Source organism: Tardiphaga sp. 813_E8_N1_3 (genome assembly GCF_051811025.1).
In the GTDB taxonomy this organism is placed as follows: Bacteria; Pseudomonadota; Alphaproteobacteria; order Rhizobiales; family Xanthobacteraceae; genus Tardiphaga.
Map to the genome: position 1 here is coordinate 1,874,667 of NZ_JBPWQE010000001.1, position 53,626 is coordinate 1,928,292.

63 protein-coding genes and 2 tRNA genes (2 of these 65 only partly in view) are annotated in these 53,626 nt (G+C 61.4%); 33 read left to right on the forward strand and 32 right to left on the reverse strand.

Going from position 1 to position 53,626, the window contains the following annotated elements; translation table 11 throughout:
• A protein-coding gene (locus AB8A33_RS08715) for a DeoR/GlpR family DNA-binding transcription regulator (protein ID WP_439092383.1) crosses the window boundary here: on the forward strand, positions 1-390 show its 3' portion. 375 nt of this gene lie to the left of the window's left edge; 390 of the gene's 765 nt are visible here — the last part of the coding sequence; its start codon lies beyond the left edge, outside the window; its stop codon occupies positions 388-390.
• 45 nt (positions 391-435) lie between these two features.
• Here the strand turns inward: AB8A33_RS08715 and AB8A33_RS08720 are convergent, their stop codons facing one another.
• Both AB8A33_RS08720 and AB8A33_RS08725 read right to left on the reverse strand, forming a co-directional pair.
• Entirely contained in the window at positions 436-2,382 is a 1,947-nt protein-coding gene (locus AB8A33_RS08720; RefSeq protein ID WP_439092384.1) for a glycosyltransferase family 2 protein, read from the reverse strand.
• On the reverse strand, positions 2,379-3,764 hold the full coding sequence (locus AB8A33_RS08725; protein WP_439092385.1) for an HlyD family secretion protein: 1,386 nt from the start codon (positions 3,762-3,764) through the stop codon (positions 2,379-2,381). Before AB8A33_RS08725 ends, AB8A33_RS08720 begins: the two co-directional genes overlap by 4 nt.
• A gap of 295 nt (positions 3,765-4,059) precedes the next feature.
• Between AB8A33_RS08725 and AB8A33_RS08730 the strand changes: the two genes are divergently transcribed.
• Both AB8A33_RS08730 and AB8A33_RS08735 read left to right on the forward strand, forming a co-directional pair.
• Positions 4,060-4,146, forward strand: a tRNA-Leu gene (locus AB8A33_RS08730).
• An 82-nt stretch (positions 4,147-4,228) separates the two neighbouring features.
• Positions 4,229-4,636, forward strand: coding sequence for a twin-arginine translocation pathway signal (locus AB8A33_RS08735; protein WP_439092386.1), 408 nt, complete (start codon positions 4,229-4,231; stop codon positions 4,634-4,636).
• 10 nt (positions 4,637-4,646) lie between these two features.
• Here the strand turns inward: AB8A33_RS08735 and AB8A33_RS08740 are convergent, their stop codons facing one another.
• Both AB8A33_RS08740 and AB8A33_RS08745 read right to left on the reverse strand, forming a co-directional pair.
• On the reverse strand, positions 4,647-5,813 hold the full coding sequence (locus AB8A33_RS08740; RefSeq protein WP_439092387.1) for an FAD-dependent monooxygenase: 1,167 nt from the start codon (positions 5,811-5,813) through the stop codon (positions 4,647-4,649).
• 9 nt (positions 5,814-5,822) lie between these two features.
• Positions 5,823-6,068, reverse strand: coding sequence for a zinc-finger domain-containing protein (locus tag AB8A33_RS08745; RefSeq protein ID WP_092146933.1), 246 nt, complete (start codon positions 6,066-6,068; stop codon positions 5,823-5,825).
• 240 nt (positions 6,069-6,308) lie between these two features.
• Between AB8A33_RS08745 and AB8A33_RS08750 the strand changes: the two genes are divergently transcribed.
• The 4 genes from AB8A33_RS08750 (at position 6,309) to AB8A33_RS08765 (ending at position 9,763) form a co-directional block, all read left to right on the forward strand.
• Positions 6,309-7,517, forward strand: coding sequence for a hypothetical protein (locus AB8A33_RS08750; protein WP_439092388.1), 1,209 nt, complete (start codon positions 6,309-6,311; stop codon positions 7,515-7,517).
• Between the two features lie 50 nt (positions 7,518-7,567).
• A complete protein-coding gene (locus AB8A33_RS08755) occupies positions 7,568-8,320 on the forward strand; it encodes an alpha/beta fold hydrolase (RefSeq protein ID WP_439092389.1) in 753 nt (250 codons plus the stop codon).
• A gap of 226 nt (positions 8,321-8,546) precedes the next feature.
• Entirely contained in the window at positions 8,547-9,374 is an 828-nt protein-coding gene (gene cysE / locus AB8A33_RS08760; RefSeq protein ID WP_439092390.1) for a serine O-acetyltransferase, read from the forward strand.
• Positions 9,375-9,544: 170 nt separating this feature from the next.
• Positions 9,545-9,763, forward strand: a complete 219-nt coding sequence (locus AB8A33_RS08765) for a DUF3126 family protein (RefSeq protein ID WP_068736180.1) — start codon at positions 9,545-9,547, stop codon at positions 9,761-9,763.
• Positions 9,764-9,841: 78 nt separating this feature from the next.
• Here AB8A33_RS08765 and AB8A33_RS08770 read toward each other — a convergent pair whose 3' ends face one another.
• Together AB8A33_RS08770 and AB8A33_RS08775 are read right to left on the reverse strand one after the other, a co-directional pair.
• Positions 9,842-10,492, reverse strand: coding sequence for a response regulator (locus AB8A33_RS08770; RefSeq protein WP_439092391.1), 651 nt, complete (start codon positions 10,490-10,492; stop codon positions 9,842-9,844).
• Positions 10,489-11,868 (reverse strand): histidine kinase, encoded by a 1,380-nt coding sequence (locus AB8A33_RS08775; protein ID WP_439092392.1) that lies wholly within the window; start codon positions 11,866-11,868, stop codon positions 10,489-10,491. The genes AB8A33_RS08770 and AB8A33_RS08775 overlap by 4 nt, the downstream gene beginning before the upstream one ends.
• Positions 11,869-12,062: 194 nt before the next feature.
• Here AB8A33_RS08775 and AB8A33_RS08780 point away from each other — a divergent pair, with 194 nt between their 5' ends.
• From AB8A33_RS08780 to AB8A33_RS08790, 3 genes are read left to right on the forward strand one after another with little or no spacing between them, the layout of a single operon-like run.
• Positions 12,063-12,824: a MotA/TolQ/ExbB proton channel family protein gene (locus AB8A33_RS08780; RefSeq protein ID WP_439092393.1), complete on the forward strand. Its 762-nt coding sequence runs from the start codon at positions 12,063-12,065 to the stop codon at positions 12,822-12,824.
• Positions 12,821-13,459 carry a hypothetical protein gene (locus AB8A33_RS08785; RefSeq protein WP_439092394.1) on the forward strand — a complete coding sequence of 213 codons (639 nt, stop codon included), beginning with the start codon at positions 12,821-12,823 and terminating at the stop codon, positions 13,457-13,459. The genes AB8A33_RS08780 and AB8A33_RS08785 overlap by 4 nt, the downstream gene beginning before the upstream one ends.
• A gap of 4 nt (positions 13,460-13,463) precedes the next feature.
• Positions 13,464-14,069 carry a hypothetical protein gene (locus tag AB8A33_RS08790; RefSeq protein ID WP_439092395.1) on the forward strand — a complete coding sequence of 202 codons (606 nt, stop codon included), beginning with the start codon at positions 13,464-13,466 and terminating at the stop codon, positions 14,067-14,069.
• 840 nt (positions 14,070-14,909) lie between these two features.
• Here the strand turns inward: AB8A33_RS08790 and AB8A33_RS08795 are convergent.
• Complete coding sequence (locus AB8A33_RS08795; protein WP_439092396.1) at positions 14,910-15,617, reverse strand: hypothetical protein; 708 nt, start codon at positions 15,615-15,617, stop codon at positions 14,910-14,912.
• Positions 15,618-15,846: 229 nt separating this feature from the next.
• On the opposite strand from AB8A33_RS08795, the gene AB8A33_RS08800 reads away from it, so the two are divergent.
• Entirely contained in the window at positions 15,847-16,176 is a 330-nt protein-coding gene (locus AB8A33_RS08800) for a DUF6949 family protein (protein ID WP_068731897.1), read from the forward strand.
• Between the two features lie 47 nt (positions 16,177-16,223).
• Positions 16,224-16,754: a gamma carbonic anhydrase family protein gene (locus AB8A33_RS08805; protein WP_439092397.1), complete on the forward strand. Its 531-nt coding sequence runs from the start codon at positions 16,224-16,226 to the stop codon at positions 16,752-16,754.
• A 21-nt stretch (positions 16,755-16,775) separates the two neighbouring features.
• On the opposite strand, the gene AB8A33_RS08810 is transcribed toward AB8A33_RS08805, so the two are convergent.
• From AB8A33_RS08810 to AB8A33_RS08820, 3 genes are read right to left on the reverse strand one after another with little or no spacing between them, the layout of a single operon-like run.
• Positions 16,776-16,949: a hypothetical protein gene (locus tag AB8A33_RS08810; protein ID WP_439092398.1), complete on the reverse strand. Its 174-nt coding sequence runs from the start codon at positions 16,947-16,949 to the stop codon at positions 16,776-16,778.
• Positions 16,918-17,196, reverse strand: coding sequence for a hypothetical protein (locus AB8A33_RS08815; RefSeq protein ID WP_439092399.1), 279 nt, complete (start codon positions 17,194-17,196; stop codon positions 16,918-16,920). Before AB8A33_RS08815 ends, AB8A33_RS08810 begins: the two co-directional genes overlap by 32 nt.
• 8 nt (positions 17,197-17,204) lie before the next feature.
• On the reverse strand, positions 17,205-17,486 hold the full coding sequence (locus AB8A33_RS08820; RefSeq protein WP_439092400.1) for a hypothetical protein: 282 nt from the start codon (positions 17,484-17,486) through the stop codon (positions 17,205-17,207).
• Positions 17,487-17,594: 108 nt separating this feature from the next.
• Here AB8A33_RS08820 and AB8A33_RS08825 point away from each other — a divergent pair, with 108 nt between their 5' ends.
• The 3 genes from AB8A33_RS08825 to AB8A33_RS08835 all read left to right on the forward strand — a co-directional run bounded on the left by AB8A33_RS08825 (position 17,595) and on the right by AB8A33_RS08835 (position 18,724).
• On the forward strand, positions 17,595-17,891 hold the full coding sequence (locus AB8A33_RS08825; protein ID WP_439092401.1) for a hypothetical protein: 297 nt from the start codon (positions 17,595-17,597) through the stop codon (positions 17,889-17,891).
• A gap of 156 nt (positions 17,892-18,047) precedes the next feature.
• On the forward strand, positions 18,048-18,419 hold the full coding sequence (locus AB8A33_RS08830) for a hypothetical protein (protein ID WP_439092402.1): 372 nt from the start codon (positions 18,048-18,050) through the stop codon (positions 18,417-18,419).
• Between the two features lie 116 nt (positions 18,420-18,535).
• Positions 18,536-18,724, forward strand: a complete 189-nt coding sequence (locus tag AB8A33_RS08835) for a hypothetical protein (protein WP_439092403.1) — start codon at positions 18,536-18,538, stop codon at positions 18,722-18,724.
• Positions 18,725-18,968: 244 nt separating this feature from the next.
• Here the strand turns inward: AB8A33_RS08835 and AB8A33_RS08840 are convergent, their stop codons facing one another.
• The 3 genes from AB8A33_RS08840 to AB8A33_RS08850 form a co-directional block, all read right to left on the reverse strand.
• Positions 18,969-19,592, reverse strand: coding sequence for a transglutaminase-like cysteine peptidase (locus AB8A33_RS08840; protein ID WP_439092404.1), 624 nt, complete (start codon positions 19,590-19,592; stop codon positions 18,969-18,971).
• A gap of 331 nt (positions 19,593-19,923) precedes the next feature.
• Positions 19,924-20,538 carry a PilZ domain-containing protein gene (locus tag AB8A33_RS08845; protein WP_439095890.1) on the reverse strand — a complete coding sequence of 205 codons (615 nt, stop codon included), beginning with the start codon at positions 20,536-20,538 and terminating at the stop codon, positions 19,924-19,926.
• A 150-nt stretch (positions 20,539-20,688) separates the two neighbouring features.
• Positions 20,689-21,246: a PAS domain-containing protein gene (locus AB8A33_RS08850; protein ID WP_315842816.1), complete on the reverse strand. Its 558-nt coding sequence runs from the start codon at positions 21,244-21,246 to the stop codon at positions 20,689-20,691.
• Between the two features lie 580 nt (positions 21,247-21,826).
• Between AB8A33_RS08850 and AB8A33_RS08855 the strand changes: the two genes are divergently transcribed.
• Together AB8A33_RS08855 and AB8A33_RS08860 are read left to right on the forward strand one after the other, a co-directional pair.
• Positions 21,827-22,609: a rhomboid family intramembrane serine protease gene (locus AB8A33_RS08855; RefSeq protein WP_439092405.1), complete on the forward strand. Its 783-nt coding sequence runs from the start codon at positions 21,827-21,829 to the stop codon at positions 22,607-22,609.
• Positions 22,610-22,847: 238 nt separating this feature from the next.
• Entirely contained in the window at positions 22,848-23,276 is a 429-nt protein-coding gene (locus AB8A33_RS08860; RefSeq protein ID WP_439092406.1) for a CBS domain-containing protein, read from the forward strand.
• 11 nt (positions 23,277-23,287) lie between these two features.
• Here AB8A33_RS08860 and AB8A33_RS08865 read toward each other — a convergent pair whose 3' ends face one another.
• Complete coding sequence (locus tag AB8A33_RS08865; RefSeq protein WP_165827008.1) at positions 23,288-24,340, reverse strand: patatin-like phospholipase family protein; 1,053 nt, start codon at positions 24,338-24,340, stop codon at positions 23,288-23,290.
• A gap of 229 nt (positions 24,341-24,569) precedes the next feature.
• Between AB8A33_RS08865 and AB8A33_RS08870 the strand changes: the two genes are divergently transcribed.
• Both AB8A33_RS08870 and AB8A33_RS08875 read left to right on the forward strand, forming a co-directional pair.
• Complete coding sequence (locus tag AB8A33_RS08870; RefSeq protein ID WP_439092407.1) at positions 24,570-25,640, forward strand: hypothetical protein; 1,071 nt, start codon at positions 24,570-24,572, stop codon at positions 25,638-25,640.
• Positions 25,641-25,881: 241 nt separating this feature from the next.
• Positions 25,882-28,350 carry a putative bifunctional diguanylate cyclase/phosphodiesterase gene (locus AB8A33_RS08875; RefSeq protein ID WP_439092408.1) on the forward strand — a complete coding sequence of 823 codons (2,469 nt, stop codon included), beginning with the start codon at positions 25,882-25,884 and terminating at the stop codon, positions 28,348-28,350.
• Positions 28,351-28,357: 7 nt separating this feature from the next.
• Here the strand turns inward: AB8A33_RS08875 and AB8A33_RS08880 are convergent, their stop codons facing one another.
• From AB8A33_RS08880 to thrS, 3 genes are all read right to left on the reverse strand, one after another.
• Positions 28,358-28,924: a nitroreductase family protein gene (locus AB8A33_RS08880; protein ID WP_439092409.1), complete on the reverse strand. Its 567-nt coding sequence runs from the start codon at positions 28,922-28,924 to the stop codon at positions 28,358-28,360.
• A gap of 123 nt (positions 28,925-29,047) precedes the next feature.
• Positions 29,048-29,260: a hypothetical protein gene (locus tag AB8A33_RS08885; protein ID WP_068731927.1), complete on the reverse strand. Its 213-nt coding sequence runs from the start codon at positions 29,258-29,260 to the stop codon at positions 29,048-29,050.
• A gap of 4 nt (positions 29,261-29,264) precedes the next feature.
• On the reverse strand, positions 29,265-31,298 hold the full coding sequence (gene thrS, locus AB8A33_RS08890; RefSeq protein WP_439092410.1) for a threonine--tRNA ligase: 2,034 nt from the start codon (positions 31,296-31,298) through the stop codon (positions 29,265-29,267).
• Positions 31,299-31,495: 197 nt separating this feature from the next.
• On the opposite strand from thrS, the gene AB8A33_RS08895 reads away from it, so the two are divergent.
• Positions 31,496-32,620 (forward strand): MFS transporter, encoded by a 1,125-nt coding sequence (locus tag AB8A33_RS08895; protein WP_439095891.1) that lies wholly within the window; start codon positions 31,496-31,498, stop codon positions 32,618-32,620.
• On the opposite strand, the gene AB8A33_RS08900 is transcribed toward AB8A33_RS08895, so the two are convergent.
• Positions 32,617-32,943 (reverse strand): hypothetical protein, encoded by a 327-nt coding sequence (locus tag AB8A33_RS08900; protein WP_439092411.1) that lies wholly within the window; start codon positions 32,941-32,943, stop codon positions 32,617-32,619. The two genes, AB8A33_RS08895 and AB8A33_RS08900, sit on opposite strands and share 4 nt — an antisense overlap.
• A gap of 16 nt (positions 32,944-32,959) precedes the next feature.
• Between AB8A33_RS08900 and AB8A33_RS08905 the strand changes: the two genes are divergently transcribed.
• The gene (locus AB8A33_RS08905) at positions 32,960-33,517 is read left to right on the forward strand and encodes a DUF3574 domain-containing protein (protein WP_439092412.1); all 558 of its coding nucleotides are present in this window, start codon (positions 32,960-32,962) and stop codon (positions 33,515-33,517) included.
• Here the strand turns inward: AB8A33_RS08905 and yidD are convergent.
• Positions 33,514-33,852 carry a membrane protein insertion efficiency factor YidD gene (yidD, locus tag AB8A33_RS08910; protein ID WP_439092413.1) on the reverse strand — a complete coding sequence of 113 codons (339 nt, stop codon included), beginning with the start codon at positions 33,850-33,852 and terminating at the stop codon, positions 33,514-33,516. The genes AB8A33_RS08905 and yidD overlap by 4 nt on opposite strands.
• Positions 33,853-34,089: 237 nt before the next feature.
• On the opposite strand from yidD, the gene AB8A33_RS08915 reads away from it, so the two are divergent.
• Positions 34,090-35,028, forward strand: a complete 939-nt coding sequence (locus AB8A33_RS08915) for a hypothetical protein (RefSeq protein ID WP_439095892.1) — start codon at positions 34,090-34,092, stop codon at positions 35,026-35,028.
• An 11-nt stretch (positions 35,029-35,039) separates the two neighbouring features.
• On the opposite strand, the gene AB8A33_RS08920 is transcribed toward AB8A33_RS08915, so the two are convergent.
• Positions 35,040-35,504, reverse strand: a complete 465-nt coding sequence (locus tag AB8A33_RS08920) for an iron-sulfur cluster assembly scaffold protein (protein WP_120286909.1) — start codon at positions 35,502-35,504, stop codon at positions 35,040-35,042.
• 323 nt (positions 35,505-35,827) lie between these two features.
• Positions 35,828-36,358 (reverse strand): hypothetical protein, encoded by a 531-nt coding sequence (locus AB8A33_RS08925; protein WP_439092414.1) that lies wholly within the window; start codon positions 36,356-36,358, stop codon positions 35,828-35,830.
• A 486-nt stretch (positions 36,359-36,844) separates the two neighbouring features.
• Between AB8A33_RS08925 and folE the strand changes: the two genes are divergently transcribed.
• Positions 36,845-37,567 carry a GTP cyclohydrolase I FolE gene (gene folE, locus AB8A33_RS08930; RefSeq protein WP_439092415.1) on the forward strand — a complete coding sequence of 241 codons (723 nt, stop codon included), beginning with the start codon at positions 36,845-36,847 and terminating at the stop codon, positions 37,565-37,567.
• Between the two features lie 102 nt (positions 37,568-37,669).
• On the forward strand, positions 37,670-38,110 hold the full coding sequence (gene hisI, locus AB8A33_RS08935; RefSeq protein WP_439092416.1) for a phosphoribosyl-AMP cyclohydrolase: 441 nt from the start codon (positions 37,670-37,672) through the stop codon (positions 38,108-38,110).
• Positions 38,111-38,128: 18 nt separating this feature from the next.
• Here the strand turns inward: hisI and AB8A33_RS08940 are convergent, their stop codons facing one another.
• Positions 38,129-38,824, reverse strand: a complete 696-nt coding sequence (locus AB8A33_RS08940) for a hypothetical protein (protein ID WP_439092417.1) — start codon at positions 38,822-38,824, stop codon at positions 38,129-38,131.
• Between the two features lie 227 nt (positions 38,825-39,051).
• Between AB8A33_RS08940 and AB8A33_RS08945 the strand changes: the two genes are divergently transcribed.
• Complete coding sequence (locus tag AB8A33_RS08945) at positions 39,052-40,041, forward strand: transglycosylase SLT domain-containing protein (RefSeq protein WP_439092418.1); 990 nt, start codon at positions 39,052-39,054, stop codon at positions 40,039-40,041.
• Between the two features lie 301 nt (positions 40,042-40,342).
• Positions 40,343-41,515, forward strand: a complete 1,173-nt coding sequence (locus tag AB8A33_RS08950; protein WP_439092419.1) for a DUF2336 domain-containing protein — start codon at positions 40,343-40,345, stop codon at positions 41,513-41,515.
• Positions 41,516-41,643: 128 nt separating this feature from the next.
• On the opposite strand, the gene AB8A33_RS08955 is transcribed toward AB8A33_RS08950, so the two are convergent.
• From AB8A33_RS08955 to AB8A33_RS08975, 5 genes are all read right to left on the reverse strand, one after another.
• Positions 41,644-42,225, reverse strand: coding sequence for an Hpt domain-containing protein (locus tag AB8A33_RS08955; protein ID WP_439092420.1), 582 nt, complete (start codon positions 42,223-42,225; stop codon positions 41,644-41,646).
• A 22-nt stretch (positions 42,226-42,247) separates the two neighbouring features.
• Positions 42,248-42,793, reverse strand: a complete 546-nt coding sequence (locus tag AB8A33_RS08960) for a response regulator (protein WP_068731951.1) — start codon at positions 42,791-42,793, stop codon at positions 42,248-42,250.
• 87 nt (positions 42,794-42,880) lie between these two features.
• The gene (locus tag AB8A33_RS08965) at positions 42,881-43,660 is read right to left on the reverse strand and encodes an NAD kinase (protein WP_439092421.1); all 780 of its coding nucleotides are present in this window, start codon (positions 43,658-43,660) and stop codon (positions 42,881-42,883) included.
• A 122-nt stretch (positions 43,661-43,782) separates the two neighbouring features.
• Positions 43,783-45,171, reverse strand: a complete 1,389-nt coding sequence (locus AB8A33_RS08970; protein WP_439092422.1) for a serine hydrolase domain-containing protein — start codon at positions 45,169-45,171, stop codon at positions 43,783-43,785.
• 115 nt (positions 45,172-45,286) lie between these two features.
• Entirely contained in the window at positions 45,287-45,862 is a 576-nt protein-coding gene (locus AB8A33_RS08975) for a tetratricopeptide repeat protein (RefSeq protein ID WP_439092423.1), read from the reverse strand.
• Between the two features lie 304 nt (positions 45,863-46,166).
• Between AB8A33_RS08975 and AB8A33_RS08980 the strand changes: the two genes are divergently transcribed.
• The 4 genes from AB8A33_RS08980 to AB8A33_RS08995 all read left to right on the forward strand — a co-directional run bounded on the left by AB8A33_RS08980 (position 46,167) and on the right by AB8A33_RS08995 (position 48,146).
• Complete coding sequence (locus AB8A33_RS08980; protein WP_439092424.1) at positions 46,167-46,451, forward strand: His-rich protein BRANT; 285 nt, start codon at positions 46,167-46,169, stop codon at positions 46,449-46,451.
• A 222-nt stretch (positions 46,452-46,673) separates the two neighbouring features.
• On the forward strand, positions 46,674-47,105 hold the full coding sequence (locus AB8A33_RS08985) for a hypothetical protein (RefSeq protein ID WP_420882337.1): 432 nt from the start codon (positions 46,674-46,676) through the stop codon (positions 47,103-47,105).
• Between the two features lie 40 nt (positions 47,106-47,145).
• Positions 47,146-47,430 carry a hypothetical protein gene (locus AB8A33_RS08990; protein ID WP_439092425.1) on the forward strand — a complete coding sequence of 95 codons (285 nt, stop codon included), beginning with the start codon at positions 47,146-47,148 and terminating at the stop codon, positions 47,428-47,430.
• Complete coding sequence (locus AB8A33_RS08995; protein WP_439092426.1) at positions 47,427-48,146, forward strand: outer membrane protein; 720 nt, start codon at positions 47,427-47,429, stop codon at positions 48,144-48,146. The genes AB8A33_RS08990 and AB8A33_RS08995 overlap by 4 nt, the downstream gene beginning before the upstream one ends.
• 92 nt (positions 48,147-48,238) lie before the next feature.
• On the opposite strand, the gene AB8A33_RS09000 is transcribed toward AB8A33_RS08995, so the two are convergent.
• Positions 48,239-48,484 (reverse strand): hypothetical protein, encoded by a 246-nt coding sequence (locus tag AB8A33_RS09000; protein WP_439092427.1) that lies wholly within the window; start codon positions 48,482-48,484, stop codon positions 48,239-48,241.
• 1,130 nt (positions 48,485-49,614) lie between these two features.
• Here AB8A33_RS09000 and AB8A33_RS09005 point away from each other — a divergent pair.
• A tRNA-Thr gene (locus AB8A33_RS09005) sits at positions 49,615-49,689 on the forward strand.
• 61 nt (positions 49,690-49,750) lie between these two features.
• On the opposite strand, the gene AB8A33_RS09010 is transcribed toward AB8A33_RS09005, so the two are convergent.
• Together AB8A33_RS09010 and AB8A33_RS09015 are read right to left on the reverse strand one after the other, a co-directional pair.
• Positions 49,751-50,062 (reverse strand): hypothetical protein, encoded by a 312-nt coding sequence (locus AB8A33_RS09010; protein WP_439092428.1) that lies wholly within the window; start codon positions 50,060-50,062, stop codon positions 49,751-49,753.
• A gap of 574 nt (positions 50,063-50,636) precedes the next feature.
• Positions 50,637-50,966, reverse strand: a complete 330-nt coding sequence (locus AB8A33_RS09015) for a hypothetical protein (protein WP_439092429.1) — start codon at positions 50,964-50,966, stop codon at positions 50,637-50,639.
• Positions 50,967-51,297: 331 nt separating this feature from the next.
• Here AB8A33_RS09015 and AB8A33_RS09020 point away from each other — a divergent pair, with 331 nt between their 5' ends.
• The gene (locus AB8A33_RS09020) at positions 51,298-52,758 is read left to right on the forward strand and encodes an ArnT family glycosyltransferase (protein WP_439092430.1); all 1,461 of its coding nucleotides are present in this window, start codon (positions 51,298-51,300) and stop codon (positions 52,756-52,758) included.
• Here AB8A33_RS09020 and AB8A33_RS09025 read toward each other — a convergent pair.
• Both AB8A33_RS09025 and AB8A33_RS09030 read right to left on the reverse strand, forming a co-directional pair.
• Entirely contained in the window at positions 52,736-52,954 is a 219-nt protein-coding gene (locus AB8A33_RS09025; RefSeq protein WP_439092431.1) for a hypothetical protein, read from the reverse strand. The genes AB8A33_RS09020 and AB8A33_RS09025 overlap by 23 nt on opposite strands.
• A gap of 29 nt (positions 52,955-52,983) precedes the next feature.
• Entirely contained in the window at positions 52,984-53,247 is a 264-nt protein-coding gene (locus tag AB8A33_RS09030; protein ID WP_093762074.1) for a hypothetical protein, read from the reverse strand.
• Positions 53,248-53,534: 287 nt separating this feature from the next.
• On the opposite strand from AB8A33_RS09030, the gene AB8A33_RS09035 reads away from it, so the two are divergent.
• Positions 53,535-53,626, forward strand: the 5' portion of a protein-coding gene (locus AB8A33_RS09035) for a hypothetical protein (RefSeq protein ID WP_439092432.1). Its footprint extends 334 nt past the window's final position; the window shows 92 of its 426 coding nt (coding positions 1-92); the start codon lies at positions 53,535-53,537; its stop codon lies beyond the right edge, outside the window.

Consider the following 53,626-nt stretch of genomic DNA (forward strand, 5'->3'; position numbering starts at 1 on the left):
CTGCCGTTTCTCGCCAAGGCGCCGGCTATCGAACTCGTGGTGCTGGGCGGCGCGCTGCGCTCGACCAGCATGAGCACCATGGGGCCGCTGGCCAGCGAGGGACTGCGCCGCCTGACGGCAGACCGCGCGATCATGAGTGCCGATGGCGTGGTGAGTGGCCGCGGGTTGTGCGAGGCCGACCTTGATCAGGTCGCACTGAAGTCGCTGATGATGCAGCAGGCCAAGGATGTCATCGTACTCGCCGACGCCGGCAAGCTCGGCCGCGCCGAACAGGACGCCTGGGCACCGCTGCCGCCGCGCTGGACGCTTGTGACGGGCGCCGGTGCCTCGGCTGATCAGCGCAGGCTGATGGAGAGTGCAGGGGCGCATATCGTCGTGGCGGGCGCATAGCGCGGCCGTAGGCCCGTTCGGGCGCCGTGCCAATACGGCCATGGTTCAATTGAACAGTCGCATCAGTAAGGCTTTGCCAACTGGGACTGCTCGGACACCGTGAAAAGCGCGAACATACTCTCCTGCGTAAAACGCGCGTACGACCCGAATTCGCGTTGCGGCTGCCTCTTCGAAGCGAACACCGAAACCATCGCTCGTTCGTCGCATGACCGTTGCCGACACATTCTGACCGTATACATTGCACTTGAGAACAGTCCCCACCTGCGGCGGCGCAGGATCGATAAACCGAGCACCGGTTATCGAGATGTCTGCCATGCGAACCAGCCGCGAGTCGTTGCCCTCGTGAATGAGGACGGGCTCATCGCGCTCAAATCGCTCGGCCTTCCGACGGCGAGGCTGCTCGATACAGATGAAGCACACGATCGCGAGGACGACGCAGTTGTACAAGCTCCAGCCAAGCGCTAGTCCGCCGTAAGCAATGCTCTCTCCCTTCAGATCGATAATGAAAGCGTAAGCGATCGCCAGCATGGTTATCAGCAGCGCCGATCCATAAAGTCGCAGAAGCGGCCACTCGATGAACCTCTGATTGCGATCGCCACCTTTGGCGGTGACCTTGAACTTGTGACCCTTTGGTTTGACCAGGCCCGTGATGATTGCTTTCAGGACCGCTGGTGCCGCGATGTACTGCGAGACGTCCGTCATAATCGCCAGCGAGCGACCGCGGGAAATCCAGGTCATCGTAAATGCATGCCAGACGTAGAAGGGCAGGAAGTATGCCAACAGTTCGGAGAGATCGGCGTAAATCGCCTTGATCCCGAACAGGAGATAGAGCCACGGCACGATCAGGCCAAGCATCTTCGTTCCATAAGCGCCGGCCCAGCTCATGAAAGCGTCGACGAGCGAAAGCCGGTCGATCAGGGCGAGTCTTGATTGCGATGAAAAGGGCCCGCTTCGGCCTCTCACGATTTGCATGAAGCCGAGGCACCATCGACCGCGTTGGGTGATGTACTCCTTGAGGCCTTCGGGCGCCAATCCCAGCGTAAGCCGTTCGTTCAGATAAACCGTGTGATAATTACGCTCCTTCAGACGCAACGTGACGAGATAGTCCTCGGTCACCGAGTCCGTCGGGAATCCACCGATCTCCATGAGGCCTGAAAAGCGGATCACCGAGGAAGTGCCGCAGCAGAAAGCAACGCCCCAGGCGTCTTTGGCCGGCATCAGAATATCAAAAAAGAAACGTTGCTCGTCGGGCCACACCTCGGTGGCGGCCAGATTGGACTGAATCGGATCTGGATTGATGAAGTGCTGCGGCGTCTGCACAATGCCAATGGTCTTGTCTTCCATCAAACTGGTCGCGCGCGTGAGAAACTCCGGCAGAGGGACGAAGTCGGCATCCAGGATGGCCACGAATTCCGGTTTGTTTTGTAATCCGGCTACATGGCGCAAAGCGTGATTGATGTTACCTGCCTTTGCATGCTGATTGTCCGGACGAGTCAGGTAATGACAGCCAAGTACTTCGGTCAGGCGTTTGAGCCATAGCCGTCGTCCGTCATCCAGGACCCAGACACGATAATTGCCGTATTCCAGTCCCGTGGCGCCGATGATCGTGCGTTCGAGGATCGCTTGCTCTTCGTTGTACGTGCAGATGAAAACATCGACGAGCGGAACCCGCGCGGCGGCCGCGACTTTTTTGATTGCAACCTCTACGTCGGCAGAGCGATCAATCGTTCGGCTGAGAAACAGCATTGACAGGCAGACGGCAAGTAACGAGCCAGCCTCAGCCAGCATGAAGGGGTATCCGACGAGAGAGTCGGCGGTAAAGTCGAGCGGCGGAAGCGTCTGCGTGACGCGCCACGTGAAGTATCGGATCAGCAGAATGACGGATATCCCGGTCATCAATGATCGGGCGAACGTGCTGTCGCGCTTCAGCATCGGCGCGATCGCGAGACAAGCACCGAGAGTGGCGATGCCTGGTGCGAAGGCTGAGATCATGGTTTTGACGTGTCGTGATTGAATACGACCCGTCCCGTGCGCCCCACTGCGCAGTCTTTGCCCGTGGTATCGAGATTGGGCATCGAGACCGTCACGCGATAGGGTTCCTTGTTAAGCGTGTCGGGATTGATGGCCAGGTTCGCGGGCGCACCAGACGCGCCAGTGAGATTCACGAGCGACCCCTTGATCGCCGGACTGCCGTCATTTGGTTCAAAAATCGCCTGATTGCCCAGCCTGAGCCTGTTGTAAACACGTTCGGTGACATTCGCCGTTACGACAGCGCCACTGCAATCAAGTAGCTTCAGTAATGGCTGTCCGGCCCGGACATCCTCGCCTGGCGACGTCATCATCTCCCAGATCCGGCCAGTCACGGGCGCCTTAATGTCCGCTTCCGATCGGCTGACATAGAGCATTTGCTCGGACGCGATCTCGCTCGCGAGCCACGCGATCTGGGCATCGGCGTGCGCCAGATCGGCTTTCAGATCATTCGCACGTTGCCGCATCTCTTCTTCGCGCTGGACCGAACTCGGGCGGTCATTGTAGCTATCGCCCAGATACGTGCCCTTCTGCGCGGCAATGAGCTCGATCTTGGCGGCATCGAGTCTTCGGCGGGCACCGATTTCGGTTTGCTGGGCGATCGATTGTTCCCGGGTCAAGCGGGCGAATTCCACGCTGGAAACGCTGCCCGACTTGATCAGCGACGATGCCCGCTCTACGGCGGCGGTCGCTTCTTCCCGCCGGAACGCAGCGGCTTCGATCGCCGACTGTATTTCAGCGATGCGTGCTTCCAGTTGGAGGGTACGGCCTTCTTTGAATTGGGAGGCCTGCCGCGCGAGATCTTGCTGCGCGGCTTGAGCCGAGGCGAATTTGGTCGCCAGACTTGGACGCTCATTGTCCAGTCGCGACATCTGTCGTCTTAGATCATCCAGCCGGTTTCGATCGCCCCGCGCATTCACGACGCGAAGAAGGAGGTCACCTTCATTCACTGCGCTCGACGTAGTCGAACGGCCGGGCTTCGAACTGACTTCGCCATCGATCGGCGACCTCAGCGTCACGAGCCTGGCGTTGACCACCGCCTCCACGCTGGAGGTCTGCAGGATTGCCCTGAGTGGCAGCCATCCGAACACGGCGACAATGGTGAGACCGGCAGCGATCTTCAGCACCCGCCGAACGGTGCTGTATGAGCGCGGAGGCGTTGTCGGATCAGGCGAACTGCGGTTTGCCGGCTCGTCGATATCCGGCTTCAGTCGATCTTCCAGATCGCGCTGCAAACCCCTGGCGCCGGGATCGAAGGATTGGACGTCTTCCTCGACGACATCGTCCTCGACAACGGATGACGAGGCGAACCCGGAGGAAAATTGAGTCTTTTGCGCACGATCCATGGCAGCCGAGCCCGAATTGTCGGAGAGCGGACCAATTCGGTCCTTCGAAGCGATTCCATGTCAGGTGAGTAGAGTGTGCGCCCGCTTAAGAGCTCGCTAAGGTAGACCCCGCATCTTTCGATAAAACTGCAGCAATCTCGGAGTACCATCCTCCGAACAGCCGCTATTCCCGATACCTTCAGCACCGAACGCTGCGCCCGCGCTGACGCAACTGTCGGGATCTCACGAAACCGCAACGGTTTCGGTTGGAAAACGTTTGCTGGCCCGGGGCGAAAAAGCTATGCAGATCAATAGGGCGGACGTGGCGGAACTGGTAGACGCAAGGGACTTAAAATCCCTCGATGGCAACGTCGTGCGGGTTCGATTCCCGCCGTCCGCACCAGCCTTCAGGGGAACTTCGGCCTCAATCCGGCCACCGGCGGCTGCTTTACGCAACTTCAATCCTGCCCGGCTAGAAAGTCCCGATGATCGTTGCTCCATCCCGTTTCCGCCTGCCGACGCGCGCTGCTGCGATGGCGTCGTTGCTCGTTCTGGCCGGATATCTCGGGGGCTGCGCCAGCATGGGCGATGGCATGGTGTCGGGCGCCTTCGTCGATCCCGCGAAATACGACCTGTATGACTGCAAGCAGCTCGAGACCGAGCGCAAAACGCTTGCGACGCGGACGGCCGAGTTGCAGGGGTTGATCGACAAGGCCCAGACCGGCGCCGGCGGGGCAGTGGTCAGCGAACTCGCCTATCGCAACGATTACATCTCCACGCGGGCGCAGGCCAAGCTGGCGGAAGAGAACTGGCAGAAGAGCAAGTGTGTTGCGAGCGCGCCGGTCGCGCCGCCTCCCGCTGCACCGCGCCCGCGGGCCGGCGCGCGTTCCTGAGCCATCCGCTTCAAAGCTTCCAGTTATAGATCCAGTGCTGCCGCGCCTGCAGACGTCCTGCGCCCAGCGCGCGCATCGTCAGATCGCGCGCCAGCGCCATCGGCCCGCGCAGATGATAGATCTGGCCGGATTGCCGGGCAGTGCGCTGGACATGGGCCACGCGCGGCTGGCGTAGCTGGGCGTAGCGCGCCAGTGCAGGCGCAATCGCTGCCGTATCGTCGCCGACCGCGCCGAGACATTCCGCCAGAACCGCCGCATCCTCGATGGCCATGCCTGCGCCCTGCGCGGCGAAAGGCAGCATCGCATGGGCGGCATCGCCCAGCAGCGCCACGGATCCCTCGTGCCACATGCCGCCGTCCTGTATCGTGAACAGCGGCCAGCGCCGCCAGTTATCGATGCTGTCGATCATGGCGCGTGCATTGGCTGGCCAGCGCGACGCTGCAAAATGTCGGCTGATCTCGCTGGCGTCGCCGGCATCGCTGCCGCCGGGCTGCATCACGGCGCCGGGCATGATCGCGACCATGTTGATTCGCTCGCCCGATGACACCGGATAGACGACGAGATGGGCCTTCGGCCCCATCCAGAGCTGGACGCCATGGGGGACCAGGTCGCTGTCCAACCGGTTCGTTTCCAGCGTGCCACGCCAGGCGATCAGGCCGGAGAATTGCGGTCGCGTTTCGGGAAACACCTGTCGCCGAACGGTCGACCATGCGCCGTCGGCGCCGATCAAGGCCAGCGCAGACTCGTCGTTGACGGCAATGCCAGCGGGCATTGCGCGGAAACTTTCCACGGGACAGCCAAGGCGTAGTTCGATGTCGGGATGCGCGGTGACTGCGCCGAGCAATGCCGATTGCAGATCGGCGCGATGCACCAGCCAGTAGGGGGCGTCATCGCGGGCGCTGCCGAGCGGCAGGCGGATCACCTCGCCACCGCTGCGCGCGGTCATGATGCTCACACTGGCCGGCGTCGTGACATGGGGCGCAAGGCGCGGTTGCAGGCCGAGGCCGATCAGTATGCGGGTCGCATTGGGCGAGAGCTGCAGTCCGGCGCCGGCTTCTTCAAGCCGTCCGGTCTTTTCACAGATGAGGACTCGAAAACCCTGGGCGGCCAGCGCCAGCGCCGCCGTCAGTCCGCCGATGCCCGCACCAGCAATGACGATGGTGCGCGGGGCCGTCACGGCCGGAGATCAGGCAACCTTGTCTTTCACCACGCATTCCGGCGGACGCGACTGGCCGGCAGCGAGATCGGCGGCAAAGCGGTACAGTGTCGAGCAATACGGGCAGATGATCTCGTTGTCGTTGCCAAGGTCGAGGAAGACATGCGGATGATCGAACGGTGGATTGGCACCCACGCACATGAATTCCTGCGAGCCGATCTCGATGATCGGAACGCCGGCGTCATTGTGAAAGTGCGGAACCACGTGGTCGGACATCTTCTCTACCTTTGCTCGCAACAGCCGCGGGCGTATGAGCCGGCGCGCCATTCAGTGCGGCGCACCATACTGGTCCGGAACCATGATTCCTAGACCGCGCAGGGGTCATTCATTCGTGGAAATTCGACACAATTCGGGTGTCTCCGAATAGCCCTTCTTTCGTCGGGGCAGTTGTGTCCACGAAGTGACGCACCATTTCTAAAGAGGTGCAGGAATAGGGATGAATAGGGTTTTTCCGCGATGTGGTTCCGGCTCGATACAGCTTTGACGGGGGTAGCGGTCTGCGCGACCGCTGGACTGCTGCTGTGGCCGCATGCCCGCGATGCCGGCGCCGTGCTGGCCGCGCAGGATGACCCGGTTGCTCTGGCCGATGCGCAACTCAGCTCTGCATTGCGGAATGATCCCGCGGTGCTCGCCCGCAATATCGAGGACGCCCTCGCGGCCAAGGATGCCGACCTCGCCAAGAGCTTTGCCGACGTTGCGGCTGCCAGAAATGTTCAACTGCCGGACGACCTCGCCAGGCGCGTGACCGAGGCGGTTGCGGACGAGAATTCCGCCTCCCATTTCGCCAGCCGCTTTGCGACCGGCTTTGTCACCGGCACTGCCGATGATGTCGGCAGCCTGTCCGGTACTGTGGCCGGGGACCTCTTTGTGTTCGGCGATATCCGCGACGTGGTGCGCGAGGGCAAGCACATGGCGATGGGTGAGGACACCGATCACCTCATTCTCGGCCTTGCTGCCGCAGGCCTCGCTGTTACCGCCGCGACCTATGTGAGCGTTGGCGGCGTCGCGCCCGTGCGCGCGGGCCTCACGCTGGTGAAGGATGCGCGCAAGGTCGGCCGGATCGGCGAGGGGCTCACCACCTGGGCAGCGCGCTCGGCGCGCGGCGTGGTGGACGGACCGATGCTGCGCGCCGCCGTGGCCGATGCCTCGGTGCTGCAGCCGGGCAAGACGATCACGGCGGTGAAAGCCGCGTTCCGCACCGAAAAGGCCGGCGGCATCGTCCGCCTCGCCGGGGATGTCGGCCGCGTCGGCGAGAAGGCCGGCACGCGCGGCGCGCTGGATACGCTGCGTATCGCCCAGAGCCCGAAGGACGTCACGCGCGCGGCGCGGCTCGCCGAAGTGAAAGGCGGCCAGACCCGCGCCATCATGAAGATGTTCGGCCGCGGCGCGCTGCTGCTGGCGGCGGGCGCGTTCAATCTGTCGATGTGGCTGTTCTGGGCATTTTTCGCGCTGCTCGGATTTGTCGTGTCGATCAAGGCGACCACCGAGCGCATCACCTGGTCGTGGCTGCAGCGCTCCAAGGCGAAGCGGGCGCAGTGTGAGCTGGCGGTACGACAGGACGCTCTGCTGCAGGACATCTCACGCAAGGACGCATTACTCAGGGACATGGCTCTCCGCCATCCGGCGCCGGCTCACTCACTGGCGCCGGTGCTCGTCCACGGGTAAACTGCGCGCTTCCCACCACATTCATTCTCTCAGTCAAAACGGAATTCTGTATGCCGAGCTTTCACAACGGCGCTGTCGAAATTGCTTATCTCGATGAAGGCGAGGGCGATCCGATCGTTCTCGTGCACGGCTTTGCATCGAGCAAGAACGTCAACTGGGTCTATCCGACCTGGGTGTCGGAATTGAAGAAGCACAATCGCCGCGTCATCGCGCTCGACAACCGCGGCCACGGCGATTCCAGCAAGCTCTACGATTCCGAACAATATAGCATCGGCGCGATGGCCGCCGACGTGCGCGCGCTGCTCGCGCATCTCGGCATTTCCCGCACCGATATGATGGGCTATTCGATGGGCGCGCGTATCACTGCCTATATCGCCTATAGCCATCCGGAATTGATCCGCAGCGCGATCTTCGGTGGCCTCGGCATCGGCCTCATCAAGGGCGGCGGTCCCGGCGAGAATGTTGCGACGGCGCTCGAAGCGGAGTCCCTCGACGACGTCACCGATCCCGTCGGTCGGACGTTTCGCGCTTTCGCCGATCAGACCCGTTCGGATCGCCGCGCGCTCGCGGCCTGTCTGCGCGGCTCGCGCCGGCTGATGACGAATGAGGAAGCCGCCGCCATCAAGGTGCCGCTGCTGATCGCCGTGGGAACGACGGACGAGATCAGCGGCTCCGCGCAGGAATTGCAGAAGGTCATCGCCGGCTCCGAAGTGCTGGACATTCCGAACCGCGATCACATGCGGGCGGTCGGCGATCGCGTCTACAAGGAAGGCGTTCTGGATTTCCTGTCCCGCCGCCCGTGATAATAATTGGCGAGGGGCGCACCTTGTTTTGATCACACGAGCGCCCACTTCTGATGCACGCCCGGTTTGTGGGCGGGGTGAGGCCGTCCCGGGAATGTCTGCGCTTTCAACGTGTTAGCGGGGGATTGCCAGGTAAGCCACCGTTCACGATGGCAGGAGCCGTGTCACGACAGCGACGCGTCTTGTGCTATAACCGACGCTCTATTCAGGGAATTGCGAGTCCGCCATGGCCGTGCAGAGCATCAATCCGCAGAATTCAAAACTCGCAACGCTGGATCCGATCTGGGATCGCATCCGTTCCGAGGCGGAAGACATCGTCCATCGCGAGCCTGAACTCGCATCCTTCATCTATTCGACCGTGCTGCATCACAATCGTCTGGAAGATTCGGTGGTGCACCGCGTTTCCGAACGTCTCGATCATGCAGCGCTGTCCGGCGACCTGATCCGCCAGACCTTCGACGAAGCGCTGCGCGATGAGCCGGATCTCGGCAATGCGTTCCGCGCTGACCTCGTCGCCGTGTTCGACCGCGATCCCGCCACCACGCGCTTCATCGATCCGCTGCTGTACTTCAAGGGCTTCCACGCCATCCAGGCGCATCGTCTTGCGCATTGGCTCCACAAAAAGGGCCGCAAGGACTTTGCGTGGTATCTGCAGAGCCGCTCGTCGGCTGCTTTCCAGACCGACATCAATCCCGCCGCCAAGATCGGCCGCGGAATCTTTCTCGATCACGCGACAGGCTTCGTTGTTGGCGAAACCGCGGTCATCGAGGACGATGTTTCGATCCTGCACGGCGTCACGCTCGGCGGCACCGGCAAGGAAAACGAGGATCGTCATCCGAAGATTCGCCACGGCGTGCTGATCGGCGCCGGCGCCAAGATTCTCGGCAATATCGAAGTCGGCCATTGCGCGCGGATTGCCGCGGGCTCCGTCGTCGTCAAGCCCGTGCCGCACAACGTCACCGTGGCTGGCGTGCCGGCGAAGATCGTCGGCGAAGCTGGCTGTGCGGAGCCGTCGCGCACCATGAACCAGATGCTGAATGCGATCGGGCTTTGATGTTCGATCTCTGATATTCAAGCTCCGATTTTCGGCACTGATTTCGCACGCGTTTTCGGTCACCTGTGGGATGGCGTGATTTTTCGAGAAACGGCCTAGCCGTGGACGCCATCTCGCATTAAAGCTTCTCTCCATCAGCTCAACAGACATCAACTGCATTGGAGACACCTGTGGACGTTCAGGAAGTCAGAAAGCTCGACGCCTATCTCAAGCGCGTGTTCGGCAACCAGAAGCTCCGCGTGGTGCCGCGCCCGAAGAAGGACGACTCCGCCGAAGTCTATATCGGCGAAGAATTCATCGGCGTGCTGTTCGTCGATGACGAAGACGATGATCGCTCGTTCCAGTTCCAGATGGCGATCCTCGAAGAAGACCTCGTCGATAACGGCTGAGGCTGCGCCTTGCCTCCGCTTGGCGGCGGCGAGGTCACGGAAGCGCAGCACAGGCCCTTGCGCTCTGTGCATCACACGCTAGGCCGCGTTGTCCGGCGCGACCAGGCCGGCGGCGGTGGCAAGCCAGACCAGGTGCGCGTCGGTGCGCGCGCCGATCTTCGATTTGATCTGGTAGTGATAATTCTGCACGGTCTTGATGCTCAGATTGAGCGATGTCGCGATCTGCTCCGTGGTCCAGCCTGACGCCACCAGTCGCAGGATTTCCGTTTCACGCGGCCCGAGATCTTCCACCAGCGACCGTTCGTTGCCGAGCCGCTCGCTGGCGATTTCGCGCGCGATGTCTTCGCTCAATGCGCGTCCGCCGCTGGCGACGGTGGCGATGGCGCGCACCAGTTCGTGCGGTGCGCTGCTCTTTGTGATGTAGCCGCAGGCGCCAGCCTCGAATGCTTTCAGAGCGAACGCGGCGCTCGCATGCATGGTGAATACCAGCAGGCGCGCGGTGCGATCCCATTGCCGGATATGCCGGATCGCTTCCAGCCCGCCGGGGCCGGGCAGCGACAGATCCATGACCACCACGTCCGGGCGCTCTGCCTGATAGGCGCGATAGGCCGCAGTGGCATCCTCGGCCTCGGCGCTCACGCGAAAACCGACCTGCCGCTCCAGTAGCCGGCGATAGCCTTCGCGCACCACCGGATGGTCGTCAACCAGCAGGATGCTGACGGCGGTCATGCCGCCGCTTGTCGTGGCAGCAGCGGAATCACTGCGGCCACGCGGATACCGTGTGCCGCGGGGGCGATCGACAGGCTGCCGCCAAGCGCTGCGATGCGTTCGCGGATGCCGAGAATGCCGTGGCCGGAGGCGGTGTGGGCCTGCGTGGCGTCGCCGCCACCGTCATCCTCGACGCTGACGGCGACGGCGTCGCGGACCTCTTCCCCATGGCTGACGCGGAGATGAACGTGCTGCGGCCGGCCGTGGCGTGCGGCGTTGGTCAGGCACTCCTGCGCGATGCGGTAGATGTTGACGGCGGCTTCTGCGGGGACGGCGGTGAGATCGCCGGTCACGTCGAGATGAAACACCGCGCGTCGCGTCGTGCTCGCATTCCACTGCGCCACCAGTTGCACAAGGCTGGCCTGCAATCCCAGTTCCTCGAGATCCTGCGAGCGCAGCCGCGCCAGCGCGCTGCGCAGTGTCGTCATCATCTGGCCGGTAATGCGGGCGACGGCGCGGGCATCGTCGGCCAGATCGGGACGGGACGGCGTGGCGCCGGTCTCGATGGCTGCGGCGAGCGCCGCGGTGGCGGTGAGGCACTGGCCGAACTCGTCGTGCAGATCGCGCGCCAGTGCGCGGCGTTCTTCTTCCTGTACCTGAAACAGTCGCTTGGTCAGTGCGACGCGTTCGGCAGTGGTGGCCGCGAGACGGCCAGCGAGATCGTTGACGGCGCGGGCGATATGGCTGAACTCGGTGGCGCCGAAAGTGGGTAGGCGATGGCGATGGTCGCCATGTTCGAGGCGGCGCAGGCCGCGTACGATGCTCCGGGCCGGCATCAGCGCATGGCCGATCAGGAGGATCGCGAGCAGGCTGATACCCAGCGCCATCGCTGCGGCGACGCTGACCATCACGGTCACCTGCCGCCATGCCTGACGCACGGCGGTGGCAGGGTCGACACGGGCTTGCACGGTGCCTGCATCGCGCTGCCGCACGGTAAGCGGTCGCGTCTCCGTGGCATGTGGCCCGAACAGCGCGCCGTAGAGACTGACGAACCATGACGGCGCCGGGCTGCCGATGTCTTCGGTCTGGCTGCACAGGTCGAAGGGCGGCGCGCTGCCGAGCCGGAAGTCAATGCACACGCCTGGCGCGATCACCTTCATGGTAGCAATGGATTTCCAGTCCGGCAGCGGCAGCAGTGCATCGCGGTAAGTGCCATCGCGCCACAGCAATTCGCGCCAGTACAGGTTCTGCAGGGTTGTCGCGACGCGGTCGGCGGAGGCGGCAGTGTCGGCCTCGATGGTGCGGTGCGCATCGACTAGAATCCATCCGACCGTACAGGCCAGACAGAGCAGCACCACGGCGACGAGACGAAGGACGAGATGTATCAGCAGGCGCATGATCACATTCCCCGCGGTGAGGCGTTGATATTAAAGCGGCACGCGCCGCGGTCTGGCAAGCGGTTCCGCATCGTTTGGGCAATTTGCCCGGTATGTGGCGGGTGCGATGCCCTTGGAGGCTCAGTCATACAGGCGGCAGATTGAGGCTAACCGCTGATCGTGATCAGTAAAACAACCAGCAGGAGGGACATGTAGTGAGCCGGCATCATCTCGATCCGGCGGATCGTGCGCCGCTGCTGCACTGGTTGATCTTTACCGGGCTCTGCCTGTTCGGCGTGGTTCTGCTCTGGCACTATGGCCTGGTGCGGCAGATGCTTGCCGTCGATCGCACCTATATCTCGTCGGTGATCGTACTGCTCTATTTCGGTGCGTCGCTGCATTGCCTGTGGCGCCTGATCGCTGTGTCGCGCGAAGCCGATGCGGCGCGGGGGGCAGCGCAGCTGTTCGCGCAGGGCGGCCAACGCATCGTCGTGGCCGGCGACGGTGTCGCGATCGATGGTGTGGGCGCATTGCCGAAAGGCCTGATGGCGTCGCATATCCGCGACCTCGCCGTGAAGTCCGCGCTGCAAAGTGAGCGACGGATCGACCAGACGCTGCTGCTGCGTCGTCTCGCCGGCAATCTGCGCGGCTCCAACGGCTTCGGCGGCTTTGCCGGCGACACGCTGATGAAACTCGGCCTGATCGGCACGATCGTTGGCTTCATCATGATGCTGGCGCCGATCGCTGGCCTCGACACCGGCAATCAGGGCGCCATCAAGGCGTCCATGAACCTGATGAGCGAGGGGATGGCGGTGGCGATGTATACCACGCTGGCTGGGCTGATCGGTTCGATCCTCATCCGCATCCAGAATTACATGCTGGAGGACGCAACGGCCAAACTGTTTGCCTTTGCCGTCGGCGTCATCGATGTCCACGCCGTGTCGCTGCTCGAACGTGAAGCGGAGCATGCGAGGTGATCGACGAGTTCGAATTCGAGCCCCCTGTGGCGTCGTTCGATCCGCTTGGCGTCATGCTGTTCAAGGCGCTGCAGGTGATCGCGTTCCTGTTCTTCATCGCGCTGCTGGCGATCAAGACCCATGACGACGAAGGCAAGGTCGACCCCAAGCTGGAGTTTTTGATCACGGTGAGCTGGCCCGACAAGCATCCGGACGACATTGACATGTTCGTGCAGGACCCGATCGGCAATATTGTGTGGTACCGGCGGCGTGAGACCGGCTTCATGGTACTCGACCGCGATGATCGCGGCGGGCTCAACGATTTCATCATGGTCAACGGCCAGAAGGTGCTCTCGCCGATCCGGCAGGAGATCGTCAGCGTGCGCGGCATCGTGGCCGGCGAGTACATCGTCAACATCTACCATTTCGCGGCGCTGACCGGACAGCCAGTGCCAGTGACGGTCAAGGTCGAGAAGCTGAATCCGAAAGTACAGGTGGTGCACTACGACACCGTCAATGTCGATCATGGCGGCGCCGAGACAACCGCGGTGCGCTTCATCATGGACAAGACCGGCAATGTTACCGAGGTCAATCACGACCAGACATCGCTCGTGCAGATGCTGAACAAGCGGTACAGGGAGCGCAAGGCTGGATGAAGCGATGAGCCTGCAAGCCAGCATTCTCGGTCTGTCACTCGGCTACGCGCTGCTCGGCCTGTTGCTGTTGCTGGCGGTGGTGCGGACGCGGTTGCCGTGGCCGGTGAAGGCCGGCGCGGTGGCGGTGACTTCGGCGTTTTACGTGCTGGTGTTCTTCCGCACCCAGGGCCTGCTCGGTTGGTCGGCGGACGATCCGCTGCCGCCAAACTTCCAGTTGTTGTGGGTGCGCAGCGTCGAGCCCAACATCGCCCAGGGCGAGCCCGGTGCCATCCACATGTGGGTCGAGGCCCGCGACGACGACAATCTGCCGAGCGGGGTGCCTCGGGCCTATCGGCGGCCTTACTCCACCGCGCTGGCGCGCAAGGCCGAGCGTGCGCGCACTGAGATCGCCGCGGGTCATCCGCAAGGCGGCCGCGCCGCGCAGTTCGGATCCGGCGAGGGCGAGCTGCCCCCTGGGGGCCCACAGGGCGCGTTGTTCGCTAGTGGCGAGCCCGGCGGCGATCCGTCCGGCGGTGGTCTGCTGGACCCCGCCTTCATGCGCGGCGACTCCCAGTCCATCACATTCGCCCCGCTGCCTGTGCCCGTTCTGCCGGCCAAAGATGTGCCGTAGCGGCGATGGTCATCGCGAACGCTAACTTCGCGCAGCTCCACTTGGAGTGGCGGGGAATCTCGATCCAAGCTCGTCATTCCGGGGGCTGACCTCCCGACTGTCATTCCGGGTTCGCGTCCGGCAAGTGCCGGCCACGCCCCGGAATGACGAGTGTGGGGTCGGGATAGAGGCTAAACATTTTTTCCTATATCCCGTTGACAACATCCCCGTCAGGTTTATATTCCCCTCTGTCTTGCCCCACCGAGAGGGGCGATCGCGATCGTCACGTTCGCGGGGCAGGATGCGGTGGACGCCGGAGATGCGGCGTTACGCGGTTCATGGGGGACGTCTGTCTTCGGGCAGGACGGATCTGCGCCAGCACTGCCACTGGCAAGGAGACGGCCGACCTTGGGATGGAAAGACCTCTGGACAGTGTGACGGACGACCAAAGTCAAAACGTGTCCGGCCTATTCGCTTGAGGCTCCCTTCCCATCGCCTTGGGACTTTAATTCGGTGATCGGATCGTTCGCTGAGGCAAAGTGCAAGCAAGCCGACAAAACACCGCAGGCGGAACGCTGGGCACTTGCTCGTGCTTTCCGAAAGTCCTGATGCATTACCCCTTGCGGACGACCGCATTCGCATCAGGCCCAAGGGTGCAACGGGCACCCGGCGTTCCGCACGCCCTCTCACAGGGGGCAGGGAATGCGAGAGACGACGGCGCCCCCGCGCCGCAAACAACAGGGGGCGATGACGCATGTCTGGAGAACAGTGGCTGATCCGACCAAGCCGGTGGCTAGAGCGCAGGCGCATCGCGCAGACGCTCACCGCATCCCACGATCAACGCAATCACGACGAGGGCGTTTACCGCAGCCCGCTGAGCTGCGTCGTCAGGCGATCCATCGCGTTGCCGACATCGCGCCATTGCTCAAGCCAGCTACGTGGAAAGCGAAAGATGAGATCGGCGCCGCGGATGCGGCGTTCGCTCATGCACATGCCGGGCGTGGCACCGTCGCGCGTACAGCGCGCCACCAGCGCCGGCGTCGTGCCGAGATAGAGATCTTCATTGCTGTAGGGCGAGTTGTCGCGGAACGGCTGGACGGTCAGGCCGTCCTCGCTGCCCGCGGTGCGATCGATGTAACGCGGATAGATCGTGCGCAGGCGGGTGTCTGGCGAGGTCGCATCGTGATGCGCCGAGATCGAGACGAAGATGCGATCGATCGGCTGCGCGTTCTCATCGAAATTCTCGACGCTGACATGCCTCGGCAGGTTGCTCGCTTCGAGCGATGGATAGACATAGCTCAGATCGACGCGTTCCTGCGGCCCTGAATGCTTCTGCACCTTGCGGCGAAACGCATGGGTCGGGACGTTGAACAGTGTCGCGCCGACGCTCACCGGAATACGGTCGGGATCGCCCGGCTTCTGGCTCTGCCAGGTCGGCCACAGCAGATAGGCCACCACTGCGATAGCGGGGGCTGCAAGTGCTGCACCGACCAGCATCGGTACGACGTGGTTGCGGCGGTGGCGGCGCCGCGGCCGCGTCGTCGGGTGGGTCGGAAACAGCAGAGACATGCGCACGCTAAATTGGAACTGGGACGGTGTACCGGGTGGGCGAATCAACCGCGAATATGCCAGCCGATAGTTAACGGCCTCGCGCGCCTCGCCGCAGGCGGTATCCGGGAGCCATGCACCGCACGCGGTTCCCGACCTCCTCGTTAACCCTTTATTAACGTTGTGCTGGCGCGGAGCTTCGCAGTTTGCGATGCAGGGCGGTGTTTGTATGTGCCGTGAAAGAGCTTCGATGTCCCCCGATGCGTTGAATTCATTCTTCCAGCTATGCATTGGCTTCGCGCTCGCAGGCGCCATTGCAAGCGCCTATCAGGCCTTTGCCAAGCGTCCCCCGAGCTTCAGCCTGCTCCAGCAGGGGCCGTCCCCTGAAGCCTTCGCAGCCGTTCCGCTGCTCGTCTTCACGGCTCCCTTCATCATCATGCGCAATACCCTGCGCAACGGCGCGGCCGAGCAGCATCGCGTTCAGTTCGTGATGATCGCGACAGTGCTGGCTGGCCTCTGGAGCCTGATGTCGGGCACCTTCATCGTGATGACGCTGGAAGCGCTGGGCATACTGGCCTAAGCGCAAGAATCCATGGCAGTGTCTCCCGCAAAGGAGACGCTTCAATCATGGCAATCTACGAACTCGACGGGCAGGGACCGGATCTTCCGGCCAGCGGAAATTACTTCATCGCCGATACGGCCGATGTGATCGGCAAGATTCGTTTGCTGGAGCAGGCGAGTGTGTGGTTCGGCGCGGTGCTGCGCGGCGACAACGAATGGATCGAGATCGGTGAAGGCTCCAATGTGCAGGACAACTGCACGTGCCATACCGACAAGGGCTTTCCCCTGACCATCGGCAAGAACTGCACCGTCGGCCACAACGTCATCCTGCACGGCTGCACGATCGAGGACGGCGCGCTGATCGGCATGGGCTCGATCGTGATGAACGGCGCGAAGATCGGCAAGAACAGTATCGTGGGCGCCGGCTCGGTGATCACTGAGGGCAAGGAATTTCCGGAGAATTCGCTGATCATCGGATCGCCGGCGCGCGTCATTCGCACGCTGTCGCCGGAGCAGGTGACGGCGATGGGCAGCGCGGCGCGATTCTACGCGGCGAACGGCCCGCGCTTCCAGAAAGGCGTCAAGAAGATCGGGTAATTGTGATCGCGCTGCGCGCGATCACGGCCCTTCGGACTCGCTGGCCTCTGTCTCGCCGGCCACGCGCTCGTGGCCGGCGCTCCATAGCGAATGCTCCTCGGTGCCGTCCTGATAGGGATTGGCCTCGGCAGGAATGCCCTCGCTGGCGGCACGCTCGCCTTCCTCAAATGGATCTTTTTGCGGATCGTTTGGCATGGGCCTTCTTCCTTGTTGGACGTGATGGAGCGGGGCGCATCGCAGTGTTGCGGCTTGATGCGGATGATGAACCGGCAGCTTTCACGCTCTTGCGGAGCGCATCCGTGAGATCGATCGGAACGCCGTGCTTTTTCAGGAGGTCGGCGAAGGCTTCATCGGCGAGTTCTTGCGTCGTCGCCATACGGTCGCGACCGAGCTGAGTGAGCTTGTCGAGGGTCTCGTCGTCGAACTCGATCAACTTGCGCATGACATCTGCTAACCGAGGCCCGGCTTGCGCCACTGCGGCCGCTTGCGTGTCGGGTCGAATACTTTTTCCTGATGGCGATGCAGCGCCTGTGCAACGCCGAGGCGGGCGAAGCTAACAGGGCCGCCGTAGTCCGCAGCCTCTATCAAGCAATGCATCGCGGTCTGCCACTCCTCTGCATCGTGTTCAGATTGCGGAAGCTGTGTGATGTAAGCGCCGGCGTCGCGCAACGACACCAGCGTGTTGCCGTCAGGCAATTCGATCGGTTCGCGAAACGGCTTGTCCCAGGACACGCAGACTTCTCCTCGGCAATGTCAGGGATTCAAGCCGCCGGCGCCAAATTCGTTCCCGCTGCGGAACCCGTTTCCGCTGGTCTCGTTGAACGCCAAAGGAGATTTCCAATGGCGCATTCCTCGAAACTCATCGTGACTGTGACGGCTGCCGTCCTGTTGTCCTCGGCCGTGGCGTTCGCCCAATCCGGCAGCGCAGGTGGCGGCGCGACCGGTGGTGCTGCGGGCACCAATAGTGCAGGCACCGCGAATGCGAGCGGTGGACGCGCCGCGACCGGGATTACGGCAGGCGCGAGCGGGACCGGACAGGCGTCGCCTGATGGCAAGCCGGCGACGGGCGATGCAGCGGGCGATGCGCAGGATCGCGCCGTCGATCGCAAGGTGAAGAGCATCTGCAAGGGTTGCTAGCGCAACGTTGCGCGACAGACGTTCAGCAATACACGGTAACCGACAGTCGCGAACAAGTGACGGCTATTGATCGTCACACCGTGGCGGTTCACGAACGAAAGAGCTACCTATCTAGGAAGGGCGGCGCTGAAGGTGACCCGTGACGGAGTGTAGTTGATGTTACGCAAATTGGTGTTTGGTCTGGTGACCGTTGCCGCAGTCGCGCTGGTCGCGCCGACAGCCGCATCGGCGCGGGGTGGCGGCGGGCACGGTGGCGGCGGATTCCACGGCGGTGGATTCCATGGTGGCGGTGGCTGGCATGGCGGGGGCTTCGGCCGCGGATGGCGCGGTGCAGGTTTCGGCTTAGGACTGGGTCTTGCCGGCGCCGGTCTTTATGGCGGCTATTACGGTTACGGCCCCTATGCGTATTACGGTGGGTACCCCTACGCTTATGGCGGTTATGATGACGAAGGCGGATGTTATGTAACTCGTAAACGCGTACGGACGCCGGCTGGATATCGGGTGCGTCGGGTCGAGGTTTGTGAGTGATTGGCCTTGAACGACGCCACCTGATTACCTCATTGGCTCCAGCATAGCTGCGCTGGAGCCAAATCATGGCTGGTTAGATTGTCTGGTACGCGTTTTGCAAAATCGAAACGATGACCATGACCCTCGACATTGCCAATCTCACGCTGCTGTTCGTCACCACCGTCTTTGCGCTGGTGATGGCTTTCGTCTGGATGTTTTGTGAGTTCGAACGCCGGTTCGGGAAACGGTTGACAGCGATTGCGCTCGTGCGCTTCGGCTATCGGCCCGACGGCACCATCGACCGAAACGCAAATCGGCGCGACTAGCGCGGCGATTTTCTTGTCAGTTCGTGTTTCTCGGACGTCAGTCCGGGATCAGTCAGACAGTTTGTACTTCGTCAGCCACGCCTGCATCTGTTTCCAGCATCGTCGCAGCTTCCTGTGGGAAGCTGCGTGACCACATCCCCAAAAAGTTGCGGCCAGCCTTGGGGGAGGCTGGCCGCGCGCGATCCGGTCTGGGACGGGGAGGGGTGGGGATGTGACCGGGTCGCGTGTCTCCAATTCCTGTTGTTTAGCGATCCCGCGCGCTGGCCGTAGCCACTGCAGGACGGTTGTCGCCGAGCGAGACCCAGACATTCGGATCGCTCTGTGACTGACGCTTGACGAAGCGGTAGCCGGTCTCGGTCCAGGCGAGGACGTTCTCATTCTGGTTGTCCAGAACGTATTCGCCCTTGTCCGTCTTCACCGTGAGCACGGCGTGGCCTTCGCCCTTCTTGTCACGCACCACGGTGATCAGCAGCGCCTCACGTGGCCAGCCTGCCTCGATCAGCATCTTGCGCTTCAGGAGCACATAGTCTTCGCAGTCACCGTAACCGTCTGATGGCAGCGACCACTTTTCGATCACGCCCCAATGATCCATGTCGGTCATCGGCTTGACTGTCTCGTTGACCCAGCGATTGACCCGCACCAGATCCTTCCACGCGGTCTGCGTGATGACGATGTCACGTGGTTGCGTTGCGCTGCCACGGCAGTCGGCGGGATTATCTGAGCAGAATTCGACCCAGCCGATCGGTGCGCGCGTGCTGTCGCCCAGGCTTGCGTAGAGCTTTTCGTTGCCGGCACGTGCCGACGAAGTCACTCCAAGAAGGACTGCTAAAATGGCTAGTCCGAAGTATCGCCCCTTGTTACCAAACATTGTGGCCCCCGTTTTCTTGTTGGGACCATGTTTCGCACAAAGGATTTTCGTCGCCGCTAAATCGCTCAAGTACAATTGAAGCGATTACAAGTAAAAGGAGCGGCGAATTCGAACTATACTTGAATCGAATTCGATTCAAATTTTAGCTAATTGCATTTGATTCAAATTTTACGCGTTAATGGCTTGAATGCTGCAATTCAGGAACTTGCGTGCGCAAAGCGGCGTGAAATTAACCGCTCGCGATAGAGTGCAGATGACGCGCAACGGTATCCGCGGACGCGGATAGGGCCTTCGGGCCATTCGAAAACCGGGATCGGAGGCGTTCGGCCGTTTACCGGGCGTTGACGCTGTCTTCGAGCGTCTCTGCCAACTGCTCGTGGAAGAACTCCAGAGCGAAGCCTTCTTCGAGATGGCGGACCACACGGGACTGGATTCGGCCGAGCATGACAATCGAGTTCAGCGGCGGACGCTTCTCTGCCGCAATGGCGGCGCCGGACAGCGACAGGTCGATAATGCGGCCGTTCATCTGGACGCCATCCTCGAGGGTGAGGAGCACGAGCGGATTGCGCGGTACGATACGGTCGTGGCGGCGGTCTTCCGGCAGATTGAGAATGTCGCGGTTGGCGAGCCAGGTCAGCTGTGCGGCCAGCTTGTCCCGTTTGCGCGGTGTCGCACCCACGGTCATGGCGAAGCCGTTGTCGATGATCCGGGTTATCTTACCTTCGACGCGGCCGATATGGTCGAGATAGGCGATGACGCGGTCGCCCACATTGCCGATGCCGGGACCGAGCAGCGCGAGGCCACCGGGCGACATATTGATGACCTGACACGGAAACTCGCGGCGATCCGGCAGCATGTAGCGGCCAAGCAAGTGCACTTTCACCCGCTGAAAGCGACGGCGTTCTTCTGCAGACGGAAGAATCGATTTTGTTTGCGCGAACGCCATCAGTGCTGTGCCGGTCATACAGGTCGAGTTTCGACCGAACCCTACGGCCCACAGGGTTAATGCCGCGTTAGCAAATACCGATGTGGCGCAACCAGGTGGCGTGCATGTTCTGTGCGACACCTACAGTGAGCGAAGCACAGCGAAGGCTGTTTAGCGCAGCCCTTCATAGACCATCAGGCCGCGGGCAGCCTGCAGCTTGCGCAGGGCGCGCGGCGCAAAGCGCTGCGGCTGGTGGGCGAGATAGCGGAACGAGGTCAGCTGGAATGCGCCGAGCCGGCCGCGGACTTCATACATGGGCGCCAGCAGGCCGGTCAGGCTGATGGGGGAATGCGCGCGTGCCGCGAACGGCAGCAACAGCAGTTCCAGATGCGCCTTCTGACCGAATTCGGTCATTGCGGTCACGCCCGCGACGGCGACGAGCTGTTCCTCGGATACGACAGTGATCATGTCCCGGATCTCATCGCGGCACTCGGGCGCGAACAGCAACGGAAACGCTTGGTTCTTCAGGTCGCGGCCGAGCAGGGCACAAACTCTTGTGCCGGCCACCCGGAACGGGAATTCGACGGGCTGGTCACAGGACAGCACGAAGATGTCACCGAGCAACTCGCGCACCGGGCCGGGTTCCAGCTCACTCCGATCGGGAGCGCGGGCAAAACCGCGCTTGTCGTCCCAATAGGCGAAGAACGCGCGGCTGGATGGATGTTTCATTCGCCTGATCCCTGACCCGGCTTGCAGTGGATCGGGGACATTTCTGTCCCGAATCCATCCATCGCTCGCCGCTACATGTTGTGCAGATCAGTCATTGCAGCGTCCATGCCGAACGCGCGTTTTCCACCGTGTTCGGGCGGGTATCAGAAGTTAAGGTTAAATTTACTATGATTTTAAGGATCTCATTAACCGTCTGATTTCTGGCCAAGGCCACCGCCGCGTCATTAACTTTGAATTAAGCATGCGCTTGGCATCGCGGGGATAACCGGTAGTCTTCTCCTCACTCCAGAGCGGAGCGGACTGTCTCCAGCAGTTCGTGACGCGCTTCGATAAACAGGTGGCTGAAAACAGAATTGGTCGTCACGCGGGGAGGGGTGGGGATGTCGGCTTGTCCGGCACACCGGGACATCCATCCGCGGGAAAAGATCAAGACGGACCCGGGAGAGCCTTTCTCAGAGGCTCTCCCTTTTTCTTTTCAGGCGGGTTTGCAGTCCTGCGGCGATCCTGAGCTTGCACCGCACCGGCAAAGCCGACTATCTGGGGCATCGCTCGCCAGAGCTGCTGACAGGCCGTTATTCCCTTGGACACATTGGATTCCCCCGCTCCTCCGCGTGAACCGATCCTGACCCTGCCGGCGGCGCTGACGGCCTATGTCGGGTTGCTCGCCGTGATCCACATCATTCGCATGCTGCTGCCGGTGGATCTGGAATACTGGACCATTGAGGTCTTCGGTTTCATTCCGAAGCGCTACGACCAAACGCTGCTGTCCATGCCGTTTCCCGGCGGCAATGGCGCCAAGGTCTGGAGTTTCGTCACTTACTCCCTGTTGCATGCCAATCTCAGCCATATCGGCTTCAATGTGTTGTGGCTGCTGCCGTTCGGCAGCGCGCTGGCGCGGCGCTTCGGCGCGGTCCGCTTCTTCATCTTCATGGCGGTGACGGCGGTGGCTGGCGCCGCTGCACATCTGGTTACCCATGAACACGCGCTCGCCCCGATGATCGGCGCCTCGGCTTCGGTCTCCGGCGCCATGGCCGCGGCCATCCGGTTTGCCTTCGTGCGCGGCAGCTTCCTGTCATTCAACCGCGGCGATGCCGATGAAGCGGCACGGGTGCCGGCGCTTCCGCTGTTGCGTTCATTGCGCGATCCGCGTGTAATCGGATTTTTGGCGGTCTGGTTCGGCGTCAATATCATCTTCGGCGTCGGCTCGATTGCGATCGGTGCAGACGGGGCGAGCGTTGCATGGCAGGCGCATATCGGCGGCTTCTTCGCCGGGCTGCTGCTATTCTCGCTGTTCGATCCCATTCCGAGGTTGCAGCGCACGGGTTCGCAGACATCGTCTCCGGACATGTCCGACCTGCATTGAGCGTGTACCGGCTTCTTGCGAGGCCGACGCATTTGATCCATCTTATGTATTCGACAGGTGACTCACGTTGGCAGGTTCGGCCCTTGAGGTCGATCCCGTTCCCGGCGCGAACGGTGTGTCAGTTCGATCACCACATCTGAACGACTGTTGAACTGCGCTGTTACACTGCGTCTGTCTGACGACCCAAGAATGAAAGACCGCGCCCGACAAAGGGCATGGTTCGACTTAGGAGGCGACAATGACGGTACGTGCAATTCTCGATTCCAAAGGCCACCAGATCATCAGCGTCTCGCCGAGCGATAAGGTCTCGTCGGTGGTGCAGCTGCTGTCACAGCGAAAAATAGGTGCCGTGCTGGTGATGAGCCATCACCACATCGATGGTATCCTGTCCGAGCGTGATATCGTGCGGGTGATTGGAGAGCGCGGCGCCGGGGCACTGGATGAAGACGTGAGCGCCGTGATGACGCACAAGGTCATTGGCTGCAAACCGTCCGATACGGTCGGTGCAATCATGGAAAAGATGACGACTGGAAAATTCAGGCATCTGCCCGTTATCGAGGACGAAAAGGTCGTTGGCCTGATCTCGATCGGTGACGTCGTCAAATTTCGCTTGCGTGAATTCGAACGCGAACAGGAAGCGCTGCGCGAATATATTGCGACGGCCTGAGCCCGCCGCGCTCAGCTCTGCGAAGTGGTCGGCTTCTGCGCAACGACGGGCGCAGGCGAGTTTGCCACTTCGGGGGCGAGGATTTCGATCGCCTCTTGAATGGACTCGACAGCGCGCTCTGCGGCACGCGCGCCGAGCGTGATCATTTCTTCGGCGCGGTGGAAATCGAACCAGCCAATGCGGCCAACGCGTGGTGCGATCAGGAGATCCGGCGGATCGCCGGCAAGGCGCGCGCGGGTGATGCGGTCCTGCATGATGTTGAAGGCATCGACCATTACGGTAGAGATACCCGGTCGTCCGCCGCCGCCAAAGAATTCGCGTTTCATGGTGCGCTCCGCCGAGAAGAACTTGCTGAAACCGCGCTTCGGTTCTTCGACTTCGATGATGGGCTCGGCCACTTCCGGTCCCGTGCCATGGTCGAAAATCGTGGTCGAATGGCCAAACACGTCATTGCTGAGATTGGCTGCGATGACGATCTCGGCGCCCAGAGCACGCGCCGCCGATACCGGCACCGGATTGACCAGCGCGCCATCGACCAGCCAGCGATCGCCGACCAGAACCGGCGAGAAGATGCCCGGCAGCGCGTAGGACGCACGCATCGCATCGACCAGGCGACCATGAGTCAGCCAGATTTCATGACCGGTGCGAACTTCGGTGGCGACGCTGGCGAATTTCAGCGGGAGGTCTTCGATCAGCGTATGGCCCAGCGATGCTTCGAGCTGCGCGGCCAGCTTGTTGCCACCAATCAGGCCCGAACCGTTCAGGCGGATGTCGAGATAGCTGAGAATATTGCGGGGTTGCAAACCGCGGGCCCATTCCTCAAGCGTATCGAGGTGGCCGGCAGCATAGGATCCGCCAACGACGGCACCGATCGACGTGCCCACCACGACGTTCGGGACGATGCCGTGGGCAAGCAATGTGCGGAGGATGCCAATATGGGCGAAACCGCGCGCGGCACCGCCGCCGAGCGCCAGACCGATGATCGGACGTCGAACGCTTCCCAAACCAGGCTTGTCGCGACCGTTCGCGCCATTCTGGCCGCGCCCCATCAAAATCTCCAGCACACAAAGCTCCTTGACGACGCCGCCGATATTAAATGCAGCAACGCCATCATTCCAGACGGTAGCTAATTCATGATTTATGTCGCGTTTGCGAGATTTAGGCACCAAATGTGACTGCAGAGCGACCCGTTACCGCACGGTGCACCGGTTCCTGGGAACCTCACGCGATTGTGGGTCTGGCGGCGGGACTGCCGCGTCAAGGCTTGAATTTGTCGCGTTTTGGGTGAAAAGCATGACCATGACTGCATGGGGCCATGATTTGCGAACATCCGGCCGGAGCGGACGGCTAGCTATGGTGCTGGCTCTCGCTCTGCTGCAGGCTGTTGCCTTGCCCCGGACAGCGTCCGCGCAGTTCTTTTCGGATCGCCCGGCGCCGATTCCGCCGGGCTCGATCCCGGATGTCCCATCGGGGCCGGCCATCAGCCTCGCGCCGCCGTCCGGTCCTGCTTCCACCCCCCTGTTGCCGGCGCCACTGACCCAGCCTCCGGTCGCCAATGTGGCGCCGCCTGTGCCGTCGCCGGTCCAGGCTGCTCCAACGGGGCCCGCACAGGGCGTGCTGGCGCTGACGGCGCGCTATGGCAAGGATATGCCGGTCATCAATAGCGGTCTGGTCTGGCGGGTCTATTCCGATCGGCCAGATGAGACCGGTGCCTTCAAGCTAATCCGCGAGGATCGCGGCGCCACGCCCAACATCGTGCTGCCGCCGGGCAGCTATGTGGTCCATGTGGCGCTGGGCCTTGTGAGTGCCGTTCGTCCGGTGACCATCAAGTCCGAGACCGATCGTGAAGCGTTCGTGCTCCCCGCGGGCGGATTGCGGATCGAGGGCCGCGTCGGCACCACAAAGATTCCGCAGAACCAGATCTCGTTCTCGATCTACAAGGGCAGCCAGTTCGAAGGCGGCGAGCGCACGCCGCTGCTGCCGAGCGTTCCCGCCGGCGATGTCGTGTTGCTGCAGGAAGGCACCTACTACATCATCTCGAATTACGGCGACGCCAATTCGGTAGTGCGCTCGGATATTCGCGTGCAGGCGAGCAAGCTCACCGACGTGACGATCACACATCGTGCGGCGGTCATCACCATGAAGCTGGTGAGCGACAAGGGCGGCGAGGCCTTGGCCAACACCGCATGGTCGGTGATCACGCCGGCAGGCGACGTCATCAAGGAATCGATCGGCGCATTCCCGCGCGTCACGCTGGCGGAAGGCGAATATCGCGCCATCGCCAAGAACGAAGGCAAGGTGTTCGAGCGCCCCTTCAATGTCGTGAATGGTGTCGACGGCGAGATCGAAGTCATCGCGCGCTAACTGCTGCTCGCAGGCTACTCAACAATCTCGTCCAGAACAAAGATCTCGTTGCAGACAACACGCTTCAAACGCGAATGAATTGTCATGCGCGTGTCATGGTCCTGAATCGCCAACTAACCATCGTGCCAGTTTGTCGCGTTACAACACGTCGTTGCCGTCCGCGGCCGCGGAACGTTTACATGACGTTAATCCTCATAGCCCGAATAGCACGTATCGCTACAAGTGTTCCGAAGGGGATGTCGTGACCGCGGCCAGACAGCTATCCGGAAGCCCGGACGTCAAGTTGTTCGACGACATTCCCGCCTTGCAACGCAAATGGCGGGCGGCCGTTCGTCCCGGTCAGATTCTGCCCGGCTATGAAGAAGTGATGCTCGGCAGTCTTGGGCGGATGGCCGATCACATTGTCCTGCTGAAGGTCGAAGGTGAGACGCTCGAAGTGTCACGCAGCGGACGCTATGTGCAACAGTGGTTGGGCGACGATCGTTGGGACATTCCGCTCGAGGTGCTGGCGCCTGATTGCGTGCGTGCGCTAACGGAAGCCGCGAACTGCGCCTTGCAGGCCAACCGGCCGCATCTGATGGTGGCGCATTGCGTACGTGACGGTCTCGTCCACACCTATGACATTCTGGCGCTGCCGACAGCGTCACGCTGGGGCGGGCGACTGGTCGGCGTCTATGTCAACGAACAGGGCACCCGTTACAATCTGGTCGATGCGATCTTCTCGTCGACGGACGAAGGCATCGTGTCGCTTGCGGCAATCCGGGATTCCGCAAGCCAGGCTTTTGACTTCCAGATCGTGCATCACAATCAGGGCGCTTCGCGCCTGCTGAAAGTATCACCCACCGACCTTCAGTGGCGCAAGCTGAGCGCAGGCGGCCACGCATTGTCGCTGCCGAGCGTGACGAAATGGCTGCTGTCCATGATTGCCAATGGCCAGAGCGGTCAGCTCGAAATTGACAGCGATGATCGGAACCTTCGGCTCAGCGCGACGGCGTTCGGCGATCTCGTGTCGCTCACGGTCTCCGACGTCACCGACATCAAGCGCCGCGAGGCCTCGTTCCGGCTGCTGTTCGACAGCAACCCGATGCCGATGTGGGTGTTCGATGCCCAGACGATGGACTTTCTCAGCGTCAATGACGCGGCTGTCGCGCATTACGGATACGATCGCGCCGCTTTCCTCCGCATGCAGCTCAAGGAAATCTGGCCGCGCGACGAGTGGGAGATTCATACGCGCGCGTTGATGCAGCTCGGAGATATCTATCAGTCGGATCGCAACTGGCGCCACCTGAAGGCCGACGGAAGCGAGATCGAGGTGCTGACCTATGGCCGCCGCGTGATGTTCGAAGGCCGCGACGGGTTCCTCGTGGCTGTCGTCGACATTACCGAACGTCGCAAGGCCGAAGCGCGCGTGGCGCATATGGCGCATCACGATGCCCTGACCGACCTGCCGAACCGTACCTTCTATCAGGAGCGTTTGGCCCAGGCGCTGGATCACGACGATCCGAGCAAGCATGTCGCGGTTCTCTGCATCGATCTCGACTTGTTCAAGAACGTGAATGACTCATTCGGTCATCCGATGGGGGATCGGCTGCTGAAGATGGTCGCCGCGCGGATGCGCGCCGAGGTCCGCGGCAACAATCTCGCGGCGCGGCTGGGCGGCGACGAATTTGCCGTGGTGCTGGCGGCCGATATCACACCCAACGAAGCCAACGATTTTGCCGCGCGGCTGATCGAGATCATCAGCGCACCCTATGACATGAACGGCGTCGAAGTTGTGATCGGCGCCAGCATCGGTATCGCCATGTCACCGGGCGATGGCGATACCAGCGAAGAGCTGATGCGTAATGCCGATATGGCACTGTATCGGGCCAAGTCCGAAGGCGGCGGTGTGCATCGCTTCTTCGAGCGCGAGATGGATCGCCAGGCGCAGAAGCGCCGCGACATGGAGCTCGATCTGCGCAGCGCTTTCGCCGATGGCGACTTTGAATTGCATTACCAGCCATTGGTGGATTTGGCCGCGGACCGCATCACCGGCTTCGAAGCGCTGCTGCGCTGGAAGCACCCTGAAAAGGGCATGATCTCGCCGGCCGATTTCATCCCCGTCGCCGAGGATATCGGCCTCATCGTCACGCTCGGCGAGTGGGTGCTGCGCAGGGCCTGCGCAGAAGCAGCCAAATGGCCTGATGATATCAAGGTGGCGGTCAATCTCTCGCCGGTGCAGTTCCGCAGCCGCAATCTGGTGCAGGTCGTGGTCGCCGCGCTGGCCTATTCCGGATTGTCGCCGCATCGCCTGGAGCTGGAAATCACCGAGTCGGTCTTTCTTGCGGAAACCGAGGCCAATCTCGCGATCCTGCATCAGTTGCGTGCGCTGGGCGTCCGCATCTCGATGGACGATTTCGGCACCGGCTATTCCAGCCTGAGCTATCTCCGGAGTTTTCCGTTCGACAAGATCAAGATCGACCGGTCTTTCGTGAAAGATCTGATCGAGCGCCCCGATTGTGTCGCCATCGTACGCGCGATCTCAGGACTCGGCCGCAGCATGAATATTACCACGACAGCCGAGGGCGTCGAGACGATTGATCAGCTCGACTGGCTGCGTGCGGAGGGCTGCAATGAGGTGCAGGGCTTTCTGTTCAGCCCTGCGAAGCCAGCATCGGAAATCGAGAACCTGCTGCGCCGGTTTGGCAGCCAGGCGTCCCAGGCTGCGTAAATCCGGTTCAGAACCGGGTCACAACGTCCTTGAGTTCTGGCCGCGGCCGGTCCTCGATGACCTTGTCGGGTTTGCCGCCGATATGGATGAAGCCGGCCAGTTTTTCATTGGCGGCGAGGCCGAGGCCTTCGAGCACGTCGCGGTCATAGACCATCCAGCCGGTCAGCCAGTTGGCGCCATAACCCATGGCTGTGGCGGCCGACACGATGTTCATGCAGCTCGCACCTGCGGACAGTTCCTGCTCCCATGGCGGAATCTTCGGATGCGGCTTGATGATGCTCACTACGCCGATCACCAGCGGCGCTTCCGTCAGTTTGTATTTCTGCGCCTCGATATCCTCGACCGGCGCATCGGGGTTCTTGCGCGCGAACACGGTGGCGATGACGTTGCCGGCGCGTTTGCGGGCATCACCTTCGAAAATGATGAAGCGCCACGGCGCCAGTTTGCCGTGGTCCGGCACGCGTGCCCCGATGGTCAGGATGGTTTCGAGTTCAGCGGAGGAGGGGCCGGAGCCGGTCATTTCGCGCGGCTTGACGGAACGGCGGGTCTTCAGGAAGTCGATGATGTCGGGCACGGGCAGTCTCGCAGATGAGGATGAGCAGATCTTGCAGGAATTGTATGACCGCTTACCACGCGAAGAGGCCCGCCACGAGGCGGGCCTTGCTGATTTAGACGGATTGTGACCGCGCGCATCCGCTTAGCTGACCGTTTTGTGCTCCGGCATCTTGGAGGCACGGTCCAGCAGATCACGACCCAGATCCTCCAGCACGGCCCGTGAGGCCAGATAGAGGCTGTGGCCACGCTCCGTCTCGAATGCCAGCGCAACCACGTCCGGTCGGTTGGGATCGGCGATCAGCTGATAGGACCGAAGCGGATAGGCTTCGATCTCGATCTCTTCATCGTCGCTCATCGGCTCAGCCCTCTGCCTGTGTGCGCTTCACGTCGGGCGGTGTCGCCTCATCGACCAGTGCGGCAAGGGCTTCCTCGAGCGAACTCACCTTCTGGCCATCGCTGCCGAGACGGCGCACCGAGACCTGGCCGGTTTCGGCTTCCTTCTTGCCGACGACGAGCAGGGCAGGGATCTTGGCCAGCGAGTGTTCGCGGACCTTGTAGTTGATCTTTTCGTTGCGCAGATCGATCTCGACGCGGAGGCCGGCCTTGCGCGCGGCCGCGGCGACGACCTTGGCGTATTCATCGCCTTCCGAGGTGATCGTGGTGACCACCACCTGCACCGGCGACAGCCAGAGCGGGAAGTTGCCGGCGAAGTGCTCGATCAGGATACCGATGAAGCGCTCCATCGAACCGCAGATCGCGCGATGCACCATGACCGGCGCCTTCTTCGATCCGTCGGCGTCGATATAGAATGCACCGAAGCGTTCCGGCAGATTGAAATCGACCTGCGTGGTGCCGCACTGCCAGTCGCGGCCGATGGCATCGCGCAGCACATATTCGAACTTCGGTCCGTAGAATGCGCCTTCGCCCGGCGAGATCTCGGTCTTGATGCGACCGCCGGACTGGCTCTCGATCACGGACAGCACGGTGGCCATCACGCGCTCGGCGTGATCCCACATTTCGTCGGTGCCGACACGCTTCTCCGGCCGCGTCGATAGCTTGACCACGATGTCGCCGAAATCGAAGTCGGAATAGGTCGACAGGATCAGGTCGTTGATCTTGAGACACTCGTCGGCAAGCTGCTGCTCCGTGCAGAACACATGCGCGTCGTCCTGGGTGAAGCCGCGCACGCGCATCAAACCGTGCATGGCGCCCGACGGCTCATAGCGATGCACGACGCCAAATTCGGCGAGGCGCAGCGGCAGGTCGCGATAGCTCTTCAACCCATGCTTGAAGATCTGCACATGGCCGGGGCAGTTCATTGGCTTCAGCGCGAACCAGCGCTTGTCCTCGGCTTCGTCGCCGGCCGACTGCGCCGCGAACATGTTCTCGCGATACCATTCCCAGTGGCCCGAGGTCTCCCACAACACTTTGTCGAGGATCTGCGGCGCATTGACTTCGCTGTAGTCGCCATTGAGGCGACGGCGCATATAGGCGATCAGCGCTTGGAAGATGGTCCAGCCCTTGGGATGCCAGAACACGACGCCCGGGCCTTCTTCCTGGAAGTGGAAGAGATCGAGCTCGCGGCCGAGCTTGCGATGGTCGCGTTTTTCCGCTTCCTCGATCTGCTTGAGGTAAGCGTCGAGGTCTTCCTGCTTGGCGAAGGCCGTGCCGTAGATGCGCGTGAGCATCGGATTGTTGCTGTCGCCACGCCAATACGCGCCGGCCACCTTCATCAGCTTGAAGGCGTTGCCGACCTTGCCGACCGACGTCATATGCGGGCCGCGGCAGAGGTCGAACCAGTCGCCCTGGTAGTAGATCTTGATCGGCTCGTTGCCGGGAATGGCGTCGACCAGCTCGACCTTGAAGGCTTCGCCCTTGTCGCGGAACACCTGCTTGGTCTTCTCGCGATCCCAGACGTCCTTGGTGAACGGTTTGTCGCGCGCGATGATCTCGCGCATCTTCTTCTCGATCGCGCCGAAATCTTCGGGTGTGAACGGCTCGTTGCGGAAGAAATCGTAATAGAAGCCGTTCTCGATCACCGGACCGATGGTCACCTGGGTGCCCGGCCACAGCGCCTGCACCGCTTCGGCGAGCACATGTGCGGCGTCGTGCCGGATCAGCTCCAGCGCACGGGGATCGTCGCGATTGATGAAATCGATCTTGGCGTCGGCGTCGATCGGATCGGAAAGATCCGAGACGGTACCGTCCAGCGCCATCGCGACGGTGCGCTTGGCCAGCGACGGCGAGATGCCCTTGGCGATCTCGAAACCGGTCGTGCCCTTCGCGAATTCGCGCTTGGCGCCGTCCGGGAAAGTAACGGTGATGTGGTTGGTTTCGGCGGGGGTAAGGTTGGCGAGGCCGAACTTGAATCCCGAGCCTTCATTCTCAGTCATGTCTTCTCTCCTGTGGCTCACTCCTGCACACGGGCGCAGGTAAGCGGACGAGCGGTATAGCAGCCGATTCGGGCGTTGCAACACCAGTCTGGCTGACCTTATTTGCACGCTTGGCGGGCAGGTTTGACTTGCATGCAGTTGCATCCATAAGATGCGACATCTTGACAGTCGCTCGCCCCTACGCCCCCACCGCACTCATGATCGGCAATTTCGTCACCGGCATTGGCCTGATAGGGCCGACGGCGATGCTTGGCGAGTTGTCGGCGGGACTGGGCGTCACCATCCGCGAGGCGGGGCTTTTGATCACCTTCGGCGCAGTGATGCTGTGCATCTGCTCGCCCCTGATGTCGTGGCTGACCAGCCGGATCGAGCGGCGGCATCTGTTGCTGTGTATCATCGCGGTGGTCGCGGCGGGCAATCTCGCATCGGCCTTCGCGCCGAATTTTGCCGTGCTGGTGGCGATCCGCCTGGTGATGTGCGTCGCTGCCGCGCCCTACACACCGCAGGCCGCGGGCGCGGTCGGGATGCTGGTGCCTCCGGACAAGCGTGGCAGCAGCGTTGCCTATGTGTTTCTCGGCTGGACGCTGGCAGCTGCGGTCGGTCTGCCGCTGGTGACCTTCATTGCCAGCCGCTATGGCTGGCGCGAAGTTTACGCATCCGTCGGTGTGATGAGCTGCTTGAGCTTCATGCTGCTGGCGTGGCGATTGCCGCGCGGGCTGTTTGGCGCGCCTGTCGATCTCGGCACCTGGTCTTCGCTGGTCCGCAATCGTCTGGTCGTGCTGCTGCTGATCATCACGACGCTACAGCTTTCCGGGCAGTTTGCGATTTTCACATTCATGGCGCCGCTCCTCGAGCGGCTCGCCGGGGCAGGGCACGATGCGGCAGCGTCCGTCTTCGCGATCTATGGCGTCTGCGGCTTTCTCGGCATCATGACCGCGACGCGGATCGTCGATGGCTGGGGCGCGCTCAATACGTCCATCCTGTCCACGTCGCTGGCGCTTGCGGGAATAACCGTATGGAGTTTCGGTGCGGGCCTGCTGCCGGTGATGGCGCTCGGCGTCGCGATCTGGGGACTCGGCTTCGGTGCCATCACCTCAATGCAGCAGGTGCGGCTGATCGGAGCTGCGCCATCGGCTGGAGCAGCATCGGTGTCGCTCAACACGTCGATGCTCTATGTCGGTCAGGCGATCGGATCCGGCATCGGTGGCGCGCTGTTCGCTGGCGGATACTTCCAGACTTCGGGGTTTGTCGCGATGGGTTTCCTGACGACGGCACTGGTGGCCATCGTGTTCAGCCGTAAAATGTCGGGACGTGTCGCTTAGTCGCAGATGCGGGTCAGTTGCGCCTTGAACGGCACGCCGGGCAATTGCAGCGCACTGCCTTCGAAATCGAGCAGGTCGCCATTGACGCGGCCGGTCAATGCCAGTGTGACACCTTCAAAGCCGAAGACCGACTTGAAGCTCTGGTCCGGGTTGTAGCGTTTCGACGACACCCTGACGGAGATGGTCTCGCCTCTGTTTTGATAGTTGCCCATAAAGGCGAAAGCGGAGTTTCCACCGCGCAGCTTTCCGCCGATTGCATAGACGACGCCGGTCCCGGTGCCATGAATAGTATGAAAATGTACTTCGTATAGGCCGTCTTCCACCTGAGTGCCCCGGGCAATGATGTTAAGTGAAGATGAATTTGGCGAGATGAAGTGGCGGCACCCTATGGTATCAAATGTTATTCAACAATCCCGCCAGCAGACATTTTGTAAAAATAGCTTTGATAATTCGAGGTTCGGTGTGCCGCGACATATCCGCCAACTGTTCTCCGCATGCATTGCTACATTAACAGTCAGTGTGCTGATGAGCGGCTGTGCATGGCTGCCGCCGCAAGCCTGTCTGCCGCCGTCGCGCATCATGGTGTCTGCGGAGATGATCTTCGGCCGCAACATTGGCGATCGGCTTGCTATCAGCGAATCTGCATTTGATAATTTCGTTGCAAGGGAAATCACGCCCCGCTTTCCCGATGGTCTCACCGTCATCGATGGAGACGGGCAGTGGCGCGACGGCGTGCGTAATGTTGATGTCCGCGAAAGGGCAAAGGTCGTTCTGATCACTTTCGCCGACGACGCTCAGAAGCGTGCCGATCTCGTTGCCATCGCGGAAAGCTATAAGCGGCAGTTCAGTCAGCAGTCCGTGCTCACGAAGGTCGGCAATGCCTGCGTAAGCTTCTAGTTTGCGCTGTCATTGACGCCGCGCCAGCGCGCGTAGCGCCACGGTGTGTACCAATGGGCATCGGGCGACAGCTTGGCCGGCACGTTATCGATTCCCGAAGTGCCCCATGGCTGGCAGCGGAGCAGCCGGGCCAGTGTCATCCAGCCGCCGGCCCACAATCCGTAACGCTCGATCGCTTCGTCGCCATAGACGGAGCAAGTTGGCAGGTGACGGCAATTGTATCCGACGAGCGGGGACAGCGTGTGGCGGTATATCCAGATCATGCCGCGACCGGCATTGCGCGGCAGCCGTTGAATAGTACCGGCGCAGTTCGGGCACATGGATGAATGTTTCATGGTCGGATTGCTATCAGATCAGCCGGGTTTTGCCCGGTTCCTTTGCATGGAACCCATCTACTTATGCATTGGAGACACACCTGCCAATTTATCGCATGCAGTGCAGCAAAAGTAACTGGACGCTGCGGCGAAGCCCGTTAGGTTTTCACGTAACGCCCGTGTGACAGAATCATGAGCGTTGTTTGGGGCCGTTGCCATTGCTCATGAGAGTGCGGGGAAGGATCCGACTTGGGACGTATGAGGTCGCTTCGATCAGGTAGTTCGGCGCTGTTTCGCGCCGCGGCCTTTTGCATCGTTCTTCCCGGACTCGCGGCCAGCCTGCTGGCTTCGGTCGCGTCCTCTGCCCAAGCTGCGGCGGTTCTCGAAGAACGCAAACTCCCGATGCGCTTCACCTGGGTTGCCTGCGAGCCGAATTGCCGTGGCTGGATCGGTGCGGTGGGGATTGTCACCGGCGACACCGTCAGGGATTTCGACGAGTTTTCCAAGGGCCGCGATCTGACTGACGCGACAGTGGTGCTGGATTCCAGCGGCGGCTCGGTCAATGACGCCATCACCATGGGCCGGCGCTGGCGCAAGCTTGGTCTGCGCACCACAGTCGGTATCACGGTCGACCTGCAATCATCCTCGGGCGTCATGAAGCCGGCGGTCGTGCCGCAGGCCTATTGCGAATCCATGTGCGTGTTCCTGCTACTGGCGGGCAAGACCCGCTATGTGGCCGAGGAATCTCTTGTACGCGTCCATCAGATCTGGATGGGCGACCGCGCCGACGATCCGAAGGCTGCGAGCTATACGGCAAACGATCTGATGATCGTCGAGCGGGATATCGGCCGTCTCGCCAAATACACCTTCGACATGGGAGGCACCGGTGATCTCTTGTCATTGTCGCTCAGCGTGCCGCCGTGGGACGATCTGCATCGGCTTACGGAAGCCGAGTTGAAGCTGACCAATCTCGTCACCAGCCATAGTGTCGGTGACGTGTTGCCCGAGCCTCGCGAGCAGGAGGCGCCGGTCGCGTCACTGGTGCCGAAGTCGGTACAGGATCGTTTCGTGAGCGGGCCGGAGAATGAAAAGACCCCGGTCGCTTCGGCGCCGGTCGTGTCTTCGACGAAGTCGACCAAGACGGCCGAGGCCTCGGTGCCGACTGGCGGCGTCGCATCGGCACCGTCAGGGAAATAGCCGCGCTGGCGTTACGCCGGCGTCGGCTGGCTGGCTCCGGTATTTGACTTGGCTTCAATCTGCCCGATGGCGTCCACGACCGCATCGAATGTGAGAAGCGTCGAGGCGTGGCGCGCCTTGTAGTCGCGGACCGGTTCGAGCAGGGCGATATCTGCCCACTTTCCGTCCGATGGCGGTGCGCCGTTTTCCTTCAGCATCTTGCGCACAGTCTCGCGCAGCGCACGCAATTCTTCGGCAGTCGAGCCAACCACATGACGCGCCATGATCGACGACGAGGCCTGGCCAAGCGCGCAGGCCTTCACGTCATGGGCGAAGTCGGTGACCACATCGGCATCCATCATGAGGTCGATCTTGACGGTCGATCCGCAAAGCTTGGAGTGGGCGGTGGCAGACGCATCGGGGGCAGGGAGGCGGCCCAGCCGGGGAATGTTACCGGCGAGCTCGATGATGCGCTTGTTATAGATGTCGTTCAGCATCTGGTTCGGACCTTAACTGTGCCATCGGTCACCGGGATCACGTTCTTGGCGCGCGAGGAACTGGACTCTATATAGCGTCCATTCCACGAAATAAAAGATCAGCAGTTTCAATGGTCTGTGAGCAGTTATGTTTTTGGCGACGCACGGATTTTGCACGTCATGTAGGGACACTCTAGCGACCGCCCAACATCTTCAGAATGAAGGCACGCCGATCGGATCACATGCGATCCGTGATCGGGGAACAGACCCAAAGGCTCGATGCCTTCGATCAGCCGGCGCTCATCCTTGAGACAGATAGAGAATCTCGGATTCCTCCGCGCCGCTTAATCGCTTCCGCGGCTGACGTCTCGTCGAGCCTGCGCGCGCTTGTTCGCCTGCGACACCCTCCCAATCCGTGAAGGAGGAATCTTGATATTCCGGCGCCGGCTCGGGATGGAGCGCATTCCTTCACCAGGGCGAAGATCATTCTGCGGTCGAGAGAATTGCTGGGCCCGTCGTAGGACCAGTGCGCGCCTGGCGGCCTCTCCGAGGTCCTTTTTCGCTTCGAAGTTCTGCAGGCGCTTTAGCTCCTTGCTAACGCGTTTTATAGCGGCAACGAAGACTTGCTTGCGCTGAGTTGCATGCTCGGCTGTGCCGGAAAAGCTGCTGCCCCGCGGGTCGGCTTTTCCTCTTGCTTCGCGCTGTCGGTGCCGCGCTAGGGTGTGCTCCTTGCCATGAAAATCCCGTAGCCTCGAACGAAGGCTCTCCAGCTTGTCGCGCGTTAATTCGCCGATGGCGGGATGATGAGTAGCAAGAACGATTTCTTGCTCGTCGTGTTTCAGAATGCTGATTTCATACCTGCAGGATGCCGCCATCGCCTTTTCCTCCAACCAATGCCTGGGTTACCGATCGTTCGCGCTGTTTCTCGCAGCTCCCTCAGAACCAGCGTCCTCCATAAGAGTCGCGCGGGGGCTGTTTGGCGCGATGCGCGCTGCCGAGATTGTTCCTCCGTGCCGTTCTGAAGTATCGGGTCATCACCCTAGGCTCACATGGGAACTGCCCCCATTGCCGTTGAATGGCGTACTGGGAATAATAGGAAAAAGACCAACGATTTAAATGTGATGAGTGGGTAGCCTGATGGCTGGCAACAGTCGTAATGGTTCACTATATAGGGCGGAGCCCGGCCAACAGAGCGCCGGGCGTTCTCCAGATCGCCGGAATTTGAGAATTCAGTTCGGCGGGCTCGGTGTTATTGTCGCAAGACGATGTTTTATTGACGGACTCAGGCGTCCGGCGGCTTGGCCGCCCCGTCTGCCCGGTGACACTCCGGCCTCCCGTGGGGCCGGTCGAACGGAGTAAAGATGGACGCAGTGATCAAGCCGCTTCGCGGCAAATCCCCCGATGGCAAATCTTCTGAAATCAGATCTGCCGAGAGCAAAGTGCAGGAATTCCGGCCGGCGGAGCTCGATCCCGCCGAGTTTCTGGCTGCGGCGGTAAATCCCGACCAACCACGCCCCTCGCGCGCCGAGGCGGAGCAGGCCGTGCAGACTTTGCTCGCCTATATCGGCGAGGATCCGCAGCGCGAAGGCCTCATGGATACCCCGCGGCGCGTGGTCGAGGCCTATGACGAGCTGTTCCAAGGCTATCATCAGTGCCCGGCCGAGGTCCTGAACCGGACCTTCGGCGAGACCGCGGGCTATGACGATTTCGTGCTGATCCGCGACATGGCCTTCGTCTCCCATTGCGAGCATCACATGATGCCGTTCTACGGCAAGGCGCATATTGCCTATACGCCGGTGGAGCGCGTTGTGGGTCTCTCCAAGCTGGCGCGTCTCGTGGATATCTTCGGCCATCGGCTGCAGACTCAGGAGCATCTGACCGCGCAGCTTGCCGCCGCGGTCGATGAAGTGCTGAAGCCGCGCGGCGTTGCGGTGATGGTTGAAGCCGAGCACACCTGTATGTCGGCCCGCGGCATCCGCAAGGAAGGCTCGCGTACCTTCACCACGCGTTTCACCGGCAACTTCCGCGACAATCCTGCCGAGCAGGCGCGGTTCATATCGATGATCCAGTCCATGTCGCGCTAAACCCACGTCGCGCAGATCGCGCGGCGATCGTGATTTGCTGCTAGAGTATCGGGCGCATCAGGCGCCCGATTTTCGTTTGACGACCACAGCGAGAGATTTTCCGTGTCCAATACATCGCACGCGCACAGCCATGATCTCGAAGAAGGTCTCGCGCTCACGCCGAAATTTGATGCCGCCGGTCTCGTCACCGTCGTGACGACGGACGTGGCGAATGGCGACGTGCTGATGGTGGCGCATATGAATGAAGAAGCGCTGCGCAACACCATCGAAACCGGCGATGCCTGGTACTACAGCCGTTCGCGCAAGGCGCTATGGCGCAAGGGCGAGAGCTCGGGCAAGACCCAGCGCGTGGTCGAGATGCGGATGGATTGCGACCAGGATGCGATCTGGATCAAGGTCGAGCAGATCGGCGGAGCCGCCTGCCACACCGGCCGTCGCTCGTGCTTCTACCGCGCGATCACCAAGGGCGAGGCTGGAGCAGCGAAGGTGTCGTTCATCGATGCGGACAAGGTGTTCGATCCGGCGTCGGTCTACGGAAGCTGAACTGGCGCTGATCTCCGGTCACGCCAGTCGGCTGGCGAAATCCTGCCGGGATTTGGCGGCGCTGATGCCGGTTGGATCGGCGATCATGTCCATGTAATCGACGGCCGCCGACCGCAGTTTTCCGTCCTTCATGGTCATGACGCCAGAAAGGGTCTGGATGTTCATCGAGCGGATATTGTAGTTCTTCCAGGCTTCCGCCTGTTTCGCTTCGCTATTGGTCGATTTTTTCTGCTCGTTATAGAGATCGAGCGAAGCTTGCGCCGCCTTCAGGGCATTCAGGCCCGAGACTTCCTTCATCTCCTTGGCGAGCGCCGGATCGTCGCTGAACATCTTCTCGATCTTGGCCTTCCAGGGGCCTTCGGCGGTCACGCTGCCGAATTTGTCGACCTTCATATGCGTCGCATATTCCGGCGGGATGTTCATTTTCTCGAACGCTTTGGAGAGGCGGTCGGCCAGGGCGTCGGTCCGCTTTGTCAGCATTTCGTCGAATGTATCGGTGAGCCCTTCGGTCGCGGCCTGATCGGCCTTGGCCTTTTCGATGACCGCCTTGGCGCGGTCTGACAGCGATACGAAGGCGGCTGCGGCTACCGGCGCAGCTGCAGGTTTGTCGGATGAGGCGGATGGTTTGGCGGAGGCAACGGCGGCGGGGGACGCCTTGTCCCACGGTTGTCCTGACGTCGAACGCGCGTTTGCGCGATTTGCGACCGCAACCATCGTGATCTCCATTCCCGCTGCCGACGGGAGCGAATCTCCGTCAGACACATACGGAAACACCCTCGCGTTAATGCTCTGTAAAATATGCAACCAAAGATGGAGGTGCCGGGCGCCAAAACCCTCTTAGCGTTTCGTTAACCATGAATGTCCCACTGTGTCCGCGGCTTCCGCACGGCTGACAGGGCACGATTCCCGGTGGTCGTTTCGCGGCAGCGGGGCACCACACTATGGCGGTCGACGCGACCAACCTCGCATCAGCACTCTCGTCAACGCGCAGTCAGGTGACCGGCGCGATCAAGAATGCTGCCGGCACCACGGGCACGAGCTTCGAATATCTGCTCGCCACCGCCAAGATGGAATCCAATTTCAATCCCTCAGCCACGGCCTCGACATCCTCGGCCAAGGGCCTGTTCCAGTTCATCGAGCAGACCTGGCTCGGCACCGTGAAGGAAGCCGGGACGCAGCTCGGCTACGGCAAATATGCCGACGCCATCACCAAGTCGCCGTCGGGAAGTTATTCGGTGAGCGATCCGGCTGCGAAGGCCGAGATCCTGAAACTGCGTGACGATCCTGTCGCGAGTTCAGCGATGGCCGGCGTGCTGACGCAGTCCAACGGTTTCAAGCTTACGGGCGAGATCGGCCGTCGTCCGAGCGATGCCGAACTCTATATGGCGCATTTCATGGGCGTAAGCGGCGCCTCCAAGCTGATCAACAATGCGGCGAACAATCCGAGCGCATCGGGCGCTGCACTGTTTCCCAATGCCGCCGCAGCGAACCGGTCAATCTTCTACGATCAGAGCGGCAGCGCGCGCAGCGTGTCGCAGGTCTATTCGGTGCTGTCGGCACGCTATGATAGTGCTGCGAATTCCACGGCGACACGGACGGCGATGGCATCTACTGGCGTGGTGACGGCGCAGGCAGTCTCGCCATTGACGCCGTCCAGCAATGCGACTTTCCTGTCGCGCTTCCCGGATCTGAGCACGGCGCAGGTCGCAAGCTTTGCATCCGATCAGTCATCGACAGCCGTGCAGGAACAGCCGATTTTCCGGTCGCTGTTCCAGGGTGGCGATCGTGCACAACCTGTGTCGCCGGCCGTTCAGGAATTGTGGGGCAACCGCACGTCACTGACGTCCACGTCGCTGCCGAAGGCACCTGAAGTCGGCGTGCCAAAACCCCTCGATCTGTTCAGCGATCGCGCCGGAACTTTTAGTAGTTAGGTAGTGCGCTAACGCAGTTCGGATACGGCTTGGCACAGTCTGGATTTTATCCCACAGGCCTGAACTACACTTTCAAATACACTACTATCTTCCGACGACCGTATGTCGGATTGCGCCGCGTTTTATCCGCGTGGCAGACGTCTGGGGCAGGCCGCACATTTCCCCGCATGTCCGATCCCTTAATAAAACCTCAACAAACCCATAAGCTTATGGTGAACCGTTTGTTAAGTGGGATGGTTTATTTTCTCTGACAGTGGCATCGCGTTTCGGTGTTGATCTTGTTGCGTAGGCTGGCAGAACCATGATTGTTCGGCAGTTCATTAGTTGGGTACGGACCGCTCCAGCCAGCGAGCGGGCAGAGGCAACGCGCTCTTTGGCGCGGGCCTGGATTTTTTCTGATCTTTCAGACGACGACCGTGCCGCCGCCGAAGGCGCGCTGCTGATGCTGCTCGATGATGCATCGCCGCTGGTGCGCCAGGCCATGGCGCAGGTGTTCGCCCGCGCGCCGTTGGCGCCCCCGGCCATCGTGCAGGCACTGTCGGTGGATCAGCCATGCGTGTCGCTTCCGGTGCTCGAACATTCGCCGCTGCTGATCGATGCCGATCTGGTCGATATCGTCGCCACCGGCAACAGCGAACTGCAATGCGCCGTCGCGCGCCGCATCAATCTGCCGATCTCGATCTGCGCCGCCATTGCCGAAGTCGGTTCTGCCGCTGCAGCGCTCGAACTGATCGAAAATCCATATGCCGAACTGGCGCAATTCTCCTGGGACCGTATCGTCGAACGTCACGGCCATCTCGCCGCCATCCGCGAAGCGATGCTGGCCCTCGACAACCTGCCAGCCACGACGCGCCTCGCGCTGGTGGCCAAGCTCTCGGAAACACTGACCCGCTTCGTCGTTGCACGGAACTGGCTGTCGCCGGATCGTGCCGAGCGCATTGCCGACGAGGCGATGGCGCGCTCCACGGTCAACATTGCCTCGCGTTCGCGCGGCGACGAGATGCGCGAACTCGTGCATCACTTGCGCGAAGCCGGGCAACTGACTGTCGGACTGATCCTCCGCGCCCTGCTGTCGGGCAATCTCGACCTGTTCGATCAGGCGCTGGTGGAGCTGTCCGGCCTGTCGCAGAGCCGCGTGGCCGCGCTGGTCTATGACGGCGTCGGTGCCGGGCTGAATGCGCTGCTGATGCGTGCGGGCTTTCCGGAGTCGACTTTTCCTGCCTTCCGCGCTGCGCTCGCTGCGCGCGATGAAATTGGTTTCATCGGCTCCGTCGGTGGCGCCGTGCGTCTGCGCCGTCGCATGGTCGAGCGAGTGCTGACTGTTTGCGAAACCGACGAGGCGGCGTCCGAGCCGCTGTTGATCCTGCTGCGGCGTTTCGCGACGGAGTCGGCTCGCGAGGAAGCGCGTGTGTTCTGCGACGAGTTGGCCGAGCAGGCGAGTGCGCGTGACGAGTATCAGCTGATCGCGGCGTAGCTACACGGTTAACTCCGTCATGCCCGGGCTTGTCCCGGGCATCCACGCCTTGGCTATGAGCGAAGAAAGACGTGGATGGCCGGGACTAGCCCGGCCATGACGAGAAAGCGAAGCTGGATCGAGCGCAATTACTCTTTCGGCACTATGCTTGGCGCCGAGATCATCTCGAGATGGTCCGGCCGATCGCGATTGACCACCATCAGATAGTCATCCGCGACAGCACGCAGGCGGGTGCTGAGTTCGTTGGCCACGCCGGCCTTCTCGATGGTGTTGTGCTCGCGGACAATCGCCTGGATCGCGTCGATATGATGCTGGATCAGGTCCGTTGGCACAGTATCGAGATCGGGAGCGTGTTCGAGAATTCGGCACAGGCTCTCGGCGGCTGCGCCGGCTGCGGGGAAGCCGAAGGTCGAGGCATCGCCCTTGATGTCGTGCGCCGCACGAAACAGCTCGCCGCGGGTCTGCGTGTCGAATCCCTTTTTCAGGATAACGGTATGCGCCGCAGAGAGGCGGTCGCATTCGCTGCGCATCCAGGTCTTGAACTCGCCGGAGAGATTGGCCAGCGCCTGTTCGGCGCGCGCGACGGGATCGTCGAGGTCGCGATCGATCACGCGGCGGATCGCATGCTTCAGCGTGTTCGGCGGCGTGATGACCTGGTGATCGGCGAAAGCCTGCACCTTCGGCGGCGCCGGCGCTTTGTTCTTGGCCATGGGCGTTTCTCCGAACATTGCGCTAGCCAGTGACACGGGCTTTATCCAGCAGCGACGGCTGCTGCAGAACCTCGGCTTCACCGCCGTTGCGGCGTTCCGGTCCGATATAGGCGACGGTGGTGTTGCGGCGGCGGTCGGGCCCGAAATAGTTCTTCGTCTTGATGAAGGGGCGGGGATGAGCGACCACGCTCATGATGCGCAGATAGAGGCCCTTGGCTGAGATCGGCTTGGCCAGAAATTCTGTGACGCCGGCATCGCGCGCCATGGTGATGCGGCGCTTCTCGGAGTGGCCGGTCAGCATGATGATCGGCGCGTAGGGATTGCCCTTGGAATCCGGCTGCCGGATCATCTGCGCGAGTTCCAGCCCGTCGAAAATCGGCATCGCCCAGTCGGCGATCACGATGTCCGGCACATAGTGGCTGTACATTTCCAGCGCCGTGGCGCCGTCCTCGGCTTCGTAGACTTCGCGGGCGCCGAACGAATGCAGCAGCGTGCGCAGGATGCGCCGCATGTGCGGATTGTCGTCGCAGACCAGAAAACGCAGCTTGTTGAAGTCGATACGGAACATGATGCGGCTCGAACCGGGCTGGGACCGTTACCCGATGTTAACCATACCGCGCCGCGTCTTAACGAATGGTTGAGGCGGGCAGGCGCCTCAATATCCGAACTGTTCGCTCAGGATGCGTTCTTCCAGGCTGTGGCCGGGGTCGAACATCATGCGCATCGAGATCGACTTGTCGGAGATGATTTCGACCCGCCGGACGTCACGGGCTTCCTCGTTGTCGGCGACGGCCGCCACCGGGCGCTTTTCGCCTTCCAGCACCTCGATTGCGACGATCGCCGTATTGGGAAGCAGCGCGCCGCGCCAGCGCCGCGGGCGGAACGCGCTGATCGGCGTCAGCGCCAGCAGCGCGGCATTGATCGGCAGGATCGGACCCTGCGCCGACAGGTTATAGGCCGTCGAGCCGGCCGGCGTAGCCACGAGGATACCATCGGCGGCAAGTTCGGCCATCCGTTCGCGTTCATCGATGAGGATGCGCAGGCGCGCCAGTTGATGCGTCTGGCGAAACAGCGAGACCTCGTTGATGGCATGATGGATGTGCACGTCGCCATGGACGTCCGTGGCGCGCATGAGCAGGGGATTGATCAACGTCTCGCGCGCCGCGGCGAGGCGCGTATGCAGATCATGCGTCGAGAACTCGTTCATCAGAAAACCGACGGTGCCGCGGTGCATGCCGTAGATCGGTTTGCCTGTGCGCATGAAGTCGTGCAGCGTCTTCAGCATCAATCCGTCGCCGCCGAGGGCTACGATGATATCGGCAGTGGCCGGATCGGCATTGCCATAGAGCTGTGTCAGCTGGTCGAGCGCCGCTTGCGCCTCCGCACTGGTACTGGCCACGAAGGCGATCCGGTCATAGCGCTTGGACGGGTTCATCAGGGGATCGCCGGCTCATGCTGCGTGATTGCGCGGGGTCGTCTAGCCGACCTCGCTGGGGCTTGTCGAGCGAAAGGATAGCAGGTCTTTGAGACGGCCGGGCCGCAGGGAGCGCCGCATCGTTAACGGGGCGAGCGGCGCCCGGTTGCTCCATATTTGCGGGTCAGCTCCTCCGCGACCGCCTTTTCGGGCCTTAATTTGCTGCCGGCGAGCCAAACCTCGGTCACTTTCCCGGTCTTGCCACGGACCCTCCGGACTGCTTCCCCATAACTGGAATAACCCGCGGCCGCGGTGATCGTGCCCTTGTCCTTGCCGGTCACCTCGATCTCGGCGACGTCCATGAAGGGATTGATCGCCTGAGGCGTGGCGACCAGCACCCGGTCTCCAATGGGCACCAGATCAAACGCGCTCCATGAAGTCCACATGCGTCCCGTCCAGTCGCGGACGCGCTTCTGCGGCGCGCCGCGCTGGGCGAATGCGCGCAGGATATGCATGGCGCCATCAACCCAGATGGGCGCCCAGCCGTCGGTGGCATTGGTGAAAACCGAGATCGTCAGCTCGCAGGCCGGGATCACGGCGGTGCGCGAGATATAGCCATGAAATCCGCCATTGTGGCCGAACCAGTCCCAGCCGGCGGTGGTGCCGTTCATGGTGCCGAGGCCGTAATAGCTCTCGATAGTTGCGTGCGGATTGCGCCAGTGCCGCCGCGTCATCTCACGCCGGCCCGCCGCAGACAGCACGCTGTGCTTTGCATTGGGTGCAAGCTGCGCGAAGAAGCGCGCGATGTCGGCTGCGGTGCTGACGAAGCCCGCAGCAGGCGTGATGGCGTGGCACGGCGTGTCGCCGGGAATGACCAGACGGCGGCCGAGCGGAAGCCGCGGCGTATGACCTTGCGCGAGGGGCGCCCCCTTTGTCAGCGGCATGTCGGGCTGGGTCTCGCGCAGGCCGACCGCATCAATGATCTCGCGCCTGATCCATTCGCGATAGGGCTCGCCGGTGACAGATTCGATGACGAGGCCGAGCAGGCCAAAGCCATGGTTGGAATATTTCAGCCGAGTGCCGGGCGCAATCGCGGGCGGTTGCTGCAGCTCGGACAATAGCTCCTTCTTGTCGAGATAGGGGCGGCTGTCGATGAACTGCCCGGCATCGACGCCGTCGCGCGTGAGGCCGGCGCTATGCGACAGTAATTGTCCGATAGTCGTTGCAGCGACCTGCGGATGCAGGCCTTTCACATGGTCGCCAACGGGATCGTCGAGGCGCAATTTGCGTTGCTCGCGGAGCTTCATCAGTCCGGCAGATGTGAAGCTTTTCGAATGCGAGGCGATCCGGAAGCGATGCCGCGGCGTCAGCTTCTCGCCGGTCGCGAGGTCGGCGTGACCGAAGGCATATTCAGCGACGATCTTGCCGCGATGCGCGATGGCCACGAGGCAGCCGGGTTGCTGTGTAGTTGCCATCTGGAATGAGAGCCAGTCGTGGATGTAGTCGAGTGCGGGCTTCAGCCAGGGATCCATCAGAGGTCTCAATGTGAGGAGAGCGTCGCAGCCGCGAATATGAACAGATCTCTCAGCCATAACAAAGCCGGCACAATCCGAAGGATTGCACCGGCTGACTGATCCGCGAACGGGATCAGTAGGTGGGACCGGAGCCCGGCGCCTTTTCCAGCGCGGCAGCGAGCGATTTATATTCGGCGGAGTCCTTGCCGCTCAGCATCGCGATCTTGTTGAGATGATACTGGGCCTGATCGCGGTTGCCCTGTTCGACCTGCCACAAACCATAATACTGCCAGGTGCGGACATGGGCGGGGTCGGCCTTCAGTGCGCGCTCGTACCAGATCTGCGAGACCTTGTAGTCGCCGAGCTTGCGATAGGAGTAGCCGATCAGGTTGGCGACATCGGCGCGGTCGTCCTGGCCGAGCGCCTTGAGCTGCGCGATGGCCGCCGTGTAATCCTGCTTGTCATAGACCGTGGCATAGGCCGCGCGATAGTTGGCGAGGAACGCGGCATTCTCGGTGTTCGGATTCCTGGTTTCGGTTTTCTTCTTCTTGTCCTTGGTGCCCTTGGTGTCGGACGCCGGCGGTGCGGAAGGCGTATCGCCGCCTGCGGCATAGGCCGGGGCAAAGAATGCCGGGGTCAACGAGGGCGTGGCGGCAACGGCCACGGAAAACATTGCCAGCGTCGTCAGCCTGATCGCGAGGTGGGTCATGCAGCGCTCCTGTTTGCAACAGCAATAATCTGACACGGAAGTCACAGGTTGTGAACACCGGGCGTGGGTGTTCATTCCCGCTTTTGCTGAGGGGGGCGGACCTGGGGCGGCAGACTTGAGACCCCAGACTTGGGGCAGGACGCCTGACCCAGCCGATCATGACGAGGATGTCACCGAGATGAACGAAGTCTGTCCGGCTCCCTCAGAGTGGGTTCAGCCCAGCGTCGCTAGTCTGACTGCATTGATCGACAAGCCCGGCCAACCGACCGGTCAACTTCGTGATCGAGACCGACAGGAGACGACCATGTTGAAGATGTTTTCCGCTGCTGTGATTGCCGCTTCGATCCTCGCGGCGCCCGCGATGGCTGCCGGTATCGCCAAGACCACGCCGGCACCGATCACCAAGCCGGTGACGTCGGCCGATAACAAGGTGCAGGCCAAGCCCGGCGTGCTGAACGCAAATGCGAAAATGGTCCGCCATCATCACCGCCATGCCCGTCCTCATCATCGCTTCCACAAGAAGATGAGCACTCACCAAGTTCATAAGCACACCGCCATCCAGACCACAGTCGCGCACAAGCGCGGCTGAGGGGGCTCCGCGGCCGCGGCCTCATATTGCCCAGCCGCGATCGCGGAGTTTCAATGGCCGGCCTGCTGCACCTATCCCCTGGGATGCATAACATCCCTGAGGCGCAGCAGGCCGGTTCGTTTGCTCAGGGTCTGTCACCGAGATGCGAATTCCAATTCCCGGGCGAACCGTCTAGGACAGGCATGACGGGGACAGGCCTGCGTAATTGAGACGGCACGACGGATGAGACGGCATTTGGGGATATCTTTGAGACGGGCAGCAGCGGTGCTGTTGCCGCTGTGGCTTGCAGCATGCGGAGGAGGCGGCGCCGGTGGCATCAGCTTCACGGATGATCAGGGCGTTGCCGCGCAGCCATTCCCGACCAATTATCGCGTCGATCTGCTGGCGTTCTTCAAGACCTATCTGAACAATCCGGTCGGCGTTCGTGACGCCATGATGGCGGAGCCGGTGCAACGCACCGTGGGCGGACGGCTGCGCTATGTCAGCTGCGTGCGCTACACGGCGAAGGATTTCGACGGCCGCTACACAGCGCCGCAGGAGCGGGCGGTATCCTATGTCGACAAGCGCCTCGATCGCATTGTCGAGAATGTCACCGAAGCCTGTGCCGGCGCCACTTACGCGCCGTTCCCCGAAATGGAAAAGATGACGCGTTAGTGTGTTGCTGGCAGCTCTTTAGATCTGCTGTCGGTGCTTGATGCGAGCACTCAATGCCGGCGTTGTCGCCCTCAACCGACCGCAACGTCGCCACAAGATTGCCGCAGCCCAACGTGGGTATCTGGGCACTGAAAAACGCGATCAAGTTCGTGTGAGCACTGAACCAAAAGCGCTTCTGCTCCGCCTGAAAATGAATAAATCCAAAAGTGTTGCTGCTTTGTCGCAGTCGGCAAACATCGATGTGGCAACGCCTGCCGTGAAGCAACCAAACTGCCGCCACGTTGTTTTTCGATGGTCATTACGCAACACAGGGGACCAACCATGAAGAAGCTTCTGCTCAGCGCGTCGGCCATCGTTGCCGTGGCCGCGATCTCGTCTTCAGCCTTCGCTGCCGACCTTCCGGCGCGGACCTATACCAAGGCCCCGGCCTATACGGCGCCGGCTTTGGTCTACAACTGGACCGGTTTCTACATCGGCGGCCATCTCGGCGGCGCCTTCGGTGACGGCAACAGCCTCGTCGGCGATAGCGGCCGGTTCATGGGCGGTGTGCAGGGCGGTTTCGACTATCAGTTCGCCACCAACTGGGTGGTCGGTATCGAAGCCCAATACAGCTGGCTGGCCAGCAGCAATACCAGCCTCGTCTTCCCGAATGGCACGACCATCACGGGCAACGGTAACGATCAGCTCGGCTCGGTCACCGGTCGTCTCGGCTACACCTGGGGTCCGGCACTGCTCTACGCCAAGGGCGGTTACGCCTGGAAGGATAACAACAACCTGACCATCGCCGCCCTGGCTCCTGCGGTTGCGGTCATCGATGGCAACAAGAAGGACGGCTACACGGTTGGTGGCGGTCTCGAATACATGTTCGCGCCGAACTGGTCGGGCAAGGTCGAATATCAATACTACAACTTCGGCAACACCACGATCACTTCGACGGCCATTCCCGGAGGATCGACGCGCTTCAACAACGACGAGCACACCATCAAGGCCGGTCTGAACTATCGCTTCGGCTGGGGTGGCCCGGTGGTTGCCAAGTACTGAGCAAGTACGAAACCGATTTGGATCTTCGACGGAAAGGCCGGCATCTCGCCGGCCTTTTTTGTTTGTGGAGTGTTGTCTTCCTTTTCCCTCCCTCAAGCGGCGAAGCCGCGCAGTGGGGAGGGTGGATCGACCGCGGAGCGGTCGAGACGGGTGGGGTGGTGCAACAAGCACTGCTCCCACATGGGGAAACACCCCACCCCGGCCTCCACTTCGTCGATGCTGCGCATCGCCTCGTTCGGCCGACCCTCCCCACCGCGCTTCGCTTGGGGGAGGGATTCCTCTGGCACCTGTGCGGCATCGCAGATGTGAATTTCAAACAGCCACTGCTCTTCAGACATGCGTCATCGCCCCCATTATTTGCGGCGCGGGGGCGCCGTCGTGTTTCGCATTCCCACCCCCTTGTGAGAGGGCGTGCGGAACGCCGGGTGCCCGTTGCACCCTTGGGCCTGATGCGAATGCGGTCTTCCGCAAGGATAATGCATCAGGACTTTCGGACGCGCTGGGCGAAGTGCCCGGCGTTCCGCATGCGGTGTTTTTTCGGTTGCTTGCGCTTCGCCATGGCGAACGATCCGATCACCAAAATTACAGTCCCAAGGCGAATGGGACAGGGTGCCTCAAGCGAGTAAGCCGGACGCGTTTTGACTTGGTCGTCCGTCACACTGTCCAGAGAGTCTTTCCATCCCAAGGTCGGCCGTCTCCTTGCCAGTGGCAGTGCTGGCGCAGATCCGTCCTGCCCGAAGACAGACGTCACCCATGAACCGCGTGACGCCGCATCTCCGGCGTCCACCGCATCCCACCCCGCGAACGTGACGATCGCGATCGCCCCTCTCGGTGGAGCAGGACGAAGGGGAATATAAACCCGTTGGGGATATTATCAACGATGGATAGGAAAAAATGTTTAGGCGCTGTCTTGCCGCCCCACATTGTCATTCCGGGGCGTGGCCGGCACTTGCCGGACGCGAACCCGGAATCTCGGCATGGGAATCTCCAGACAGCTCAAAACACTAGGGGATTCCGGGTTCGCACTACGCGGCTGCGCCGCTTCGCGCGCGCCGGAATGACAGTGGGGAAGTCAGCGCCCCGGAATGACGAATGTGGCGGCAGCGCTTTAAGGCGGTTTGCCACCACCCCCGCACCAGGAATCGAAAGTAAACGAGTCCTGAATCCCGGGAAAAATAAGGTTCGAGACTCCCTTGCCAGAATCGCTTGATGGTTGTCGGGCGATGAGAATGATCGACAATATCCGCAGCGACGGGGTGCAGGTGGCGCTCACGGTCGCCCTGATGGCCGCCTGTGCGGTCAATCTGCTGCTGCTTTATGCGTGGCTGTGAGCTCGTGCGCCGGTTTGGCGCGCACGGGAGTAGCCCTTGCCGGGCAACTCTGATATCTGACTGCGCGACGCGGGCAGGCGACTGTTCCGGACGTCCCATTTCGATCTTGGGTCATCAGTTAACCCATTGATCCTGTTGCCGGTTTAGCTCAGCGGTAGAGCAGCGGTTTTGTAAACCGAAGGTCGGGAGTTCAATCCTCTCAACCGGCACCACCATTTCAATAACTTGGCCAAATCGGTCTTGTCGCACCGGCTCGCCATCGGTGGGTTCGACCTATGAACGTTGTTCCAGGGTCGCCCGGACTTTTGCGATGACCTCCTGATAATCGGCTTCCCGCTTGTCCTGCATTTGCTGCTGCCGTGCCTTGAACGATGCCACGCGATTCCGGATGTCTTCCCGGAGATCAGCCAGCTTCATCGGCTGTGCAGGTTCCGGGACGATCTGCTTCGGATTTTCAGCGGCTTTAATCTCGGCGTCTACGGCAACGGTCAGCTTCGCGGCCAGCTCAGGCTGGTCGCCAGAAACCTCTTTTACAAACGCCAATGTCTCCGCGATCAATCGATCGCGCTCTTCTACCCAACTCATGGCGTCATCATTTAGATTGGGCGACGTTTGTGCAAGCGTGTCAGCGGGTTAAGCCTAACGGGGACAGTGCAGAATCTGGCTCCGTTGTCGTGTTAGCGCCGACGTGTCTCCATGCGGCCTGCAGTCGCCTTTGGGCGATTGGCCGTGGGAGGCTCGCTGAAGGCGAACGAGCGTCAAATAAACAGACAGGCTGCGACCGAGGCCGTCAGGCCGAAGAGTAGGGCGCCTGCGCAGAGGGCGCGCTCCAAAACCTCGCGTGCGTGATGTCGCTCGAAGCACTGCCGGCTGAAATACTGGTGAGTGAAGTGGTCTTCCATCTCCGCCTCCCTGAACGGGGATAGAGAATCCTTCATGTGATTCGCCGTCAAGCGGAGTGTGTGTTAAACTGTCAAATAAGCCCCGCGGCGAATTGAACCATTTTGCCGTTCGCGCGACCTAAGCGCGCTTCTCAATGAGTAAGGGGAATCGCATGACTTTTCGCGAATCCATCAACCGGCTTTTCGGCAGCACCTCAACGCCCGAATCTGAAGAGCGCGCCAGGCGACTGAACGCGTCCATGGATGAGTTTGTGCGGCTACTGCATACCAATGGCTACGACGGCAAAAGCCCCACCACCCTTAGAGAGGTGGCAGGACTTTCGGAACGTCCATCCTGCGCTCAGGACGCTCAGTCTTCCAACCAAAACCGGTGAGAGTCGTTCCTGGGTCACTGCCGGCGGTACCGCGATCGGCTTGCCCGTGTCCTCTTCGGTGCTGCACGGCTGAATAGTGTAGCCGTCCTCTCGCACCGTCTTGCCGTCCACAACATCAACGAGTCTGGCTTCGTCGGCATGTTGCCAGACGTCCTCCTCGACTGGGAATTCCTCGCTGAGCTTCTGGTCGTCTTCGAATAGCGCGTAGAGCATGTGCTACCTCCGACGCTGCAACGCGGGACAGGTTGAGTAGTTCGATTGCAAGTCTGGCTCGCGCTTGCCCTCGCCTAATTCTAAAAGAGTAGCTGCGTCGCGGCGCCAGCCGAAGGGAGTTCAATCCTCTCAACCGGCATCAGCAAACCCCTTTCAATATCAAGCTTTTTCGGTGTTTTAGGCTTCGGCAAAGCCGGCGAGCAAATGCGGTTTTGCCAGCCTCAAAACAGGACCATCTGTTCCCGCCTTGTTCAGGTTCGCATGTTCTCGCGCGACTTGCGGTCGCTCTCAGGTTGCGGATAAATGTTCCCTAAAGCTGTGGGGCTTGAACATGTCTGAAGTCGCGCCACCGCTGCGAGCTATCGCAGCGGACGATTGCGTTGCGAGCCCTGAACGGGTCCGGACGAGTGTCTATCTGGGGCTGCTGCTGTTCACCGCGGCCTATTTTTTAATTTGGCCGATCTGGCGGGCGCAGTTCCTGGTGGAGATCTGGCCGACAGAGGCGTGGAACCCCTACTTTCAAAATGCCGCCGTGTCCGGGGGGCAACTTTACCCGGACGCCGATAGCCTGGTCGGTAATAATTATCCGCCGCTGTCGTTCTATGTCGTGGGTTTCTTCGGGAATATTTTTGGAGACTCGCTGTTCGCCGGGCGCGCGCTTTCGCTTTTCGGATTGATCTGCGTAGCCGTCGAGATTTTCGCCGCAGTACGAATTCTCTCGGGCAATTCGGTTGGCGCCGCGGTCGGTGCCTTTTGGTATGTCGCGATCATGGCCCACAATTCGACGGTCTACGTCGGAGCGAACGATCCTCAGATCGCAGGGCAAGCGATCATGGGAGCTGGGCTGGTCTGGTTTCTGTCGCGCGAAAGGGATCGCCGGTCAGTTCTGGCACCGCTCCTGTTGATGGTGGTGGGCGGCTTCTGGAAGCACAACATGATCGGCATTCCGACGACTGTAATCACGTGGATGATGCTGACGAACTGGCGTGCCGCGATCCGTCCCGTGTTGATCAGCGGGGCAGCCGCAAGTGTTGGTCTGTTCGCATGCTCGCTGATCTTTGGGCCTTCATTTTTCTCCAACATCTTTGCTACGCGGCACCACAGCGTAGCTTATCTCTTGGTGAATATCGGTCATCTTCAATGGTGCGCGCCGGCTCTTGCGATCTGGGCAGGGTGGGCCATAACCGACAGCACGAACGCGGCTGCCCGCTTCAGTTCGTTGCACATCGGCATAAGCTTCATCGTCTGCATCTTACAGTGGTTCGGTTCTGGCGTGAGCGGGAACGCGGAATTTGATCTCATTCTTGCTCTCGGCGTCGGCACCGGCCTCACGTTCAGCTATATGGATCGGTCTTATGCTGCACGCTTCGTCGAGGCTGGGCTACTGCGCACCTTGATGATAGCCGTTTTGCTCATCCGACTCATTGCGTCCGACCGGCAAGAATCGGCGCTGATTTTGATCAGTCCTGAATTCAGGGAAAGCGTGTACTCAAACGAGCGTGCGGCCATTCGAGAAGCAGCGCAGCTATCGTTAGTTCATGGCGACGTGTTCTGCACCAACAAGGTCGTCTGTCGGATGGCCGGAAAGCCGTTCGTCGTCGATGAGTTCAAGGTCGAGCAACTAGCACTGACGAACAAATTGTCCGACAACGATTTTCGGAATCTTCTCGCCCTTCGCAATATCTCGGTGTTCAGATCGGATATCGCGACCACCGCTTTCGTGGATACGTCCCTGTCCAGAGTTTGGTGGCAAAAGCGGTCTGCTTGGCTTACCGGCGAGCGTCTTCCTTGATCTTGCGATAGTCACGCCGCGCCCCTTCCCGAACCTGCCGGATGTTCCCGCGGATCGTCTCGATCAACTGCGTGCGGGTCGCACGATCCATTGTCGCATGGGCCCGCGCCGATGCTTCCTGGCCGTGAAGATCTTTGATCTCCTTGTCAGCCTGCCTGAAGATTGCTTCGTCGTCCGACGTAACCGTACTTCTCAATCAGCCCCGATCCGCCTCTGGAACCTCGATCAAAAACAGGGATACGCCCGGCCGTCCTGGCCGCGATAGGCCGCGGCTGATTGCTTGCAGCGGGCGGCGAGGGGGCCGTCGTAATAGGCGAAGGTGCCCGGCTGCAGACCCGGACCGTAATTGTGCCCGAACTGAATCCGGTAGGGCTGGCCGGGTGCGGCAAAGACGAAGGTCTCGGCACTGTGATGATGTTTCCAGTGGCGCGCGAAAGCAGGAGTCGCGACCAGCGTCGACAGGATGATGGCTGCACTGAGAAACTTCATCGGGGCTCTCCGGACATGACGACTGCAGATGTCTGCGACAACCGCTGACGGGATCAGATCACGTTGCGACGGCGATGCGCAAGATGTGCACGGCGCGCGCCTGACGTCTTTCGACCGGGATCACGTCGCAATGCGGGCCCGTTGCGTTAACGAATCCACGCTGCGGTCCAGCGCATTTGAACCTCGCCTGATGCTTACGCGTTAGGCTTACCGGCAGTTTAGACCGCGCCCTTAACCCATCCTGCCCGGCGTTCGAATATCGTACCGCCGAGATGCAGGACATGGCCATGAGAACCCTTTCAGCAGTGCTTTTCGTGATCGCGACCACGCTTCCGGCTGCAGCCGCCGATGGTTTCAACATCGTCGTGCCCGGCCGCGT

Excerpts from the sequence above, each read along its gene's own strand:
- AB8A33_RS08990 (WP_439092425.1), top strand. The coding sequence starts at position 47,146 with ATGCGAGCACTCAATGCCGGCGTTGTCGCCCTCAACCGACCGCAACGT.
- AB8A33_RS08985 (WP_420882337.1), top strand. The coding sequence starts at position 46,674 with ATGAGACGGCATTTGGGGATATCTTTGAGACGGGCAGCAGCGGTGCTG.
- AB8A33_RS08945 (WP_439092418.1), top strand. The coding sequence starts at position 39,052 with ATGGCGGTCGACGCGACCAACCTCGCATCAGCACTCTCGTCAACGCGC.
- AB8A33_RS08870 (WP_439092407.1), top strand. The coding sequence starts at position 24,570 with ATGACCATGACTGCATGGGGCCATGATTTGCGAACATCCGGCCGGAGC.
- AB8A33_RS08835 (WP_439092403.1), top strand. The coding sequence starts at position 18,536 with ATGACCCTCGACATTGCCAATCTCACGCTGCTGTTCGTCACCACCGTC.
- AB8A33_RS08840 (WP_439092404.1), bottom strand. The coding sequence starts at position 19,592 with ATGTTTGGTAACAAGGGGCGATACTTCGGACTAGCCATTTTAGCAGTC.
- AB8A33_RS08960 (WP_068731951.1), bottom strand. The coding sequence starts at position 42,793 with ATGTTCCGTATCGACTTCAACAAGCTGCGTTTTCTGGTCTGCGACGAC.
- AB8A33_RS08905 (WP_439092412.1), top strand. The coding sequence starts at position 32,960 with ATGATGTTAAGTGAAGATGAATTTGGCGAGATGAAGTGGCGGCACCCT.
- AB8A33_RS08860 (WP_439092406.1), top strand. The coding sequence starts at position 22,848 with ATGACGGTACGTGCAATTCTCGATTCCAAAGGCCACCAGATCATCAGC.
- AB8A33_RS08810 (WP_439092398.1), bottom strand. The coding sequence starts at position 16,949 with ATGCCAAACGATCCGCAAAAAGATCCATTTGAGGAAGGCGAGCGTGCC.
- AB8A33_RS08850 (WP_315842816.1), bottom strand. The coding sequence starts at position 21,246 with ATGAAACATCCATCCAGCCGCGCGTTCTTCGCCTATTGGGACGACAAG.
- AB8A33_RS08845 (WP_439095890.1), bottom strand. The coding sequence starts at position 20,538 with ATGGCGTTCGCGCAAACAAAATCGATTCTTCCGTCTGCAGAAGAACGC.
- AB8A33_RS08950 (WP_439092419.1), top strand. The coding sequence starts at position 40,343 with ATGATTGTTCGGCAGTTCATTAGTTGGGTACGGACCGCTCCAGCCAGC.
- AB8A33_RS08795 (WP_439092396.1), bottom strand. The coding sequence starts at position 15,617 with ATGTCTCTGCTGTTTCCGACCCACCCGACGACGCGGCCGCGGCGCCGC.
- AB8A33_RS08955 (WP_439092420.1), bottom strand. The coding sequence starts at position 42,225 with ATGGCCAAGAACAAAGCGCCGGCGCCGCCGAAGGTGCAGGCTTTCGCC.
- AB8A33_RS09010 (WP_439092428.1), bottom strand. The coding sequence starts at position 50,062 with ATGAGTTGGGTAGAAGAGCGCGATCGATTGATCGCGGAGACATTGGCG.
- AB8A33_RS08815 (WP_439092399.1), bottom strand. The coding sequence starts at position 17,196 with ATGCGCAAGTTGATCGAGTTCGACGACGAGACCCTCGACAAGCTCACT.
- AB8A33_RS09015 (WP_439092429.1), bottom strand. The coding sequence starts at position 50,966 with ATGCTCTACGCGCTATTCGAAGACGACCAGAAGCTCAGCGAGGAATTC.
- AB8A33_RS08800 (WP_068731897.1), top strand. The coding sequence starts at position 15,847 with ATGTCCCCCGATGCGTTGAATTCATTCTTCCAGCTATGCATTGGCTTC.
- AB8A33_RS08975 (WP_439092423.1), bottom strand. The coding sequence starts at position 45,862 with ATGACCCACCTCGCGATCAGGCTGACGACGCTGGCAATGTTTTCCGTG.
- AB8A33_RS08755 (WP_439092389.1), top strand. The coding sequence starts at position 7,568 with ATGCCGAGCTTTCACAACGGCGCTGTCGAAATTGCTTATCTCGATGAA.
- AB8A33_RS08735 (WP_439092386.1), top strand. The coding sequence starts at position 4,229 with ATGATCGTTGCTCCATCCCGTTTCCGCCTGCCGACGCGCGCTGCTGCG.
- AB8A33_RS08720 (WP_439092384.1), bottom strand. The coding sequence starts at position 2,382 with ATGATCTCAGCCTTCGCACCAGGCATCGCCACTCTCGGTGCTTGTCTC.
- AB8A33_RS08980 (WP_439092424.1), top strand. The coding sequence starts at position 46,167 with ATGTTGAAGATGTTTTCCGCTGCTGTGATTGCCGCTTCGATCCTCGCG.
- AB8A33_RS08750 (WP_439092388.1), top strand. The coding sequence starts at position 6,309 with ATGTGGTTCCGGCTCGATACAGCTTTGACGGGGGTAGCGGTCTGCGCG.
- AB8A33_RS08970 (WP_439092422.1), bottom strand. The coding sequence starts at position 45,171 with ATGGATCCCTGGCTGAAGCCCGCACTCGACTACATCCACGACTGGCTC.
- AB8A33_RS08965 (WP_439092421.1), bottom strand. The coding sequence starts at position 43,660 with ATGAACCCGTCCAAGCGCTATGACCGGATCGCCTTCGTGGCCAGTACC.
- yidD (WP_439092413.1), bottom strand. The coding sequence starts at position 33,852 with ATGAAACATTCATCCATGTGCCCGAACTGCGCCGGTACTATTCAACGG.
- AB8A33_RS08995 (WP_439092426.1), top strand. The coding sequence starts at position 47,427 with ATGAAGAAGCTTCTGCTCAGCGCGTCGGCCATCGTTGCCGTGGCCGCG.
- AB8A33_RS08775 (WP_439092392.1), bottom strand. The coding sequence starts at position 11,868 with ATGCGCCTGCTGATACATCTCGTCCTTCGTCTCGTCGCCGTGGTGCTG.
- AB8A33_RS08915 (WP_439095892.1), top strand. The coding sequence starts at position 34,090 with ATGAGGTCGCTTCGATCAGGTAGTTCGGCGCTGTTTCGCGCCGCGGCC.
- AB8A33_RS09000 (WP_439092427.1), bottom strand. The coding sequence starts at position 48,484 with ATGTCTGAAGAGCAGTGGCTGTTTGAAATTCACATCTGCGATGCCGCA.
- AB8A33_RS09030 (WP_093762074.1), bottom strand. The coding sequence starts at position 53,247 with ATGAAGTTTCTCAGTGCAGCCATCATCCTGTCGACGCTGGTCGCGACT.
- AB8A33_RS08885 (WP_068731927.1), bottom strand. The coding sequence starts at position 29,260 with ATGAGCGACGATGAAGAGATCGAGATCGAAGCCTATCCGCTTCGGTCC.
- AB8A33_RS08940 (WP_439092417.1), bottom strand. The coding sequence starts at position 38,824 with ATGGTTGCGGTCGCAAATCGCGCAAACGCGCGTTCGACGTCAGGACAA.
- cysE (WP_439092390.1), top strand. The coding sequence starts at position 8,547 with ATGGCCGTGCAGAGCATCAATCCGCAGAATTCAAAACTCGCAACGCTG.
- AB8A33_RS09020 (WP_439092430.1), top strand. The coding sequence starts at position 51,298 with ATGTCTGAAGTCGCGCCACCGCTGCGAGCTATCGCAGCGGACGATTGC.
- AB8A33_RS08805 (WP_439092397.1), top strand. The coding sequence starts at position 16,224 with ATGGCAATCTACGAACTCGACGGGCAGGGACCGGATCTTCCGGCCAGC.
- AB8A33_RS08790 (WP_439092395.1), top strand. The coding sequence starts at position 13,464 with ATGAGCCTGCAAGCCAGCATTCTCGGTCTGTCACTCGGCTACGCGCTG.
- AB8A33_RS08825 (WP_439092401.1), top strand. The coding sequence starts at position 17,595 with ATGGCGCATTCCTCGAAACTCATCGTGACTGTGACGGCTGCCGTCCTG.
- AB8A33_RS08770 (WP_439092391.1), bottom strand. The coding sequence starts at position 10,492 with ATGACCGCCGTCAGCATCCTGCTGGTTGACGACCATCCGGTGGTGCGC.
- AB8A33_RS08745 (WP_092146933.1), bottom strand. The coding sequence starts at position 6,068 with ATGTCCGACCACGTGGTTCCGCACTTTCACAATGACGCCGGCGTTCCG.
- thrS (WP_439092410.1), bottom strand. The coding sequence starts at position 31,298 with ATGACTGAGAATGAAGGCTCGGGATTCAAGTTCGGCCTCGCCAACCTT.
- AB8A33_RS08830 (WP_439092402.1), top strand. The coding sequence starts at position 18,048 with ATGTTACGCAAATTGGTGTTTGGTCTGGTGACCGTTGCCGCAGTCGCG.
- folE (WP_439092415.1), top strand. The coding sequence starts at position 36,845 with ATGGACGCAGTGATCAAGCCGCTTCGCGGCAAATCCCCCGATGGCAAA.
- AB8A33_RS08925 (WP_439092414.1), bottom strand. The coding sequence starts at position 36,358 with ATGGCGGCATCCTGCAGGTATGAAATCAGCATTCTGAAACACGACGAG.
- AB8A33_RS08920 (WP_120286909.1), bottom strand. The coding sequence starts at position 35,504 with ATGCTGAACGACATCTATAACAAGCGCATCATCGAGCTCGCCGGTAAC.
- AB8A33_RS08725 (WP_439092385.1), bottom strand. The coding sequence starts at position 3,764 with ATGGATCGTGCGCAAAAGACTCAATTTTCCTCCGGGTTCGCCTCGTCA.
- AB8A33_RS08895 (WP_439095891.1), top strand. The coding sequence starts at position 31,496 with ATGATCGGCAATTTCGTCACCGGCATTGGCCTGATAGGGCCGACGGCG.